The sequence below is a fragment of the Marinobacter sp. MA genome, assembly GCF_048298425.1.
GTDB classification, from domain to species: Bacteria; Pseudomonadota; Gammaproteobacteria; order Pseudomonadales; family Oleiphilaceae; genus Marinobacter; species Marinobacter salsuginis.
The window spans coordinates 2,126,973-2,181,401 of record NZ_CP103058.1; the positions used below are offsets into that span (position 1 = coordinate 2,126,973).

Sequence of the window (54,429 nt, forward strand, 5' to 3'; positions counted from 1 at the left end):
GGGCAGAGCGCCGTAATCCGCCAGAGCACCGCTTCTCATTTCGTCCCGCACGACCACCGGCGGCATGATGGCAAAGTGGCCGGTGTCCCGGGTCAGCAGTCGCATCAACGCCATATCGTCTACTTCCGCGGCGATGCTCGGGCGTAGCCGGTGGTATTCGCACAGCTGATCAAAGGCCTGGCGTATGTTGTTGTCGGGCCCTGGAACGATCAGGCTCCTGCCGCGCAGCACGTCGACAAAATCGCCCTGAACATCCACCCCCCGGGGGCCGATGATGCTGACCGGTTGTTTCGCAATCAAACGCGACCGCCACGGATTCTGTTCGTCGCCGTGCACCGACTGGTTGGCAAGGATCAAATCCAGCCGGTGGGCCGAAAGCCGCCGGAGCAATTCATCGATGTGACTGCTTTGCAAGCTGAGTTCCAGGTCCTCCCGGTTCAGGAGGGGTTGGAGAAACCCCTCCTGGAAGTTCCGGGAAAGGGTAGCGACCGCCCCAATCCTCAGGATCTCCCGATTGGGTTGGGCGCCAGAGGCAAACAATGCTGTCAGTTCCTCACCCTGCCGGAATATCTCTTCTGCGTATGAAAACGCCATGCGGCCCGCTTCAGACAGCTTCAGGCGCCGCCCCTCACGGATAAAAAGGTCATGCCCCAAACTCTCCTCCAGCTTCCGGATCTGTCCGGACAGTGCGGACTGGGAAATATGCAGCGAGTCGGCGGCCCGGGTCAGATGGCCGGTTCGGGCAACCTTCCAGAAATAGTAGAGATGGTGGTAGTTGAGCTTCATGGCTTTTCGTTCTCAAAAAAAGAATGAAGTGATCAGTATAAACCATTTTTTATATGTGATTGGTCAAGGCAAAGTACTGGCAAACAGGAGGTTTGCTGATATGCACCCAATCGCCGAATCGACATCGCTATTGATCCTCGCAATCTGGTTGCTGCTTCCGGTGAGTCTTTTCGTACTGGCAGGGTTGAGTGGCTGGCTGAAAAGTCCGCTGAAGCTGAACCACTGCTGGAGAGTGGCCGGATGGCTGCTGGTGTCCTCTATGGTTGCGTCTCTGATGGTGGGCGTGTTGCTGTTGTTGCAGGCCAGCGTTGGCGGAAACAGTGACACCCTGGCGAACCAGGGTAGTCGATACGGTCTCTACCCGGACGGCATTGCAGTCTGGATGGCGCTCATGGTGGCCTTTATCGGTTGGGTGATACTGCGGTTCGCGGACAATTACCTCAGCCAGGATCCCGGCCGCGACCGGTTTTTTCCCTGGTTTTTGGTCACCGTTGCCTCTGTCCTGATCCTGGTATTCACCAACCACCTGTTGATTCTTGCGGGCGCCTGGATTGGTGTCAGTCTGGCCTTGCATCATTTGCTGACCCTCTACCAGGACCGCCCCCAGGCCCGTATGGCGGCAGTGCAGAAGTTTATTGTCAGTCGGGTAGGCGATGCACTGGTGATCTCCGGTGTGGTGGCTCTGTATCTTCACTACGGCACCTTTTACCTGCCGGAAATGGTTCGGGCTGAGGCCGCCCGTGATGGCGGATCCACTGCCCTGACAGTGGCATCGGTTGTTCTGGCCCTGGCGGCAGTACTCAAGTGCGCCCAGATTCCTTTTCACGGTTGGCTTATCCGCGTGATGGAAGCGCCGACGCCGGTATCGGCGTTGCTTCACGCCGGTGTGATCAACCTTGGGGGGTTCCTCTGGCTGCGCCTGTTCCCCGTGTTTGACGGCTTTACGGCGGGCCACATGGTGTTGCTGGTCTTCGGTGGTATGACAGCGATCGTTGCGGTCCTGACCATGATGACGCAGTACTCCGTCAAGCATGCCCTGGCGTGGTCCACCTGCGCGCAGATGGGGTTCATGCTGTTTGAGATCGGTATGGGCGCTTACACCCTGGCTCTGCTGCATCTGCTGGCTCACTCACTGTACAAGGCACACTCTTTCCTGGCTTCCGGTCGCACCGTGGCAGTATCTGCGGCAAATCCATTTCCGGAATCGTCGCCGGCCAGTCGGCTGTTTTGGGCCGGTTCTACCGGCCTGTTGGCCGCCGCTATCCTCGTTCTGGCTCCGTGGATCGTGGAGAACAACCCGGTATTCGGAGCCTTGCTGGTGTTGGCGGTCTCCGCGGCTGCCATGGGTATTCCGGCCGGAGCGACCTCTGCGGTGAAGCTGAGGCTTGCAGGCCTGGCGGTGCTGCTGGTTCCCCTGTACTCGCTGCTGCACTTCCTGGTTGGCCCGGCAGTGTCTGTGCACGAGGGCTTCGTTATCCCCATTGCAGCCTGGTCGGTTGCGTCCGCAATGATCGCGGTGTTGGCTGTCTTTTCTTTGATGATCGTATTCGGGGCCCGTTTCCGGATAACCCGAACGCTGTGTGTCCATTTCCGTCAGGGGCTTTATCTCGAGTTGCCGTTTGACCGGCTGACGCATTACCTGGCAGCGGAAGCCCTCAAGGTGCCTGAAATGTTTCACCGTGTTCCTCACCATCCGTTCAGACTGGAGGAGAGATCATGAGTGGCGTCAGCGAGTCGGTCCCGGAGCTGCGTGCAATGACGGATGACTGGCACAAGCCTTTCCGGCAGGCCTGCGAGCTTATCGCTCCAGTCTGGCCCCTCGACCAGTGGATTGCGGTGAATCCGTTCTGGGGGCTGCGGCACTTGCCGGCTTCGCGGGCTGACCAGGTGCTCGGCGAGCGCGGCGGATTCAGCATGCTTATGCCAACAGAGTTCTATCGGGAGGCCTGGCAAGGTGGTCGGATCCGCCGGGAGGATTTGCAGGCAAGCATCGCCGAACGGGGCGATGTGCAGAACACAGCCTGGTATCTGGATTGGCTTGGTCGGGCACCTTCCACAAGAGCACCCCTGAAAAGCTCCATACTCGATACCTACAGGTTGGCAAGCGGCGACGATCAGGGTGGTCTGGCAGACACGGCCTGTGATCAGGTGTCGCGTGTGTGTGGCGCCTTCTTCGATCAGCGGCAGGGCCGCTGGTCAGCTGTTGACGATAGCCCCGAAACGGGTCTTTTCCAGTTCTGGCTGGAGTCCGTCCGCAACGACCTTTCTCTGGATTTCAGTACCGGCCTAAAAGGGGCAAGGGCCTTCTTCAAAAGCGTGCCAGACAAGATGGACGAAGGCATTCCTGACGCCCTGAATCGGATCGGTGTCTTCGGGGAAGAGCTTGAGGCCCTGTGCCACAGCCTGTTGCTGAAGGTGAACGGCTGGGCGTCCTGGTGCCGGGGTGAGGATTGGCGGGCCGGCCTTGAGGGCCGCTCATCGGATCGGTGCGCGGAGATACTGGCCATCATGCTGGTATGGGAATCCGCCGGTGTTGCCTTCGCAACAACGGCCCAGAAAGCCGAGTGGCAGAGGCAGAGAGCACGGGCGCGTCGCAACGGAGACCACGACATTCGAACGAGGCTCTGGGTCTGGCAACGTGCCTTTGAAATCGGCTATCAACGCACTCTCTGGAGCGCGCTCGCGGCTGGTCCCGAAAAGCAACCGGCATCTGATCATGAAAGCGAAAGACCGGACGCCCAGGCCGTCTTCTGTATTGACGTTCGCTCTGAAGTCATGCGCCGCCACCTGGAGGAGGTTTATCCCGGGGTCCAGACCCTCGGCTTTGCCGGGTTCTTCGGGATGCCAATTGACCACCAGCAGCACGGGCCGTTCGCGCCGGCTCGCCGTTTGCCGGGTCTTTTGCCCGCCTCGTACCGGTTGATCGATACCAGGGGCAGCTTGCGTGAGGATTTGGCAGAGAACCGCTCCCTGGATCAGAGAGAAATTGCCCGGGAATCGGTGAGGAAGGCGAAATACACCAGCCTGTCGACCTTCACGCTGGTGGAAACGACCGGTCTGGCCTGGGCCTGGAAGCTGCTGAAGGACTCGTTGAAAAAAGGCCATAGAGCGAAAGAGGAAAAAGCCGTCGAGGGCCGGTTGGTGCACAGTCTTGGCGGGGACCCCCTGTCGGATCCCCAAAAGGTTGCGCTGGTCGCAAATATGCTCCGTGGCATGTCTCTGACCAACGGTTTTGCACCTTTGCTGGCGCTGGTTGGCCATGGAAGTCATACCGACAACAACCCGAACCAGGCCGGGCTGGAGTGTGGTGCCTGCGGTGGGCAGAGTGGTGGCGTCAACGCGCGGCTGGCGGCGCGCCTGTTGAACGACCCACAGGTTCGGGCAGGCTTGGCAGACGAGGGCATCAGGATCCCGGACTTTACGTGGGTGGTGGCTGCCGAGCATTGCACGGCGACGGATAAAGTAACGATTGCCGATCGCCACCTGGTTCCGGATTCCCATGTACAGAGGCTGGCGGATCTCGAAGCGGGGTTTGCAGGGGCTGGCGTTCGCGTGCGGAAGGAGCGGGCCACACCATTGAAACTGAATGGTCTGGACGATGCGAACCTCGAGGAGGCCATGGCAACCCGAACCCGGGATTGGTCTGAGGTGCGCCCGGAGTGGGGCCTGGCCAATAACGCGGCCATCATTTTTGCCAAACGAAACAAAACCCGGGGGTGCGACCTGTCGGGGCGGGTATTCCTGCATGACTACGATCCGGCTCAAGACGCTGATGGTGCTCTCCTCGAATCCCTACTGGCGGCACCCATGGTGGTCGCCAACTGGATCAACCTCCAGTATTTCGCGTCCGTTACCGTTCCCGAGGTGTACGGCGCCGGCAACAAGCTGCTGCATTCGGTGGTTGGGGGTAATGTGGGCGTCGTCGAAGGCAACGGCGCGCATTTGAGAATAGGCCTGCCGTTACAGTCTGTGCACGACGGCACCTATTGGCGTCATGAACCGGTCCGTCTGACGGTTCTTATTGATGCACCAGCGGATCGAATCGAATCGGTATTGCATCGCCAGCGGGATGTGGCCGCGCTGGTGGATAACCAGTGGGTCAGTCTGCACCGAATGGCTGACCAGGGAATCGAGCGCTATGACAATGGCAGATGGATAGAAGTTGGGTGAAAAGAGGGCGACAACTGCCTGCCGCCCATACAGTTTTTTACTGATCCGCGTTCAGAAGCTCTGGCTTTTTGAGGGCCTTCTGGAACAGTTCTTTATCCTCGGCGATGGCCATGGCGCAGCGTTCGGCCAGGTCGTCACCCAGCCCCTCGACCTTGCGGCCCAGGAATACCTGAATTTCTTCGGCCAACTCGAGCACTTTGTCTCGTGCGTCGGCTTCGGCTTTTGAAGTGAACAGCATCGTCTCAGGATTTTTCAGTGCCATATCCAGGCCGTCCCTATCAGAAAAGTAGACTGCTTGTACTGCCATGGTTTTTCCTCGCAGTGGGATTGCTTATTACTGTATAAAAATACAGTTTAACCGAATGGCCTTTCGGGTGCCAATCTCATTCCGGAACGCTTCACTGCTTATTTACATTCCCTCACATCCCGGGAATGCCGGCATACGTAAAAGCTATCTGAGCAAGTGTTTTTGCAGGCTTTTGGTACCAATTCCAGCGACTCGAGAGGATGTTCAGATTGTCCGCAGCAGGTTACCCGAAAAGACGAATATTTGTGCCAGCCGCAGTCGCTTTTACCGTAGGCGTGGTCATCAGTCTTGCCCTTGGCAGACTGTTCTATATCGAGGAATCGAAAGCCGTTGAGCTCGAGTTCAAGGCGGACATAGATCAACTTTCCGATAGCATTGAACGCGAGGTTTTGTTGAACCTCGAGATTCTCTATGCGCTGAAGTCAGCCGTGGGAATCATGCCTGAAATGACCCGGGCCCGGTTCGAGACACTTACGCGGAACGTTCTCGATCGATCCCCGGCCATCCAGGCGTTTGCTTGGGCGCCTGTGCTGGAGCAGGACCAACTCAGCGAATTCACTCGCAAGCAAAGCGAGGTTTTTGAGGACTTCACTGTTCGCGAGGCAGGTTCGGACGGGCTGGTTCCCGTGAAGTCGAGAGCGCAGTACGTGCCCGTTCAGTTCATTGAGCCGCTTTTTGATAACCGGGCGGCGCTTGGATTTGACCTTGCCAGTGAAGGCTCCCGCTTCGAAGCGCTCGACCGGGCAAAGTCGACCGGCGAAATGGTGGCGACGGCAGGAATCCGTCTGGTTCAGGAACCGGAGAATCAAAAAGGGTTTCTGGTATTTGCGCCTCTGTATAGGGGCGAGCCGGGCGCCATGGCCGCGCAAGGTGACTTTGAAGCTTATCATTCCGGCTTTATCAACGGTGTTTTCCGGGTTGGAGAGCTGGTTGGGCAAGCGGTCGGAAGTGAGCTTGGAAGCGATCTTCTGTTGGAAGTGATTGATCGAACGGGGGGCGATGAGACGCTGCTTTTCAGATCCGGGGATCCGGCGGCCGAATCATGGCAGTACGATAATAGATACCGGGCGGGAGAATTCGAGATAGCGGGTCGTCAGTGGACCGTTGAAGCGGTTCCGTCTGCCCGCTTGATTCGCGAAAAACGCGGACTGCTGCCAGTGTTTGTAGCCTCGTCCGGCATTGTTCTTGTGTGCGTTGTTGTCGGGTATTTCCTGGCAGGTGCCAGGCGCAACCTGGCGTTGACGGATGCAAAGGCCCAGTTGGAGCAGATTTCACTTACGGATGCCCTGACAGGGCTCGCTAATCGGCGACATTTCGATACCGTGCTTGAGCGAGAGGTCAGGCGGGCGGGGCGAGACGGTACCCGGTTGTCTTTGATCATGATCGATATCGATTTTTTCAAAGAATACAACGATGAATATGGTCACCCGGCAGGCGATGCTTGTCTGAAAGAGGTCGCGAGCATTCTGAGAGATATGGCAAAGAGGCCCGGGGACCTGGTCGCACGGTATGGCGGTGAGGAATTCGCAATCATCTTGCCGGACACTGCCGATCCCGGGGTGATTGCGGAGTCCTGTCGAAAAGGGGTTCTTGAACGGGCAATGCCCCACGAGCTGTCTTCAGTTGCAGAGTACGTCACCATCAGCCTTGGCCTAACCACAACGGACGTGGCAACGGAGGTCACGCCGGAGGGGCTGGTCGATAGAGCCGATTCAGCCCTTTATGAAGCCAAGGAATCGGGGCGCAACCGGGTGTGCGTAAGCTGACTCAGTATCTCAGCAACGCTGAGCCCCAGGTGAAGCCGCCGCCGAACGCTTCCAGCAGGAGTACTTCATTGCGTTTGATGCGGCCGTCTCTTACCGCGACATCAAGGGCCAGGGGAATAGACGCGGCTGAGGTGTTGCCATGCTCGTTGACCGTAACGACCACCTGGTCCATGGACATGTTCAGTTTCCTTGCCGTCGCCGAGATAATGCGGAGGTTGGCCTGGTGGGGGACCAGCCAGTCGATTTCTGATTTCTGCATCTGGTTGGCGGCCAGGGTTTCATCAACGATCTTCCCGAGCGTGTTAACCGCCACCTTGAACACTTCGTTGCCTTTCATCTCAACGAATGCGCGTCCGGCTTTTACCTGATCGTAGTTGTCCGAGATACCACAGGGTACGTGCAGCAGATCTTCATACTGACCATCCGCGTGGATGTGGGTAGACAGGATACCGGTTTCCTCATCGGCCTCCAGGATCACGGCGCCGGCGCCATCACCGAATAAAACACAGGTTCCCCGGTCGTCCCAGTCAATGATGCGGGAAAACACCTCAGCGCCGATAACCAGCGCTTTTTTGCTGCTTCCGGTCTTGATGAATTTGTCGGCGGTTGCGAGGGCGTAGACAAACCCGCTACATACGGCCTGAATGTCGAAGGCAGGGCAGCCATGGATTCCCAGGCGGGCCTGCAGGATGCAGGCGGAGCTCGGAAAGATCTTGTCTGGCGTAGAGGTGGCAAACACGATCAGGTCAATGTCTTCAGCCTTGATGCCTGCCGCGTCGATGGCATTCTTAGCAGCCTGCTCCGCCAGGTCCACCGTAGTCTGGCCTTCGATGGCGATGTGCCGCCTTTCAATGCCCGTGCGCTCGCGAATCCACTGGTCGGTGGTGTCGACCATTTTCTCGAGGTCTTTATTGGTAACAATGTTGTCAGGCAGGTAAGAACCGGTGCCGGTAATTCGTGCAAAGGTCATTCGCAAGTGTCCCGAGGCGTAACTGGATAACGTTCTGCCATGCTATACCCATGGAACGTCGTGCGTAATTAGCGATTTGTCAAAGACGCCCAGAAACTGGCACGCTCGTCTATGCTGAAGGTGATCAGCTTTGATCAACACTCTGCAAACAAAAGGAGCGTATAACGATGGGCATTTCCAGCCACGAGCTTCACGTAGAATTCCCCCAGTACAAAGACCTTATCCAGGAACTCAAGAGCAATGACCTGAAGTTCAATGAAAAGCTTCAGGAGTACACGCATCTTGATCACGAAATTGAAGGGCTGGAAAAGAGGGACTCTCCCATTGGCGACGACAAATTGCACCGCATGAAGCAGAAGCGGGCACAGCTCAAGGACGACCTTTACCAGGTGCTGATTTCAAACGCCAAGGCGTCATGAAACTGCAATTAAAATGACACCATTCTGAAACGCTAAAATGCCGGGAGCCCCTGTTTATAGGGGTTTCCAAGTATTCAGAAAACTCCTTGTCAAGCCTAGAATAGGATCCTAATTAAACAAGGTCCCGGTTTTACCGACCGAATTCTGGGTTGACTAAGGAGTAATGAAATGAAAAGAGCTGCTTCTCTTTACAAAGGCTGGCGGATGAAGCGCAACTTTGTCCATTTGGTAATGACAATGGATCGCCGTTTGCTGAACGATGTGGGATTTTCCCCGGAGCTCGTTGAACAGAAATTGAGCACCCCGTTCTGGAAATTCTGATCGGTAGGCGCGATCGAATGTGGCTAAGGTAACCTTCTGAGCTGGTTGAAAAATAACCGGTCCGGAAGGTTACATGTTGTCACATTAATGAAATATGCCCTTGTTCTTAAAGTATTTTTATCTCGAAAAAGTCTAAGAAAATTGATCTGAATCTGTATTCTCTATTAGCGGATCAGCTTATAGTTACGCTACCTCCAGAACCAGACCGGTTCACCCCGAAAGGAGAGCTTGACGATGATCCAGGAATTCCTTCAAAGCACCTTACCTCTAGACTCTTCCGTAAGCCTCAGACGTTCTGACACAGATCCCGACAAAGAAATGGCCAGGGCCCACAGTGAAGCCTTTGAAATCGTTTCAGATGACGGTGAAACCGTCGGCTTTGTGAAGGCCTGGGAAGATGACCCCAGCTTTCGTGGTTATGTCCATTTCGACTCTGAAGGCAACGTGATCGACTGGAAGGTCTTCAAAGACCGGTTGCAGAGCTGACGCTCATACCAGCCAACCGAAAAAGAAGTCGAACAACTTGCTGAAAAAGCCGCCCCCGGTGCTCTGAGGTTTCTCGGCAGCCGTGGGTGTTGATGCAGTGGTTTCTTCCTCGATTGGCTGGGCTTTCCTGGTATCGGTTGCTTCCTGCTCGGCGTATCCCGCGCTGGTTGGTTCCGTAGGGAGCTGGGCCAGCACCGGGTCTGGTTCTTCGTTGACTTCCGGTGTTGTTACTTCGGCGACCACAGGTTCCGGCGTGGGGTCTGGCGTTGGGGCTTGGGGTTCTGAGGGCGCCTTTTCCTCAATCGTAACTTCAGGTTGTTTTGAAGTATCCCCAGTAGCTACTTGTTTGTCCGGCGTTTTAATGTCAGGTAAGGGTGTCTGGGCAACCTGCTCGGAAGGAGTTTGAGTGGGTGTCGCGACAGGTTGGGGCGCAGGCTCCGGCTCTGGCTTCGGTTCAGCTCTGGCAACGGCAGGAGAATCGGGTGCCGGCTCGGGCAGGGACAAACCAAGCTTTGCCATTGATGCCTTTTGACTGCCGACTGAATTTGCCGCGATGGTTGCGCTCGAGGTTTTGGTCACGCCGAGTGCTTCCAGTGTTGCTGCATCCAGGGTGCCGTTGGTTTGCAGCCCATTCTTATCTTGATAGGCGCGTATGGCAGTTCGGAGCTGTTCATCGATCCAACCATCCGCGCGTCCGATATCATGGCCGGCCCCGTAAAGCGCGTTCTCTGCGGCGAAAATAACTTTCTCGGGTTCGGCGGCTTGGGCCGTGCCAAGGCAGGCAGCCGCTGTCAGTATGGCGATGACAGGGCTGCGAAAGCCTGGCTTCCGGGATGATTGAGGGCGCGTCATGGCGGGATACCTCCGGGCAGTCCATTTCCGGTTACATTGTGTAACTTGAAGCCCCAAGGTATCAGGTAATTATGGACGCGCTCGTGAAGTGGTTAACATCTGCAACCATTGTCCGCTCAGGATTCGCTGGCGCGGAAGCGTCTCACCAGAGTGTTCAACTCATCAGCCATGATGGCCAGCGACTGGCTTGAATGGTTTACCTGGGAGATATCCCCGGCGAGTTCTTCAATGGCACCGCTGCTTATCTCCACATTTTGAGTCATCTCTGATGCCGTGGCTCTCTGCTGTTCGGTGGCGCTGGCTATCTGGGTTGTCATTTCGACGATGCTGTTGACCGCGGCGAGAATATCGGTCAGTGCTTCGCCGGACTTGCTCGCCTCCTCGCTGGCCTCTTCGGCCATCTGCTTGGCCTTGCTCATGTCAACGACTGCACCGGCTGCGCCACTTTGAAGCTGTGACACAATGCGCTCGATATCGACGGTTGATTCCTGCACCCGTTTGGCCAGCCCGCGAACCTCATCGGCAACCACGGCAAAACCCCGTCCTGCCTCGCCGGCGCGGGCCGCTTCGATAGCGGCGTTCAAGGCCAGGAGGTTGGTCTGTTCTGCAATGCTCTGAATCACCGCAAGCACATTGCCAATCTCGGCTGACTCGTTTTCCAACTGCTGGATGCGCGTCGATCCTTTTTCTACCTGATTGGCAAGGTTAGTGACTGCTCTGATGGCAGAGCCAACGGTTTCCTGGCCGGAATCGGCAAGAGAAGCTGCCTTGCGGGCGGATTCGTCAGTTTCGCTGGTGTTCGAAGCGATTTCTTCAGAGGTCGAGACCATCTCCTGCATGGCGGCGGACACCTGAGTGATCTGATCGCGCTGCTGCTCGGAGTTGGCGGTGGTGCGCTTGGTGATGCCGGAGAGGGATTCTGATTCGCCCGTAAGCTGGCGGGAAGCCCTGACGATTTGCGAGATTGTCTTCTCGAGGGTTTCCAGGAAGGTGTTGACGGCACCAATGAAATCACCGATTTCGTCCGGGCGACCCGGGGTCAGCCTGGTGGACAAGTCTCCGTTATTGTTGGCGATGTCGTCGAGATAGCCCAGGATTTCAGTTTTTGCACGCTTCACACTGGAGCCCATCAAACGGCTCATCAACACCGCAACGATCAGCCCGAGCACTGCAGATACTGTAAACGCGGCGAGAGTGAATTTGAGTGCGAGGGATGTTTCTGCCGTTGCTTCATCCGCTTCCTGATCCAGAGACGCGAAGATACTGCTTTCAAGTTGCCGTGCCATACTCGCAATTTCCGGCCCAAGGACATCCAGCTTCTGGGTTTTGACGCTCACCAGAATACTCTGTTGTTCCAGCATCTGCTGAACGCCCGTTCGGTAGGCTTCCAGCTCCTCGACGACGGTATTGAGGTACACCTGAACGAATTCAGGGCCGTTTTCAGCATCAATCAGTTCCAATGCATCAGACAGGTCCTCGATGGCCCATCCCAGTGCCTTTTGCGAGTCCTCGTCGCCAGTCGCCAGATAGCGCTGAGCAGTCATTCGCATGATCAGCGCATCGTTCAGGAGCTGTTCCAGGCCAGCTCTCAATTCGCTGTCTGGTTCACGATTGGCGACGCCGTTTAAAGCGAGCCTGAGGGCCTTTGTTGCGTTCGGCCCATGCACATCCAGTTTCTCATCGATGATGCTGAGCACCTGACGCTTTGCTGGAACCAGTTCGTTTCTGAACGATTCAATGTACTGATTGGTTGTCTCTTCAATGCGATCAACCAGTTTGGCTCGCTCGGGCTCCTGGATGTCTTCCTGGGCTTTTGCCATCACCGCCCTGAAATCCGCCTCCGATTCACCGAAGCGTTCCAGGGTCTTTTCGTTTCCGGTCGAAAAATAATCGAACACGCGAAGTCTCATTCGATAGACGCTGGTGATCGAGTCGGTTCCTATCGCGGTATCCGGTGCCAAATCCCGGGCAACCGTGTTCATTCTCTGATCCAGTTTCTGGAATTCAAAAACGCTGAAAAGCGTGACAGCAGCGAACAGTAAAAGAATAAAAAGGGGAGCAATTAATAACTTGCCGGGAACACCTAATTTTCTTTCTAAGGAGTTTAGGAAAGAGGAAGCCAAAGCATAGCCCTTCTATTAATTTGTTTTGTTTCTTATCGGCTGCGCCGACCAAATCTGAAGTCCTGGGCCAGATTTTCCGGGTCGGCGCAGCTATCGTTGACGGAAACCGTCGAATCTACTCCACAAAGTTCGCCTGACTGGCGATCAGCGGAGAGAGTTGAAGGTTCCAGTGCTCGAGTCCGCTTTCGCTGTAGACATAATGTCCGCTGAGGGATTTCAGCTGCGGTATCTGGTCTGGTCTCATGCCATTGAGGATTAGCGAGGCCAGTCTTGCTGCCGTAAGCCCCTCCTGTTGGGCTGAGATGGTGAAACCGCCGATGCTTTGTTCCTCACCAACAAAGATATCCCAGAAGGAAAAAAGCGGAAGCTGAGCGCTGTAGTAGGCCTCTTTGAGCAGTTCATAAGGAGTAGCGTAGTTGCCGTCCTTGTCCCGGATAGTGTGGTGGGTTCCCAGAACCACGGCGTCATAGCGCTCATGAGCGTTTACCACCGATTTCAGCCAGGTATCCCGGTCGTTGGTCAGGACGATATCCAGGTCCGAGCCGTAAATAGTGGCCTGGCGTTTGTCACCGAAATATTCGTTCACTGCATTGCGCATGGTAGGTGAGTCATCCATCAGCACCAGGAAGCGATCCCTCTGCCGAAGGACTTTTCGCAGATGCCGGATACTGTCGGCGAAGAAGGGGCGTTCCAGTATTCCGGTAACCAGCGGGTGCTCAAGGGTGGGGTGCTGAACCGGGCCACCATTCACTCCCAAAAATACCACTGGAATCTCGCGCTGCACCAGATGCTCCGCCATCAGTGAAAATGCATTGTCATCACCCAGGATGGCCACATCCGGCTTCATCTCGGCGATCTTGCCCTGAATCTCAGCCACCTTGTCTGGCCATTCGGGCTTGGGCAGGCGTTTGGTGTCCAGTTCAAAGACCTTTATGTCGTGGTCATTCCCAAGAACCGAACGGACAGCCTCAATGTAATCGGCATCCCATTTGTATTCGATGTGATAGCTTTGAACGATAACGACGGTTTTGGCAAAACACAGGGGGCTGACCAGCAACAGAGCCAGTAGGAGAAATCGCATAGTTGTTCCTTATTGTTATCCGAGCAAACGTGAAAAACAGTCTTTCTTAACGATTTGTTCTTCAGGCAGTTTTTATCGTTATGTCCGGTTCTGATACAGGAACCATGCCAGTTGCCAAGTCATTGTTTTTACGTGTTTTCAGGAGTCTTGAGCGGTTTCGTTCACTGATTTTGGAAATGAAGTGTCCGGTCGCTGGGACATCTCGGGAGTTTCCTGATTGAAATTGTCGGCTTTACCGGACAAAGCGTCCGAAACAGCGGACAAAACGGATGGGGTTGGCTGGAGCCTAAGCGTGTTCGGACCTGGGGTTGCGCGGGTAATACCGGTCGGGCAGACGCTCGATATGCGGGAAGAAGCGCGTGTCCTTATAGGGCATCTTCATATACCCGGAAACTCCGAGCCCGGTGATCTGTTCGACAGCGGAAAGGATTTCATCCAACAGCCGCGTAAACTCCGCTTCCCGGTCGGGATCCAGCAGCCGGTAGTGGCTATGAATCTTAAGGTGCCGGGGCAGGGCTTCGAAGATAATCATGCCGGTGTGGTGGATGTCGTTCAGGGCCTCCAAAGCGTGGATTATGATGTCCGGCAGAACCAGAAACTCCTCCGGATCGGGGCCGTCCTCGAAGTAGGAATGCACGCGGCTTTCATCCTCAACCTCCGGCGCAGCGCTGACCTCGTAATGCAGTTTCATTCCCGGTGACAGGAGAAAGGGTTGATCCGGCTCGTCACGGTCGATGTGCAGGGTGTTCCGGGCGTTAAACAGGCAGCTTTTGAAAATGCCCTGTCGGTAAATTGCCTGGGCGAGGTAAACCATGTTGTTGACCGCCTGAACAAATGCTGACTTCAGTGCCGGATCGTGCAGGTTCAGCGACGTGTCGATGTAGATTCCATCGGTTTCCCAACGCACGGCCAGACCACCTTCCACCGGATAGCGCCCCAGGCGGCTGACGGCCGCCAGGAAGGCTTTCTCGGTTTCGCCCATGCCCTGCATGAAGTTCTTGTAGTAGCGGTCGAGCTGAACGTCGTTAACGTCGTTGAGGGTTTCCGGCGCTCCTTCTTCCCGGAGGAAGGATTTGCGGGAGCTGTAAACCACGGTGTCGATTTCCTGGTCCGAGGCTCGAACCCAAACCGGTACCTGGGCCGCGACCGGCTTTTCGGGCAGATCGATCATCACCGTACGAGCCATCCGCGGCATTTCCCTGAGGTAGTAATCACCGGCTTTGCGCCGCGTGTCAGGATCCGGCGACAGCATGCCATCGAGCATCCGGGCGAACTCCATGGGCAGTCCCAGGGAAGTGGCGGGAATGGCACGATGACCAAATCGGCAGGATTGCGCCGAAGCGAGGGCATAGAGCGTGCCGGCCGCACCTTGTTCGTCAAACCGCGGCGAAGACAGGCCGCCGTTGAGCTGTTCCTCACCAATAAAATAGACATCGCCCAGCCGCGCGTTGGTTTGCTGCAGGTTGTCGGACATCAGCTCCATCACATTGGCGGTAATGAACTGCTGGTTAGCGTCCAGCTGGGCAAACACCGAGGAGCCCCAGTCAATCAGCGCGATGTTTTCGGTGCTGGCGTCGAACACCAGATTGGATGGTTTGATATCACCGTGAACGATCGGTCTTCCGGCAGGGCCGTTTTCCCGGCGCAGGTTGCGCAGGATGTCAGCAAGCTGGTCGGCAATGCGGATAATGAGTCGTGGCTTTAGGCGGCCATCACGCAGGGATACCTCTTCCAGATTCAAACCGGCAGCCCGTTCCATCACCAGAATCGGTTGGTTATTGGCTCGCTGATAGGAAATCAGCCGCGGCACCCTGGGGTGACGGACCTGTTCAAGAATGTACGCTTCGTCTTCAAGCCGGTCCTGAAGATGTCTGGGCAGGTTGATGCGGGTGAATTTGAACACATGTTCCGGGCCACCGATGGCTGTGCCCGGCAGGCGGCCGGCAAAGACAAAGCCGTAGGCGCCCTTACCAATCAGTTCGATGTCCTGGTAGCCGAGTTGGCGGAGCTGGGCGGCGCAAAGCGCCACCCAGTCCTTGAGCTTCTTGGCATCATCATGGCTGAGCAGATAGATCGACTGCTCTTCGGGGATGTAGAACTGCTGCAGTTGAGTCTTCTGCGCCATGATTGTCCGTCAGCCCATATGCAGCAGCATGGTTTGGGGCGATTCCAGGTAACCTTTCCAGCGGTTGCAGAAGCGGGCGATCGTGCCGCCATCGATTATGCGGTGATCGCCGGCCCAGCTCACCGTCATGATGGCCCGTTCCACCACCTGGCCGTTGGCGTCAAACCGGGGCAGTTTCTGGGTGCGTCCCAGGGCCACGATAGCAACCTCGGGTGCATTGATAATGGGTGCAGCGTAGGTGCCACCCAGTGCGCCAATGTTGGAGATGGTGATGGTGCCGCCCTTGAGGTCTTCCTGGCTGACACGGCCGGATCGGGCCGCTTCGGTAAGGCGCGCCACTTCGTCAGCAATGCCCAGCAAGGACAGGCTCTCAACGCCCTTGATGTTCGGCACCATAAGCCCGGCCTTGCCATCCACCGCCATACCAATGTTGCATTGGGGCAGGTAGTGAATCTCGGTGACGTCGTCGTTGAGCTGACTGTTGAGTACCGGGAATTCCTGGACCGCCAGGGCCATGGCCTTCATGAAGAAGGGCATGAGCGTCAGCCGTGAGCCCCGAGCCTCCGCCTCTGGTTTGAGTTGTTCCCTGAGCTTGAGCAGATCGGTAACGTCGATATCCTCACTGTAGATAAAGTGCGGAATGGTGGTTGCCGATTTCACCATGCTTTTCGCCATGGCGGCTTTCATGCCTCGGATCGGTTCCACACGAACGTCCTGCTCGGGCGCGTTCTGCCGGCGTGTCACGGTACCGCCGGAAGCTTGCGCTTCGTGGCCGGAATCCGGAGCCTGCGCCGATTTTGAACCACTCTCAATATGCGCCAGCACATCGGCCTTCAGCACCCGGCCATCTTTGCCGGAGCCGGCGATGTCGCTGAGGTTGAGCTCGTGTTCCCGCACCAGGCGACGGACGGCCGGGCTGGCGGGAATACGCTGTCCGCTGGCCTTAGCAACCGGTGAGGCCGTTGCGGTTGAGAGTTGCGCAGCGGGCTCCGGTTTGGCTCTGGGCTCTTCTGGCTCTTCCCGGTCCCGGGGAATGAACGCGAACAACGGCGCATGAACCTTGGCCATCGCCTGCTGTTGGTGATAAAGCTTGGTTACCCGCCCGGCTTTGGGAGCAGTAATCTCGACCATGGCCTTGTCGGTCATAACGTCCACGACAGGCTGGTCTTCCTCAATCTCATCACCTTCGGCAACCCGCCATTCCACCACCTCGCACTCGACAATCCCTTCGCCGATATCCGGCAGGATAAAGTCTTCGGTGGTGTTATCTCTGGACTCGGCGTCTGAGGGAGATTGCTTTTCAGCCACGGGGGCAGCCTTTGGCTCCGCAGGCTCCGCAGAGCTAGCCGGCGCCTGGCCACCACTTTCGTTCTCATCCACCAGCTCAAACAGCGGGGCATGAACCTTGGCGATATCGCCTTCCTTGTAGTAGAGGCGGGTCACCCGGCCCTTATAGGGCGCCGGAATTTCCACCAGGGCCTTGTCGGTCATTACCTCAGCCACCGGCTGATCTTCTTCGATCACATCGCCTTCACTGACCAGCCATTTGACCAGTTCACATTCCACGATACCTTCGCCGATATCGGGCAGAATAAAATCACTCATAGTTGCTCTCCTGTCCTGATATCAGCCTAGAATTCAACGCTCGCCCTGATGGCCTCGTAGACCTTCAGGTGATTGGGCAGGTGCTCTTTTTCCAGCACCAGCGGGAACGGAGTGTCCATTCCGGTTACCCGAGCGATCGGAGATTCCAGATACAGGAAGCAGCGCTCCTGAATCGTGGCGGCGATTTCACCGGCGAAGCCGCCGGTCAGGGGAGCTTCGTGGGTGACCACCAGCCTTCCGGTCTTGAACACGGAGTTGGCGACGGTTTCCACATCCCAGGGCAAGATGGTCCTCAGGTCGATGACCTCACAGGAAATGCCATCTTTCTCGGCCCGTTCCACGGCCTGATCGATGACTTCCATCTGGGCGCCCCAGCCCAGAACCGTCACATCCGTGCCTTCCTTGGTGACTTCGGCTTCACCCAGGGGCAGGCGGTAGTCCTCGTCTGGCACTTCACCCACCGAGGCCCGGTAAAGCCGCTTGGGCTCGAAGAACAAGGTTGGGTTGGGATCGTGGATGGCGGCCAGCAATAGCCCTTTGGCCTGATGCGGGTTGCGCGGTACCACGATTTTCAAACCCGGGGTGTGGGCGAAGTAGGCTTCCGGGGACTGGGAGTGATACAGGCCGCCGGCAATACCGCCGCCGTAAGGGGCGCGAATGGTTAGCCCGCCAACGTTGAACAGGTTGCCCGAGCGGTAGCGGAACTTGGCGGATTCGTTCACGATCTGATCGAACGCCGGGAAGATGTAGTCCGCGAACTGGATCTCGGCTACCGGTACCGAGCCCTGTGCCGCCAGGCCGTTGGCAAACCCGATGATGCCTTGCTCTACCAGGGGCGTGTTGAAGCAACGGGCCTTGCCGTACTTCTGTTGCAGGTTGCTGGTAGCACGGAAAACGCCGCCAAAGACACCCACGTCCTCACCGAAACACAGCACTCGCTCGTCTTCCGCCATGGCAGTGTCGAGGGCGTTGTTGATGGCCTGGAGCATATTCATCTTGGTCATATCATGCTCCTCCCTTGGCGTGCTCGGCACTCTTCGGGTACTCGTCCGGATACCGGCGAATATGCGCCTTCAGTTTGTCGAACTGCTCAGCCAGCGCCGGCGGGACTTCGTCATAGACATCACTGACCAATGATTCAAGCGGCGGTGGCGGCCGTTTCTGCGCCCGCTTCATGGTTTCGAGCACTTCCCGGCGCATGTTCTCCTGCAGCTGCTTTTCGTCGTCCTCACTCCACCATTTCTTGCTTTCCAGCCACAGGCGCATGCGCAGGATCGGATCTTTTTCCCGCCACACTGCTTCTTCATCCTTGCTGCGATAACCGGACGGGTCGTCTGATGAAGAGTGGGCCGCCAGGCGATAACTCATGGCCTCGATCAATACCGGACGGTTGTGTTCTACGGCCAGCTTGCGGGCCTCTTGCGTGGCCTGATACATCGCCAGAATGTCGTTTCCGTCCACCCGGATCACATCCATCTTGTAGCCGTAGGCCCGGGGTGCAACGCCGTCGGCTGCAAACTGTTCGGCGGCCGGTGTGGAAATAGCGTAACCGTTGTTCCGGCACAGGAAGATCACGGGCACCCGATGAACCGCCGCCATGTTCAGGGCCGCGTGGAAATCGCCCTCGGAAGCGGCGCCTTCGCCAAAATAGGTAATGGTGCAATGACCTTCGCCGCGAAGTTTCTGACCGTAGGCATAGCCCGTGGCCTGGGGAATCTGGGTGGCCAGCGGTGAAGAGATGGTCATGTAGTTCAGCTTTTTCGAGCCATAATGGACCGGCATCTGGCGACCCTTGCCATAGTCCATTTCATTGCCGAACAGCTGGTTCATGAATTCGTCGATGGTAAAGCCGCGGTAGGCGAGGGCACCTTGCTCCCGATACTGCGCCATAATCATGTCGCCGTCGTCCAGCGCCGCCGCGCTGCCAATCACGGCCGCTTCTTCACCGGTGCACTGCATGTAAAAGCTCAGGCGGCCCTGCCGTTGGGCGGCAAGCATGCGTTCATCAAGAATTCGGGTGGTGACCATGGCCCTGTAGATGCGAAGGGCTTTGTCTTTGTCGAGATCAGGAGCTTTGGCGCTCTTGTAGAGCTTGCCGTCCTGTTTCAGAAGCCTGAACGTGGGAATACGGAATTCCGCACCGTCGGTAAACACTGGGGAATACACAACTTTGGACTTTGTTGTTGTCATAATCCTCTTCCTGGGGTAGTGGCCTGAGGAACAAACACTCCTTGTGGGAGTGTAGTTAATGTCATTGTAGACAGCCTGGCAGAATCTGGTGTGATTCGTGGCAGGTGTTGTTTACCTTAACGTAAACTGCTGGTTAGGGGTAGACCCCAGTTGAGAGATTTTAAGTGATGAGTAACCGCTGTCTCCGCGTTTTCCGCGCCTGGCGAAGCGTGCTACCGTCAAGGTATACACTTTTTAACGGATTCAGACATTTGACTCACGCGGGCAGGTTTTAATGAACGTAATCATTATCGGCGCAGGAATAATGGGCACCACTTTCGCCACCCTGGCGAAAGAGTTGGCACCGGAACTGGATATCACCATTCTGGAAAGACTGGACGGCCCCGGGGCCGGGAATTCCTGGGTGTTCAACAACGCAGGTACCGGGCACGAGGCAAACTGTGAGCTGAACTACACACCGGTGGACGAAGAGGTTATTTCGGTCGAAAAGGCGGTAAAGATTCACGCCCAGTTTAACGTGGCCAAGCAGTTCTGGGCCTATCTGATCCAGAAGGGCGCTATCAAGGATCCCAAATCCTTCATCAACCAGACCAAGCACTGCACCATTGTCTCGGAACCGTCGATTCAGGAACTGAAACTCCGCTTCAACGAGATGTCGGCGCACCATTTCTTTGAGCAGATGCGCTATTCAGAAGACTTCGACGAGATCAAGAGCTGGATTCCCTACACCATGGAGGAGCGGCCGCGCCATGAGAAGATGGCGGCGACGGTTATCGAAACCGGCACGGACGTCAACTTTGGTGCGCTGACAGAGCAAATGGCCCGGCACGCCGTTGACGACCTCGGGGTAAAGATTGAATACGGCACCCACGTGAAGCGCGTACATCGCAGCCCGGCCGGCAGCTGGCTTGTGGAAACCCAGAGCAGGGGTGGTGATCGACAGTACAAGGCAGACGTTCTGTTTGTCGGTGCGGGCGGTGGTGCATTCCCGATCCTGAAAAAGAGCCATCTGCCTTTTGCCCGTCGTTTCACCGGTTTTCCCGTTGGCGGGCGTTTCCTGCAGGCCGAGATCACCGCCGAACAGGCCAAGCAATACAGGGCCAAAACCTACGGTAAGGCAAAGGTGGGTGCACCGCCGATGTCCGTTCCGCACCTCGATCTGCGGGTATCAGACGGAAAGTATTACCTTCTGTTTGGCCCGTTCGCCTCGTTCAAACCGGTACTGGAAAGAGGGCGGGGGTTCCTCGACTACCTTCGCTCAATGCGCCTCCACGATATTCCGAGCCTGCTGAACGTCGCCCTGGAGCACTTCCCTCTGGTCAAATATCTGGTTTCAGAGACCTTCAAGGGCGAAAAGAGCATGTTCGAAGAGCTGGACAGCTTCGCTCCGGGCATGAGTAAGAAGTTCAACTGGAAAGCGGTTGAGGCTGGCCAGCGGGTACAGATCATCCGGGATGGGGACCTGCAGATGGGCACCGAGATCCTGGTATCCAGTGACAAGACCTACGGTACCTTGCTCGGCGCATCCCCGGGTGCTTCGGTGTCGCCGGAGGTCATGCTGCGTTGCCTGGAACAGCTTTTGCCGTCTATTTTTACCAGTGAGCAAGCGGAAAAGAAGAAGAAAGAAATATTCCCCGAAGATAACCTGGAGGCGCTGGCGAAGAATCCCGACCGATACCGGGAGATCCGGGATTTGGTCAATGAGCGGTTGGGTATCAAGCCGTCGGCATCACAGCAGGACTGAACAGGCCAACAAATAACAGGGAGATTTCCATGGATAGCAGAATCAGTGTCACCTCGCCTCTTGTGATCCTCCACGGCGACGAAATGGCCCAGGTAGCGTTTGACCATATTCTGAAGAAGTTCGTGAACTCACGGCTTGATATTCAGCTTGAAGAAATCGACCTGTCTGCGGAAAACCGACTGTTGACCAATGGCCAGGTAGTCATCGATGCCATTGAAGCTCTCCAACGTCATGGTGTGGGAGTCAAAAATGCCGGCATGACCGTAAACCGGCAGCAGCTCGAGGACTTGCTCCGTAAGCATCCGGATGTGGACGGCAACAACCTGCACCCGCTGGCGACCAAATCGCCAAACGGCGCTATCCGGAAGGGCATCAGCGGCAATATAACCCGGGAAGACATCAAGTTCCGTAACCTCAACATTCGTCGTCCGGAATGGGTAGGGCGCGACATTGAGGTGGATACCATGGAATTCGGTGGCATCAAGGACAGCTTTAACCAGCTATCCATGGCAACCGGTGTGGTCAAGCTGATGTTTGTCGGGAGTAGTGGAGACCCTGTAGAGCTGCATCGCCGAGAGATTCGCAAGGGCGATCCCTGGCTGTTGGCAACCAATGACCTGGAGGACGTTAAAGCCTGGGCACATCGCTTCTTCCAGCGAGCTATTGCCGAGAAACGGGATGTCTACCTGGGCCTGAAAGACACCGTGATCCCCGGCTACGACGGCGCCATGAGAGCAGCGATCGAGGACATCTACCACAGTGACTACAAGAAGCAGATCGAGGATCTGGGTCTGAAGTACTTCTACGAGCTGATTGATGCCCAGGCGGCACGAATTGTTTCCAACCCACCTAAGCGAGCGCTGTGGGGCGTGCCGGACAACACCACCGGGCGTAAATTGCTCAAGCTGGTGAACCAACTCAAGGAGTTTGGTATTCCGGGCCGGGGTGCCCATGTGTCAATTTCTCGCATGAGTGCCGGAGGCGGCGACCAGTACGGCAGCTTCAACATGGCGGCCAAGGAAGATGGCATTCTCAAGGTGATCGTCGACGGTGACGAGAAGCATGCCCGCCGGGTCAGAAAAGGCGATCCGATGCTTCTCATGTCTAATGACCGCGAGGCCATCAAGGACTGGGTTCTGCAAGTGTTCCGGGATGCCTCGCGCAAGGACAAGGAGGTGTATTTCGGTCTAAAGCGCGAGTACATGGAGTACGACGAAGTCTACAGCGATGTGATTACCGAAGTGCGCCGCGAGTTGGCCAGTGAGGACACGCCGCCACCATCGTTTATGATCATGCGGCCTTCGAGCCAGCTCAAGAAGATGATCACCGATCCTCCCAGAAATGCGCTGTATCCGTCCCAGAACCTGGATGGGGACATCTTCTCGGACATCTCAGCGGCGCTCGGCGGCAGCCTGGCGACCGCCAGTTCCATCATCGAGAGCAAGGACGGCACCATGCTGTTCGAGGCGCCCCATGGCACGGCACATGATCTTTACCTGAAGTATCTTGAGAGTGACGGAAAGATCGCCCACTTCAATCCATCGGCTTTGATCTTCGCGCTGGCCAACGCCCTGGAAACTGTCGGTGAGCGAGAGGGTAACGAACCTTTGAGCCAGTACGCCGTTCAATTGAAGGCCGCGTTAACGGATACCGTCGACAGCGGAATTGTTACTGCCGATTTGAAGGGTAAAACCGTTGATCCGGATTCTGAACAGGTGGTGGATATGATTGGCTTTCTGGAGGCGGTGGAAAAGGCGCTCGGATGAAACCTCAGAAAAAGCCAAGCCCCCTTTAAAAAAATGGAGACGCGATGTAACACCTGGGCCAGTCGGGTTACTGATAGTAAATGGGATAACATTTTCAGAACCTCGGGAGCCCGCCATGGCGCACAAGTTTGCCGAAATCGCGTTTACCAGAACGGTAAAGCAGGTCCAGGAAAAGATGGGCAGCCGTTCGGGGTATTCATCCATCGAGTCCGGGCCTGACCGTAACAATCTGCTGAGAGACCGCGAGCGTGGGTTCATCGAGGCCCGTGACAGCTTTTACATTGCCAGTGTCAGCGAAACAGGTTGGCCCTACATTCAGCATCGGGGAGGACCGGCCGGTTTTTTGAAGGTGATAGATCAATCGACAATCGGCTTTGCCGATTACTCCGGCAATCGCCAATACATCACCACGGGCAATGTCCTTACCAATGACCGAGTCGCCCTGTTCATGATGGACTACCCAAACAAAAGGCGGCTGAAACTGCTCGGGCGGATGGCACTGGTCGGCTCAGACCAGCCTGAACTCCTCGAGCAATTGCAGGATGGCGATTACAACGCCCAGGTAGAGAAGGGCATGATCATTCGGGTTGAAGCGTTTGACTGGAATTGTCCGCAGCATATCACCCCTCGCTATACTCAATCAGAGGTCGAAGCCCTGCTCGAGGCCATGCGTGATTGAAGCTGAAGAGGTGTCAGAGGGTCGACTGGAGCCTACTGCTGTAGCGCCGGAGCTTTCCCACGGTCTCTGACCAGTCATCTGCACCCACCATGTTGGTGAATTCATCGTGAGCTTCCTCCCACCTTGCCAGTGCCTGCACGTAAATGTCTTCGCCCTCCGGCGTCAATGAAAGCCCCAGAGAACGCTTATGCCCTGTAGGCTGGGATTGCAGAAGCCCCTTGGCGATCAGCTTTTCAACCGTGCGCTGAAGGGATGTGCGCTCCATGCCGAGAAGCTCGGCCAGCTCGTTGATGGAGTTTGGTGGCGACAGTTTGATGGCATTCAGAATAGAAAACTGGGTAATCCTGAGGCCGGTGTCCGAAAGATGATGGTTGTAGTGACGGGTTACCAGCCTGGAAAACACGCGGGAGTAGAGAGCGGCGCAGGTTCTGGCAACATCGAGAGGCGTTGTTTCCTGGTCTGATGAGTGCCCGGACACAATGGGTTTCCCTTTGTTGAAGTGTATATGCATGATGCTAGGTGGAAGTGCCCGTGATGTCCAGCCGATCAAACCAAAGAAGTTCAGGGAATCTTGCGTGGTTTCAGTAACAGTCGGGCCTCCAGGGCGTCTGAGAAACAGGTATCACGTTCTCTCCGATGTCCTCTTCACACGCAAGCGAGGCACCATGAAAAATCAGGAACTCAACTTGTTGCATGTCTTCAGCGCCATCATGACTGAAGGCTCCATTACACGAGCGGCGGACCGCCTGGGCATGACCCAGCCTGCGGTTTCGAATGTAGTTTCCCGAATGCGCATCGCCTGGAAGGATCCTCTGTTTGTGAAACGAGGAAGACAGGTGGAGCCGACGTCCTATGCGCAAAGCCTGTGGGACCAGATTCGTAATCCCCTGCACGAGCTGTCCAACGCGGTAAACTCAACCCGCTTCACGCCCGGCGAATCCCGCAGGACCTTCAGGGTAGCGGTCACCGATCTGATACTCGAAATGGTCTGGCAACCGCTGGTCTCCGAGTTGCAGCAAAGTGCGCCCGGAATTGATCTGCATGCGGTGCTTTTCTCTCCGGCCACAGCAGCGAATCATCTGCGAGAAGCGAGTGTCGACTTTGTGATTGGATTTTTCGAACAGCATGATCACAGCCTGCGAAGCCTTTGGCTTTTTGACACCGGCTATGTGCTGGCCATGAGAAGCGACCATGACCTGAGTGGTCGGCCCGTGGACCTGGATTCATTTCTGGAAGCTCAACATTTGCTGGCAACCATGTCTGGTGAGGCTCACGGTGTTGTCGACGATACACTCAACAGGCGTGGCCTGGAGAGACGCGTCGCAGTGACGGTAAACCATTTTTCCGCCGTTCCAAATCTGCTCAGAAACTCCGACCTGGTTGCTACCATCCCGGAAGTTATTACCGGCGACTGCGAATTCTGCGCGGGAATTTCGATCACCAGTCTGCCAATTGAGGTGGAGCCAACCAGCCTGTACCTCGCATGGCACACCCGCCACGACCGGGACCCTGGCATTATCTGGATTCGAAGCGTAATCGAGCGAGTGGCCAAGGCGTGTTGGGCGCAAGCCATGGCCGCCAGAGAACTTGATTGTGGACCACTGACGGTGATTAACCCCGGTTTGGACAATCGGCCCATAAACTAGAACACCTGTCCATTTGTCGGGGTGTTCCGGTGGTTAGTATTTCTCCCGTAGACATCAACCACTGGAGAAACCCATCATGAAAAACCTTACTGCCAAAGCACTGCTTGTTGTTTCCATCGCCCTGATCTCGGCATCCGCCAGCGCATCTCTGGCGGACCGAAAGTCCGATATCGACGATTTCAGCGAGACCGTGAGTAGCCCATACAGCGGGCAAAAGGTCATCCGCGGGCAGATTGTTCTGAAGTAAAACGTTAAACCAAACGAAAAGCGGGCAAGGATTCAGAATCCTTGCCCGCTTTTCGTTGAGCACCATTCACGCGACGTTGGCGTTCTCCTCAGCTACGGTGTTCTGAGCCTCGGTAGCTGTTGCGTTCAACTTTTTCCATTCCCTGGGCGTCATGCCCGTATTCTTTTTGAAGGCCCTGGAGAACCCCGAGGCGTCTTCGTAGCCTACTTCGAAACAAATAATCGACATGGGCTTGTCTTTCAGAATGAGCTTCTTGGCAGCAGAGATACGGGCATTCTGGACGTATTCGCCAGGTGCCAGACCAAGCACATTCTTGAAGTGTTGGATGAAGGTTGATCGGGACATGGTCGCCACGTCAGCCAACTTATCAACAGAAAGATCTCCATTGAGATTGCTGTCGATGCAATTCAGTACCTTGCTCAGCTGACGGTCCGCGAGCGCGGATAGCATGCCCTTGGGTGTTTCCCCCTCGGAAACGATATGCCGGAGCACATTTACGAAAATGACCTCAACGAGTCGGTTCATAACCGCGTCCCGCCCTTCCTGGGCTGCTTCGGCTTCCGCGAACAACACATCTACGAATGAGCCAAGGCCCTGAACCGAAGACAGGGGAAGTACAACGGAAGGAGGCAGCGCCTGGAGGACCGGGTTTCGGGAACCAGTCTGAAACTTGATTGAGGCGCAAATCATCTCGGCACCTTCCTTGTTTGCGCCGAACAGCTGATGGGGCTGGGAGCGCACCGAGAAGATCATGGTCGGCTCCGTGAGTGTCATTTTTTCCCGGTTCGCTTCCATGATATCGAGCACCCCCGAACGGAGTACATGGATGTATCCGGTTCCTTCCTCTTCAAAGGACGCGAGTCCACAAAGCTGGCCCCGAAAGAACACGCCGGCGTTTACGTTGAGCTGGTCGAGAATGTAAGAAAGCCTGTCCATAAGCCACTCCAGATAATTGGCATAGAAGTTTGAACGATCGTACGCATTCAGTACCGCCCGAGGCCTTAATGTTTCAAACGTAGTCATCATTCATTCAAAGGAGATACCCAATGACTCGTTTCAACAAACTTCGTGCCTTCGTTGCTTTTGCTGCCATGAGCGCGGCTTCTGGTGTTTTTGCTGCCGATATCGACATGAACGCCGACGCCAATGATGTCGCCATCAGCGGTTACGACCCGGTGGCCTACTTCTCTGATTCAGAGGCCACCAAAGGTTCGGCCGAATACACCGCCACCTACAAGAACGCGATTTACCATTTCTCCAGCGCGGAGAACCGTGATCTGTTCCGTGCCGACCCCAGTGCCTATGCGCCCCAATACGGCGGCTACTGCGCATTCGGCGTAACCATGGAGAAGAAGTTCGACGTTGATCCCGAGGCCTGGCGGATTGTCGATAACAAACTCTACCTGAACCTGAACAAAGATGTGCAGAAGCGTTGGCTCACTGATGTACCTCGCTTCATCGCCAATGCCAACGACATCTGGCCGGAGATCAAAACCGTGGAAGCAGCCGAGCTGTAAAGCGCTGCCAGTGATCGGAGCAATTCGCAGGGTCCTTGATCTCAAGAACAAGGACCCTGAATCAAACTTTCAGGGTGATCGATATGAACCAGAAGCTTCTTTTTAGCGCGGCACTGGCCGCTGCACTGGCCGGCGCCATGTCCGCGCCACTGGCTCACGCAGGCGGCAAGGAAAAATGCTATGGCATTTCCCCGGTTGGCGGTAACGACTGTGCGAACCTTGCGGGAACGCACTCCTGTGCTGGCCAGGCAAAGGTCGCCAACGACCCGGGTGAGTACAAGATTGTTGAGAAGGGCACCTGTGAAGATCTGGGTGGTTTTGACAAGGAAACGGCTCTGAAAATCATTGCTGAGAAAAGCAAGGGTTAAGGGTCATGAGTAATCGTCAGGACTCAGGCCAAAGCCAGCAGGAACTCAAGAGCACCGCCGTTGGGGTAGGGCTGCGACCAGAGCACTACCAGGACGTTCTGGAGCAGGCACCCTCAATCGATTTTCTTGAGGTTCACTCGGAGAACTTCTTCGCAGACGCCGGCATCTCTGTCGATCTTCTACAAGAGGTCTCGGCCAGCACGCCGATCAGCCTGCACGGCACCTCGGCAGGTTTGGGGTCGGTTGAGGCTGTTCCTGACGATTATCTCAAAAAACTGAAACGCCTTGTGGATCGGGTGGATCCGGTACTCGTGTCGGACCACCTGTGTTTCACCTGGGCAAGGATCGGTGGAAGGCTTTTTCACGGTGGTGATCTTCTACCCATTCCCTATACCGAAGACAGTTTGCTGCATGCAGTGAACAACATTGATCGCATACAACAGTACCTCGGTCGTCAGATCGCTATCGAGAATGTCTGCGCCTACACCGAGTTTGACCAGAGTGATTTCGACGAAGCGAGTTTTATCGGTGAAATCGTAGCTCGCACGCAGTGTGGACTGATCCTCGATATCAACAATCTGATGGTGAACGCCCGAAATGGGCAAGTCTCAAATCTGGAGAATTTTGTTGATCGCTATGTTGGATCACTCGACCACTCTGCGATTACCGAGATTCATCTTGCGGGCTCGACGCCCGTGGGCGAAGAAGAGCTGCTGATCGACGACCACGCCTGCCCGGTATCCGTGGCTGGCTGGCAAACCTACGAACGCGTGCTCAATGTGATCGGCCCAAAGCCCACGTTGATTGAATGGGATAACAATCTCCCATCCTGGCGCGAGCTTCTTGGGGAGGCTACCAAGGCCAGAAAGGCACAGCGCCGGGTACTGGGGAGTGAGCGCAGCCATGAATCTCTCTGATTACCAGGCTCATTTCCTCGAATTCCTGTTCGGCGGTACGAGCACGCCGGTGCAGCCCAATTCCGAGGTGTATCGATTTGGGGTTGAGGCAAAGGCAGTTCGAGCCCTCGAGCAAGGTTATCCAACCGTGAGGGCACTGCTAGGCCCTGCCGACTTTGAAGGGCTGGCCCTCGACTATTTCAGGATGATCCGGAAACAGAGCGGAGACTGGGGCGAATTCGGTTGGGGCTTTCCGAGCTGGATTATCTCCCATCGGATTTCAGACCGCGTTCCTTATCTCTCCGATGTAGCGCGACTCGACAATTACGTATCACGCGTCGAAAGGAGCCAGTACGAAGAGGTGAATGTCGCGAGCTTTAACGCAATTGGAGAGGACCTGGCGTCTTGCTCTCTGATTCTCAACAAAGGGCTGCAGTTTTTCCGCTCAATGTACCCAGTAGTCAGTATCTGGGAGGCGCACAAAAGCGAGACCCCGAAGGACACACTCAGTTTCGCTCAGGCGAAAAGAATGATCGCCAAGGGCCGAGGGCAGAATGCGCTGGTCTATCGCGCGGGTTGGAAGGGAATGGCGGAAGTCATTACTGAGAGAGATGTGCTGTTGCTGGAGGCAGTCAGAAACCAGCGGAGTATCGCCGAAGTCTTTGGCGAGGATGTTCTGAAGGACAGCAACTTTACCTATTGGCTGCAAGACATGATCGCAAAAGGCGTCATTGTTGGCGCCAAAACCATTCACTAAGAGGAGATCGACATGAAAACCTTGGCTTACAGTTTCTACGGTTTGAACGATTCCGTTCAGCGATTGGTTGGCAGCCTGCTACCCATCGCGTTGCTTCTCGGGCGGCTTTATGTGGCCTGGGTCTTTTTCAAAGCTGGCCTCACGAAGATTGATGACTGGGGAACCACGCTGTTTCTGTTTGAGGAAGAATACAGTGTTCCGCTGTTGAGCCCCGAGTTTGCAGCGTTCCTGGCGACCTTTGGCGAACTGGTTTTTCCGGTGTTGCTGGTTATTGGCCTGTTTTCCCTGGTGTCCTCGCTGGGTCTGTTCGTGATCAACATTGTTGCGGTCATCAGTCTTGAAGCGATTGCACCAGCAGCAGAGTTATATCACGTGGTCTGGGGCCTTATTCTGATGGGCGTGGCCATGTGTGGGCCTGGTCTGTTGTCGCTCGACAAGCTGATCAGAACCCGTTTGAGAGGTGACTATGCCGCTAATTAATCTGAATACCTTTGAAGAACTGGACGAACTTGCCAATAAACACGAATGGCTGCTACTGGATTTCTGGGCACCCTGGTGCGCGCCGTGCAAGGTAATGAATCCCGTGCTTGAAAAGTACAGTGAACTGAATCCTGACAACGCCGTCATCAAGGTGGATGTGGATCAGAAGCAGGAGATCGCCGCCAAATTCGGCGTCAGGGCGATACCGACGCTGGTTCTACTCAGACGAGACCAGTTCATGGGGCAGGAGACCGGGTCCAGATCACTGAACGATCTGAACAGGTGGATCGACGGGCTAAAACAGAAGGTATCCCATTTGGCGTGAGTTGTTGGCGGTTTTCAGAGTAAACTCAGTTCGCCGGGTCCACGCCCGGCTTTTTTATTTGGAAATCGGGTAAGGTGTGCTGTCACTCGATGTTCCGAATAAATCCCTGAGTGTTTTGTGGAGATGGATCAGGCAATGACAGTCGATTTGCCCAAATACCTGGCACTTGAAGATACCCTTCGCAAGAGTATCGAGGGTGGTCGTTGGCGGCCAGGCGAACGGATGCCATCGATAAGAGAACTCTGCAACCGCTACGGGTTTTCCAAGATTACAGTGCAGCATGCGCTGCAGCGGCTTGAGGCTCAGGGATTGATTCAGGCCAGGGAGCGAAGCGGCTTTTTTGTGTCGTTGGGGCAAAGCGAGTTCGAGCCCCCCAGGCAAGCCGCCATGCCTGCCGCGCCCCAGCCTGTCTCAGTTAGCCAGGTGTTTCAGGACATCATGACCCGGAGTGCTGCCTTTGATTTGCTCCCCGACCTACATAGCGACGAGCCGCCACCCGGTATAATCCAGCTGAACCGGTCGATCGGCCGGGCCCTGCGTCGCCAGTCTGCGAGCTTTCAATATTATGACGAGCCGGCTGGTGATCAGGCGTTGAGGGCCCAGCTTGCGCTTCGAGCCGCCAAAAGAGGGTGGACGGCGGAGGCCAATCAGTTCTGCGCCACTTCTGGCTGCCAGCAGTCCTTGTTCCTGGCCTTGATGGCGGTTTGCAAGAGCGGCGACGTGGTTGCGGTTGAAGCCCCGGGGTTTTATGGGGTTCTCCAGTTGCTTGAACAACTGGAGCTCAGGGTGATCGAGATCCCGGCTTCGCCGACGACTGGAATGGATGTCCGGGCGCTTGAAGAGAGCCTCCAAGTCTGGGACATCAAGGCGTGCGTGGTTTCACCGTCCTTTGCCACTCCTACCGGAGCTGTCATGCCTTCCGAAGACCGTCGACGGTTGCTTGAGCTTGCCGAACGACATGATCTCGCCATCATTGAAGATGATATATACGGCGAGTCAGGGTGGTTTAACACCCCCGACTCCCTGAAGGCGATTGATGAGTGTGACCGCGTCATCCATTGCAGTTCTTTCTCGAAAGTTCTCTCGCGAGACCTGCGTCTGGGCTGGGTTTCAGGTGGCCGGTGGCATCGAAACATACTGCAACTGAAATTGACCACTCAGTTGGCCAGTAGCCGGTTCCTGCAGCAGGGCGTGGCACACTTTCTTGCTGAGGGCGGCTACGCATCCTACCTCCGACGGTATCGGCAACGCCTGCGTCTGCAGCGAGACCGTTTACTGGATTTGCTGGGAAACTGGCCTGTGCCCCTGAAAGCAACCGCGCCTCAGGGTGGTTTGGCTTTGTGGGTGGAATTGCCGCCAGAAGTGGACACTCTGAGCCTTTACGCCAAAACCCTCAAGGAAGGTATTGTCATAACGCCCGGTAGCCTCTTCTCGGTTTCCGGAAAGTTTTCGAACTGCCTGAGAATCAGCTTTGCCCATCCGTGGAACGAAGCACGAACAGATGCGTTGCAGAGACTACCCGCACTCATGTTCTGAAGTTCCGTCATCTGTCCCTATCAAATATTAAAAAAGTGGTCCTGCCCCCGTTAAGTGCGATCCATTAACCTCGCGTCACCTTTTATTCCCTGGTGATGGCAAGGTGCGCAACAAATGAGTCGCCTTATCTCTGTAAAGCAAATCGAGTCAACTTCGAAAGTCCTCGAGGCCGACCACAAAATCCAACCCCGAAGTTTCTCCGGTTTCTATCGTCGTGTGCGAATTACCGGAGGTCTTGTTCTCTTTGCGCTGTATTTTGGTGTGGCGTGGCTCGACTGGGGTGGCAGACAGGCAGTCCTCTGGGATCTCTCAGAGAAGAAGTTCCATATCTTTTCCGCCACGTTCTGGCCGGAAGACCTGGTGTTGCTCTCCGGGATTCTCTTGATCTGTGCATTCGGCCTGTTTTTCTTGACGGTACTGGCGGGTCGAGTGTGGTGCGGCTACGCGTGCCCTCAGAGTGTCTGGACCTGGGTCTTCCTGTGGGCGGAGCGAGTGGCGGAGGGCGATCGATCAAAAAGGATCAAGCTTGATGCAGCGCCTCTCAGCGTGAAGAAGCTCGTTCGCCGCGGTTCCAAACATGGGCTCTGGCTCCTCATCAGTCTCTTTACGGCGATAACGTTTGTAGGGTATTTCACGCCGATACGCGATCTTGTCGAAGATCTTTTTGTCTTGGAAGCATCAGGATGGGCCGTGTTCTGGGTTCTGTTCTTCACGGCGGCCACTTATCTGAATGCTGGTTGGCTGCGCGAGAAAGTGTGTTTCCACATGTGCCCTTACGGCAGATTCCAGTCGTCCATGGTGGATGCAGACTCCATGGTAATTTCCTATGACTCTGAACGGGGTGAACCCAGAGGTTCTCGGAGAAAGGGTGTTACGCCAGCTTCAGCGGAGCTGGGAGACTGCATTGATTGTCAGCTGTGCGTGCAGGTGTGCCCGACAGGGATTGATATTCGGGACGGGTTGCAGATGGAGTGTATTGGATGTGCCGCATGCATCGACGCCTGCGACTCGATCATGGACAAGATGGGATACGCCCGTGGCCTGGTGCGTTACGCCAGTGAACGCGACCTGAAGGGCGGGAAAACAAATCTGTTGAGACCACGACTGGTGGGGTATTTCGCCTTCCTGGTTGTGATGATTGGGCTGTTTGCATGGGGCGTGGTGTCCAGGCCTTTGATTACGCTCGATGTTGAAAGAGACCGGGGTATGTACCGCTATACGAGTGAGGGCGAGATCGAAAACAGCTATCTGCTGAAACTCACGAACAAAGACAGCAGCCAGAAGTACCTCATCATAGAGGTTGAAGATCCCTTGCGAGCGTCAACCACAGGCCCCTTGGGCGTGGTAGTTGAGGCCGGAGAAAAGGTTGAGGTTCCTTATTCCGTGGCCCTGCCTGCATCTTCCCTCAATGCTGGCGCCAACGACATTGTTTTTCAGATCAGCACCCTGCATGGGGAGAAGGCGTTGGTTACCGAAACCAGTACGTTCCTTGCTCCGTCAGAGCATTGATGGCGTCGATCAATGCTGCCAGCTAAACTCAAAAAGTTGAGTATGACAACTAAAGGTATCTGAGATGTTACAGACGCAGGATGTAACAGGCCCCATCTCTGGGGGCAGTGCCATTCCCTATGATGAGTGGACTGAAAAACTGGGGACTGTTTATGGGCTTTGGAGGCCCAGGAAAGCCGCGTCTGATGACTTTACGGCGGGAGTCGTCCATCGTTCCGTTGGTAACTTCGGAGTCGTCAACTGCGTTTGCGACCCCTGTGGTGGTGCTCGCCAGGCTAAAGAAATATCCGGCGATGACCTGGAGACAGTCATCCTGCAACTGGTTCTTTCGGGGCAGGAGAGGTTCACGATTGATTCGAAAGGCTTCGAACTGACGGCCGGGGACATTATTTTATGGAATACAACGCGCCCAATGACATTCGATGTTACGGAAAAGCTGCACAAGATCTCGGTGCTGATGCCTCTGGCGCGTTTGAGGAACTGGCTGCCAGGCTCCTGGCATCTGATTGACAACAAATTTGCCAGAGACTCCACAACAGCATCATTGTTGTGCGCGTTGATCCAATCAATGGCGCCGCAATTTTTAGCCGGCAGGCTGGAGAACAGCGACGCTTTAACGGATGCGCTGATGGGCACACTGGTCAGTACTCTCGGACCGCCGACCAGTCGAGGCGAGTTTTATGAACGGCATCAACTGATTCGGATCAAGCGTTTCATCGATAAACATCTGAGTAATCCGGACTTATCCCTCCAGAGCATTGCCTCTGCGCACCAAATTTCCTTGAGGCACCTGCATTCTCTTTTCCAATCGGAAGGGCAAACTGCATTGCAGTATTTGATAAGCCAGCGCCTGCTGCGCTGTCGGCGGGATCTTTCGAATCCTGCGATGACGGGCCGAACGATCACGGAAATCGCGCTTGGCTGGGGTTTCCAGCATCCCACTCACTTCAGTAGACGTTTTAAGTCCGAGTTTGGCTTGACCCCCTACGAATTTCGGCATGCTTCGAATGAAGGTTTAGTTCTTCACGACTAGGTGAACAAGCCTGCACGGACAGTTCAAAGAAGATTCACCCAGAAGCATGCTGCCATCTCTGAATCCCTCTAATGTGGATGCATAACTGATCTATCGCGATGTGTCCCCAAGGCGGAGCTGGAGGAGTGCAGCATGAATATCCAACCAAAAAACATTCAGAAAGTACCCGCCTTTGGGCGGGAGGCTGATTTAATAGAGGGCTTGCAAACTGGGGATCCGATAGCCTTCGATGAAGCGTATCGGAAGTATCACCCGGTAATGCTGCGAGTGGCCGCCAAGTACACCTCTGCGGCCGTTGCCGAAGATATTGCCCAGGAGGCCTGGTTGGCTGCCATTGGAGCCATTGCGTCTTTCGAGGGCCGTTCGTCCCTGAAAACGTGGCTGTGCCGGATCGTGATCAATAAAGCGTTCAATACCTATCGGGAAAAGCGGCCAGAGTTCCCTGCGACGCCCAGCCTTGCAATGCTGTCAGACCAATCAGCCGAGAACCAGGGTGTCAGTGCTTCCTGTCATCTCAGTGAACCGGAACTGGCTGTGCAGACGTCCAGGGCCCGGGAGCGCATTCGGATTGAAATGAAGAATATGAACCGGGATCACGCCCACGCGATTCTGTTGAAAGGCATGACCCAACTGACGGGCTCGCAGGTATCTGAGGTGTTGCAGATTTCTCACGGAAACCTCCGGGTCATACTGCATCGAGCGAGAAACGAGCTAGCGGCCGTGCTCCAGGCATAAGGGCAGCGACCGCGCTCTGAGAGTTAATAGTCCGCCAGCTATATAAAGTATCACAGCCCCAGATCACTCAACCCCGGGTGATCATCCGGTCGGCGCCCCAGGGGCCAACGGAAAAGCCGATCAGACTCTTTGATAGGGCTGTCGTTGATGCATGCGAATCGACGCTGCATGAGACCGTCCGCATCAAATTCCCAGTTTTCATTGCCATAGGAGCGGAACCAGTTTCCGCTGTCGTCATGCCACTCATAGGCATATCTCACGGCAATGCGGTTGTCGGTGTAGGCCCAGAGTTCTTTGATCAGACGGTAATCCAGTTCACGATTCCATTTGCGGGTGAGGAATTCTTCGACCTCCTTGCGGCCGTTGGCGAACTCGGCCCGGTTACGCCAGCGTGTGTCCTCGGTGTAGGCGAGGACAACCTTTGCCGGATCCCGGCTGTTCCAGCCATCTTCGGCAAGGCGAACTTTTTCAATGGCGCTTTCCCGGGTGAAGGGTGGTAGTGGTGGACGTTGGGAAGTCATGTTTGTTCTCCATTTCTTGGCAAACAGATTGGTGCGGCCGCCTGGATCAGAGCAGGGCGGCCAGCTCGTTTCGTGCACGGTGCAGGATGACTCGCAGGTTTCCATGGGAAATCTGCAGCACATCCGAAACCTGCGAACCGGTGAGCGCGCTCATGCCCTTTAGCAGAATCGCGTTGGCGTAATCCCGGTTCATGTTCTTCATTTCAACGCGGATGCGTTCCCGAACCTTTGCAGTCTGGGTAGCCAACTCCGGTTCGCTAAGATGCCCGGCGGTGCCGCCAAATTGGTTGTCTGGTGAGTTATCGGATAACAGAGCGAGGCTTGGCGAAGCAGGAAATTCCCTTCGGTTTTCACGGTAGGTGTTGAAGGCTTTGTTGGTGACGATCCGGCACAGCCAGGTTTTCAGGGACGAACGGCCCTCGAAAGACGCGATGGCTCCAATCGCAGCCATCCAGGCCTCCTGCGCGATATCTTCAGCAACGGCCGCAGAGGTGTACTTGGCGGCCACTCGCAGCATTACCGGATGGTATCTCCGGTAAGCTTCATCAAAGGCCTTCGGATGGCCCGCTTGCAAGCCATCAATCAAGCCTGCCTCATGCTCAAAAGCCGCTTCCTTCCGGGTGACTTTAATTTGAATGTCCATCCTGCTTGTCTCCATGCCGTTTTCATTGGTTGTTCGCAAATGAAACCGACAACAACACCAGTCAAAAAATACCCTGCTTCGCTTCCCAAACTGGCATTTCCTGAATTAGACAAGTCGGTCTATTTTTAATAGTAGACAGGTTTGTCTAATTTGGTCAAGATATATTCAATGAAAAAGTTGGAGGTTTACCGATGGGACGCAGACAGGATCTGATCGATACAGCACTAAGATTGTTTTATGAACATGGAATACACGCCATCGGCATTAACCAGGTGCTGCAGGAAGCGGGTGTTGCAAAGCAAACGCTCTATAACCATTTTGAGAGCAAAGACAGCCTTGTAGAGGCTGCCGTTGAGCACCGGGACAAACTTTTTTTCCAATGGCTTGAGTCGCGAATGAACAGCCAGCCGGCGGGAAGAGAGGCTCTGATGGAGATGTTTGATGCGGTTCACGACTGGTTCAATGACCGAGTTCCGTCACTCCAGCGTTTCTACGGTTGTTTTTTCATCAACACCTGCGGTGAGTACAGCGACCCGGACCACCCGGTCCACAGACGCTGCGCGGCTCATAAAACAAAAGTTTTTGAGCTCCTGAAGCGGCACGCTCTGGAAATCAGTACTTCAGAGACTGAAGCAGATGAACTGGCCAATGCGCTGTTTTTGCTTAAAGAGGGTGCCATCGTTAAAGCGCACGTTGAAGGCGATCTGGATGCGGCGTTGAAGGCAAAGGCAATTGCCTCAAGGATGATTTCGCCGCACTGAAAAAAACTGTGCGGCGAAATTCGGGGTTCAACGGTACCTTGAAATTGGCACATTGAGGCCAGAGGACCTTTTACAATCCCGTTCGCTGGACCATTTGCCAAGCATGAAAACGCAAAATGGAACGCAGTAGGTCAAGATTGCCGGCAGCCATTGAATGTCCTGATATCCAAAAAGCGCATCATGCTGGTTGATCAGCAGTAGAATCGAACCTACGACAAGAGCAACCTTTGCTGCCTGCGTGTGGTAACGCCTGAACAGATCAAGCAGCTGCATGAGGCGCCTCCTTACGTTCGGCCTGTCTGAGCTTTTCTGCAGCATCCCGGAAGGCGGTGCGAACACCTTCTTCAATAACCGGGTGATAGAAAGGCATTCCGAGTATCTCGTTCACCGTCAGAGACTGCTGCACGGCCCAGGCCAGGAGGTGACCAATATGCTCTGCTGCTGGTCCAAACATTTCCGCCCCCAGTAGAATGCCGCTTTGTTTGTCTGCATAGATTTTCAGCATGCCCTGGTTTTTGGCCATTACGCGGCTTCTGCCCTGATTATGGAAACTCACCTTTCCGGTGATGAAGGTATCGGGCAGCAGCTCGTGCGCTCGTTTGCCGACACTGGCAATTTGCGGGTCGGAAAATACAACGCCCAGCGCGGCACGACGATGTCCCGCTTCTACCGTGGGAAACGTGCCGGCGTTACGGCCTGCGATACGCCCCTCATCTGAGGCTTCATGTAATAGGGGCAGCTCGTTGTTAGCATCACCTGCGATGAATATATGCGACTCACTGGTCTGCAAGGTGTAATGATCGAAGCCAGGAACGCCGCGGGCGTCCAGATCAATGCCGGTATGCTCAAGGCCAAGCTTGTCAGTATTCGGAATTCGACCGGTCGCTGCCAGAACATAATCGACCAAGACTGTGTGAACCACGCCTCCGGACTTGCGGTAGGTCACCTGCACACCGTTGAGGGTTTCCTTTGCTGCGAGGACATCCGCGTGAAGGATCAGGTCAAATTCAGACTGGAAAGTATCCGCTGCAATCTGACGAATTTCGTCGTCGGCAATTCCGCCAATCGATTCGTTGCGCGAAAGCATCGTAACGTCAACGTTTAGCCGGCTCAGAGCCTGCCCTAACTCGAGTCCAATAACGCCTGTGCCGACCACGAGCACGGATTGCGGGAGTTGCTCCAGTTCGAATACATCGTCGTTGATAAGCAGGCGTTTGCCCGCACCTTCGAGTACTTCAGGAATGAACGGTCTGGAACCCGTTGCAATAACAATCCGGTCGGCGGTAATTTCGAGCCCGGTATCAATCTGCAAACGATGGGCGTCGAGAAAGCGAGCGTAACCACGGACCTTGTGGCTATCATCAAACTCATCGACGTCTTCAACAACAAACCCCACGAAACGGTCGCGCTCTTTTTTCACGCGATCCATGACCGCCGCACCGTCGGTCTCAACGATCGGGACATTGAGCCCGAAAACCCCCGCATGCTTTGCGCCGTGGGCGGCTTCTGCTGCGGCAATCAAAAGCTTGCTGGGCATGCAGCCGACACGCGCGCAAGTGGTGCCGTAAAGGCCGCCCTCAATCAGCGCGATGCTGTCGGTATATTTGCGAGCTTCGCGGTAGGCACCCATACCGGCCGTGCCCGTGCCAATGATGGCAACATCAACTTTTCGTTTAAGCATTTTCAGATTCCTGTAGGTAATGAGGATCGTTCATGCGGTTTGATTGTGATCAGCCAACTGGGCGGCATGGCGCTGCAGATAGCGGACGATATCCTGGGACTCATACAGCCACCGGACCTTACCCTCCGATTCGATTCTCAGGCAGGGAACCTGTGCCCGCCCTCCGCCTTTGATCAGCTCTGCCCGGTAGGCAGCGTTTCTGGCGATGTCACGTTCCTCCACTTCGATGTCGATGTGCTTCATCGCAGCGCGGGTATAGGCGCAAAAAGGGCACGCGCGATAGTGGTAAAGAGAGAACGATGTAGTTTGCGAACTGACGGACATGGACTGTCTCCTTCGTAGTGAATGTGCCTGCCATTCTCTGTTCTTCAGGCAGACCGGAGGCGGCAGGACGGTTGGAATAGTTGTCCATCTGTTTCAGAGGCGCCTTGTTGGCGAGGGAGGGCGTTGGGCAAGAAATATACAATTCTGCTTGCAGCTCTCATTAAAATGTATATACACTTTAGAGAAAGCGATTCGAGACGGAAAGCGGTTCCGCTCAATCGACGATTCACTGTTCATCAGACTGAGGAAAACGGACATGAACCTTTCGCTTACTGTGTTCCAGGCTGCTTTCGGTTTCTACAGCCGATTGATGCCAGCAAAAGCGGCTTCAAAAGCTGTCGAACTTATGACCAGCCCACGAATCAAGACAGAACGCAGAAATTCATCCCGAACGCTGTTCGAACGAGTCGTGCCGCTCAGTAATGACGGTCTACTCTCGATCTACGGAGTTGGCCCGAAGAAAATCCTGCTCTTGCACGGGTGGTCCGGCTGGATCGGGCAATTCAAGGATCTGATCAGTGAGATTGATCCCCAGGAATACACCATCTACGCGGTGCATCCGGCAGGGCACGGTGAGTCGCCGGCCACCGAATCACATCCGGGGCGGTTTATCGAGGCTGTACTGGAAGCCCATCAATACGCTGGCTCGTCTTTCGACGTTGGGGTTGGCCATTCACTGGGAGCCGCTGCGCTTGTTTATGCCCAGTCCACCAGAAACTGCTTTGAACGCCTAGTACTGGTTTCTGGACCGGCAACGATTGAGGGAGTCCTGAGCCGGTTCGCCCGTTTCGTAAACCTCGGGGAACGCAGTAAACGCCTGTTCGTAAATGACATGGAAAAAACGGTGGGATTGAGTGTTGACCGATTGGATCTTGTTGCGTTGGCCCCCTCGATCGAAACACCCGTGTTGTTGATTCACGATGACCGGGATACCGAGGTTCCGGTTGCGGAATCCAGGGCACTGCACGCGGCGTTTCCGAGGAGCCGTTTGACCCATACAACGGGTTATGGCCATAGCCGGCTTTTGCAAAAACCTGAGGTCATAAAGGAAATTGTTGAATTTTCGAATTCACCGTTCAGGCCTTAGTCCGAAATGGCATCGGATCAGGAAAAACGCACCGTCCCTGGTGCCAAGACGCAGATGAAATGTCTAACGCTTAACCGTGGGTGCCAGAACGCACTTCACCACGAATGACAATTTGACCGCTGTAGGGGGCAGGTTCTGCATTCTCGTGGTTAGCGTCCCGGTTCTGGATCTCGCCACGAATCACGATCTGGCCGCTATAGGGCGCGGGTTGGGCCTGCTCGGAACGGGGCTCGTCGGATTTCCGGTCTGCCAGGGTTGCATGGGCGGGCAGGGCAGCGATGGTAACGAGTGAAGCGAGGCTAATCAGTGCAAATTTACGCATTTTCAATTCTCCATAGTGTCAGTCGGTTCAGCTGACTCCGAGGCCCCAATGGCTCGGATATCAGATGAGCGAATTATGTGGATGGAGAAGGTGGAGGAATAATTCTTAAACAGTATGGAAAGCATCATTTTCAGTGATGAGGCGTGGCCGTAAGACCCTAAAAGGCACTGGTATTACTACTTATTCATAAGCGCAAGTGATGTTTTAAATATCGACGCTTGATTAGTCGTGCGGGCCCGGTATTCGAAAAATAGCAGCCAACGTTTTTACCGACACATTTTCGGAGTTGGCTATGATTTTTCGTTTCTTGACCGTTTCTTTTCTGGCTGTGGCTATGGTTTCAACTGTGCAGGCCGAGTCTGCTGATTCTGTGCTTGCGCTCTCTACTGATAATGACCTGTTTGCGCCCACACAGACAGATCGGGATTACACCGCCGGTGTTGCGATTACCTATTCTTCCAATTCAAAGGATTTCATCCGTAACCCGGTGTCCAGTGTGAGTCAGGAGCTGGACAGTGTTTTGCTGCCTCATCTGGGCGGGGAAGTTGAAGAACCGGGGAGTGCCGCACTTGAACTGGGTGTTTATGGCTTTACGCCCGAGGAAATCAAGGAATCGGCAATTGACCGTAGCGATCGACCCTACAGCAGCCTGGTTTACTTTTCCTCAAGCCAGAGCTATCAGATGCCAGGCGCTGATTCGGGGTGGACAACATCTCTGACGGTCGGCGTACTCGGGCTTGATATCTTCAAATCTGGCCAGAACGCGGTGCACAAAATAGTGGGTAGCGATCGTGCGAACGGTTGGGATCATCAGATCTCGAATGGTGGTGAGCCGACTTTCCGGTACTCTGCGGCGTACCACCAATATCTGGACGCCAGCGAATCAGACCAACAGTTCAAAGTGACGTATTTTGGATCAGTCGGATACCTGACTGAGTTTGGTGCGGCACTCGTCTTCCGGGATGGTCTGATTTCCTCCCCGGATAACCGCTTCAATCCGGAATTGATGGCTTACGGCGAGCGAGCGCCCGGGGTATCAGCTCCAGGCGGACGTGAACACTATTTCTGGGGCGGCATGTCGGTAAAAGCTCGGGCCTATAACGCTTTTCTTCAGGGGCAGTTTCGTGACTCAGACCATGAACTGGATGCCAACGATCTGAACATTCTGCTGGCTGAAGTGTGGGCAGGCTACACCCACAGCTTCCTGGCAGGTACTGAATTGAGTTATGTGCTGCGTGTACAGAGTTCCGAAATCAAATCCGGTACAGGGAACCGCACGCTGGCATGGGGTGGGTTGGTATTTAGCAAGCGACTGTAAGAGCCGCGTAGGGAATCATCATCAGAAAAAATACAACTTATACAGTCCTGCTATTGGTTTTCGCCAACAAAAGGCTTCAGTGTTTTAAACAAGTTTTCATATAGAAGAGGTTTGCCGATGAGCAACATGATAGAAGTAACAGATGTGAATTTTGAGCAAGCGGTTGTTCAGAGTGATCGCCCCGTACTGGTCGACTTCTGGGCGCCCTGGTGTGGCCCCTGCAAGACCGTCGCCCCCATGCTGGAGGCAATCGCTGATGAATTTGGCGAGCAGTTGACCATCGCCAAAGTGAACGTGGATGACAGCCCCGATATAACGGCAAAGATGCGCATCCGGGGCATTCCGACTCTGGCGCTGTTTCAAGAAGGCGGCGTTGTTGCCCAAAAGACCGGAGCTGGGAGCCTGAGTGAGCTGAGAACTTTCGTAAAAGGGAATCTGTAAACCTTACCCAAAGCCTCCCGATCGGGAGGCTTCTTCGCTTCTTACTCAAGAAAACCACGCCTAAAGACATACCGCAATTGCGGTCCAGGCACTTCCAAGCCAGACTTGACCGGACCCATTCCCCAGGAACATTGAATGAAAACGCAAGAACTCCAGCTGCTGTACATCTTTGATGCGATCATGACCGAGCGCTCCGTAACCCGCGCAGCAGATCGGCTTGCCATGACCCAGCCTGCGGTATCGAATGCGATTTCCCGGATGCGCCAGATCTGGAACGACCCATTGTTTGTGCGAAAGGGCCGCAATATAGAGCCAACATCCTATGCGCTCAGCCTGTGGGATCAGGTAGGCGACCATATGTACGCATTGACCAACGCAGTCAGCGCCACGCAATTCGACCCGGCCACATCAAAGCGAAAATTCCGGATTGCCGTGACGGATGTGATTGTTGAAATGATCTGGCGGCAGTTAATTGAGTTGCTGGAGGAGCAGGCGCCTGGTGTTGATATCCACGCGGTGCCCTATACGCCCGAAGGCACCTACGACGACTTGCGCGAGGCCCACGTGGATCTGGCGGTCGGTATGCTGACCCAACATGATCACAGTCTGCGCAGTACGTGGCTTTTTGAGGGCGGTTATGTTCTGGCGATGCGCGCCGACCACCCCCTGGCTGGCCGACAGATTACCATGGAGGAATTTCTCGAGGCCCGGCACCTGCTGGTGACGATGTCCGGAGATGCCCATGGCTTCGTGGATAGCTACCTCGACCAGAAGGGCCAGAACCGGCGCATTGCCGCGACGGTCAACCATTTTTCGATTGTTCCCCAGGTTCTACGGGATTCGAATCTCATCGCCGCAGTTCCCGAATTGATCAGTCAGGACTGTGGGTTCGTGGATGGCCTATGGATGGGGCAGCTTCCTTTCGAAGTCGACCCGACCAGTCTGTACCTCATCTGGCACACGCGCCATGATCGTGACCCCGGCATTGTTTGGTTGCGGGACCACGTGGAGCGGCTGCTGCGCGAACGATGGCATGACATCATGACCAACTCGCCTTGCGGTCATTCGCCTACAAAAGCCATCGCCTGAGCGGTTGGCCAGAGGCAGTCATCATTTTTCGTGATGACAAAGATACAGTAACGGAATTATTCAGGATCCAGGAAACTCCCAATAATGCTCTCCAGATGACGCTAGCAGCGGCATCGGCATGAGTGCCGGTTGGGAGACGCCCAGTTCGGTCCTCTTGCCCCAATTATCAGCGTTCTTCACGAATTGGGAGGAGGGTATGAACGGTCAAGTGAACTGCCCGTCAATGGGGTCCGGCCTGGAGCCCATCGAAGTCAACGATGCCGCAAACCAGAAATGGTATAAGCCAATCATCTCCGTTGATGCGGACGCCAGCGGCAACAAACACGTCTACAAGGCGTTCAGGTTTTCCCACGGCCTGTTGGGAAACCACTTCAGGTTTCTGGCGTTTCACGAATTCAGGATGCTAAGAAAAGTTGAGCATCTCGACTTCACTCCAGACCAGGTAAGTCGCCGGTCCGACGCCTCTCCGACAATCCATTACCGGTTGATTGAAGGGAAGTCGGTAAAAGATGTCGCGGCAAGCAATGGCGTGCCTGCAAACTTCTTTTCAAAGCTGTTCAGCGATGTAAAAACGTTGCATCAGCATGGCGTTGTGCACATGGATCTGGGCAATTCCGGAAACATCCTGGTTTCTGGTCATGGAGCGCCGGCCATCATCGATTTCGGCTCGGCGATACCTTTGAGCTGGCTGCCATCGTCTGTTCAGAGCTGGGCCTGTCGCAAGGATATACTCGGAGTTCTGAAGCTGTGGCACCGTTTCGACAAGGAATCCATGCCGTTGTTTCTTCTGCACTACTATCAGAGCAATTACCGCAAGAACATCTACACGCCCAAACGTTTCCTGAAAGCTGCGCGTCGTTGGGTAACAGGCGACACCGGCAGCGCGGACCTTTCTGGTGTCACGACTGTTATCAGCGTGTTTTTCGGACTGTTGGTGCTGGTGTCTTTCATCTGAAGAGCGGCGTTCTGCCGCTCCATTTTCCCTCAAGCGCGGCGCAGGAAACAGGATCAAGAGGCAGGCAAAAAAAGGGGCGGTCGTAATGACCGCCCCTTTTCGGTGTGCTCAGCTTAGTTGCTGATACCAAGCTCGACTGTTTCGATGGCCGGGTTGTTGCCACGATCGATATCTTCCTGGCTTACACCTTCGGCCTGCGCGAAAGCAGAGAAAGCGACGACAGAGAAAACGAGAAAGAACTTGTTGATTGCGTTCATGTGATATTCCACCTTTCAAGAGAGTTAAGTTAAACAGCATCGCCGTATTGGCTTGATGGTTATTCTCTTGGTTTCCCGTCTTCAGAAAAAATTGCTTTGCGGTATACAACACATCAAGTCAGGTGATGGGTTTAGACGAGCGCGTTCGTGCTGATAGCGCTCGTCTTAAAATCATCATAGGTCCAAGTGAACGACTTCTTTGATTGATCCCCGACCACCCGCGAACAGGTTCTCGATCCCGTTGTCGTTTCCAATGGTCAGCCTCACATTGATAACGCTTGGTGAGGGTGTGGCCATCCAGCGACCCTGTTCAATCGTGAACTCGTGCTTTTGCATGCCCAATTGCTCACGCAGATAACAGGCGAGCGGGCCCGCCGCCATTCCCGTTGCAGACTCTTCCAGGATGCCATAGCGGGGTGCAAACATGCGGGCTCCTGCGTCCCTCCCATCGCCAACGCCATCGAGGGAAAACACGTAGAATCCGATCAGATCCAGGGATTCGCTGAGTTTCTCAATGAGGTCGAAATCTGGCTTTAGACCTTTAATCGTTTTGCTGTCTCGAATGCCGATGACGACGAAGCTATTGCCGGTGTTGACCAACATCGGCTCTGCCCCTTTGATCAGATCGTCGGCCGCCAGGCCAAGGGACTGGAGGGTTGCTTGCAGATCATCTTCGCTAAGCTTTTCGAACCTGGGTGTTCTTTGCTCCATATAGGCCGAGTCGCTCTCCATATTGACTGATCTCAGGCCATCGATTGTTTCTTTAGATGACCGATCGCGAACCAACAAGCCGTTTTGTTTCAGAAAGCTGAAGGTGGCAATTGTTGCGTGGCCGCAATGAGCGATCTGCTGGGTTGGCGTGAAGAATTCCAGCTTGATGTCTGCAGATTTGGAAGGTGAGACGAAAGCGGTTTCTGACAATCCGACTGCCGCAGCGATTTTCTGCTTTTGCTCAGAGCTGAATTGTTCGGCGTTCAACACGACACCTGCCGGATTTCCGCCTGCATCGCCGTCGACAAAGGCGCTGACTATGGGGACTTCGATTTTCATGTGATGTTCCTCGGGTGATTGGTATCACCTGATTCTTTCAATGGCCGGTTCCTGGAACAAACGGATAAAACTGGTCTATGCTTAATTAAAAGTTAACTATGGGTGAGCAGACGAATGCAGAAACTCCCTCCTCTGCGGGCCCTGCAGGCGTTTCGATACGCGGCCAGGGAGCTGAGCTTCAAGTCTGCGGCCGAGGCGCTGAGTATTTCCCAGGCAGCCGTCAGTACTCATATTCGCGGCCTGGAAGATTTTCTGGGCCTGAAGCTTTTCGTTCGCATGACGCGCGAAGTGGAATTGACCCACGAGGGCAGGGTGCTCTCAGGCTATGTGGAAACGGGCTTTCAGGAGTTGGAAAGAGGGGTTGCCCTGTTCCGTCCCGATTCAGATCCAGGACGATTGACCGTCGCAACCGTTCCATCCTTCGCCAGTCGCTGGCTTGTTCCAAGGATCGAGTCATTCCAACGGGCTCATCCGGAAATCAGGCTTAGCCTCCAACCCAATCTGCAATTGGCGAGTTTTCAGGGAGATGGAGTCGATCTGGCGATTCGTTTTGGGAAAGGCGACTATCCCGGGCTCGAATCCAGGCTATTGCTGGAAGAAAAACTGATGCCTGTCTGTCATGGCATGCTCGTTGACAATAAGCCTGTAACCCGGGAATCACTGGCGCGCCTGCCCTGGCTTATCGATGAATCAGCCGATCTGGAGAGCTCCTGGACTGACTTCCAGGAAAAACTCGGCACCCAAATACCCGATTCTTCCATCATACTGAGGGTTAACGAGGGAGCGACGCTCGTGGAAGCGGTGCTTGCGGGCAGGGGAATTGCATTGATGCGGTACAGCCTTGTGGCCGATCTCCTGAAAACCGGGCTGCTCAGGTGCCCGATGGATATCTCGGTTCCTGCGGAGTACCAATACTATCTGGTGGCACCGGAGGCAAAATTTCGAACGGATAAGGTTCGGGCATTTGTTTCATGGATTATCGGGGAAGTCTCATCACTGAGGCAATGAAAGGCTTTGCAGTTCGATGGCTGCACCAGGAAAGCACCAGTTTGCAATGAGCGGCTCAAAACGGTGCTAGATTGTCATATGTGCGCGACATTCGGCTAGAGGAAAGGAAAAGATGATGCGAACTCAGTTTCTGCAGGATTTAATCAAACAGCTTTCGCCAACCGTTGATCCAACTCACTATGTCTACTGCACCGTAGAGAAAGCGAAGTATGGTGAGCTGGAGCACCTGAAACCTATTGTCAGTATTGCCGAACTTGAGGGGCTGACCCTGGTAATCCCCCTGGAAGAGGCCAAAGCAGAGGGCCTGGATTATTACAGGGTGTTCCGGCGAATCACTCTGGAGGGACATTCCAGCCTTGAGGCTCTCGGGCTTACGTCTGTCGTGACCAGTGTCCTGGCAGAGCGGGGCATCACCACCAATGTCATCGCCGGCTTTTACCACGACCACATGTTCGTGCCAAGCGATCGCATCGACGAGGCGCTGAAAGCAGTCAAAGAACTTGCCAGCCAACCGGGTGGATAGGCATCGGTTCGACCGTTAAGGCACTACAACCCGACAGGCGCCAATCAGGACCTAGCCAGTTTGCCCTGGTTGTCTTGCTTTTTACCCTGGGTACTTGCAGCTGCGACGCTCAGAGCCAAAGAGATGGAGAAGAATACCGCCAGGCCGCCAAACAGAGAAATTACGGGAAGAATGTTCATAGGGTAAAACCTCCAAACGATCCGTTGTCGGCTACACCTCATTTACTCAGAAGTATTGCCGAAACTAGTGTGTAAGCTCAGTATTAGTATACGAGGAAGATGTGCGCTGGTTTGTAGGCAGAAACCATTACCGGAGGTATGGAGATACCCGTATATTCACTGAAAAGGGCGAAAGGCTAGCTCCGACAAAGCATTCGAATCCCGCCCGCCTCGAGAAGTTGCACAATCACTCGAATTTGGATTACTTATGTCCTCATGGCCCAAATAACGTCACTGTATGTTTATAAAGTCTTGAGTCAGGCAACCCCGGGTGTCGAAACGGGGGACTTGATGGGCAAACTTGGCCTTTCGAAGGAGAGCCCCATCGATCCGACCCGGATGGTGTCTTCATCGGAGTATTATGATTTTTTTGCTGCTTTGGTTGATCGTGACCCCAGCGGCCTTTTATTACCGCTTAAGATCGGTGCCTCGATGCGAAGCGACGAGTACGGCGCTTTCGGTCTGGCCTGGAAATCCGCGCCGACCCTGCGCGGCTCTTTCAAACGAGCGGAGCGGTACGGGCATGTTCTGGGCAGTGCAGAGACGTATTCGCTTGAGGAAACCGCAGAGGGGTTCCTCTTCAACCTTGAGAAGGCTGGCGATGGTTGCCCAGGAATGCTGCTTTCCAATGAGGCCAGCATGGCTGCGGTGAACACCATCAGCAGAGAAGTCAGTTCGTCGAACTTTGTTCCTTTGGCGATCTGTTTCAAGCATGCGCCGAGAGGCGATACCAGAGTTTACGAAACCCATTTCGGTTGCCCGGTTCATTTCGAGACTGGACGAGATGCTGTACTGGTGAGTAAAGAAAGTATTGAAAGTCCGAACAAACTGGGCGACGAGACGATTGCCCGGTTCTTTGACCAACATCTTGAACAGCAACTGAATTCGCTCAAAAGCGACATAGACCTGCAGCAACAAGTCAGGCGCGCTGTCGTGAAAGTGCTCAGCGAGGGCGTGCCCAGACTGTCACGGATTGCATCAGAACTGAAAATGGGCGCCCGCACGTTGCAGAGGAGGTTGTCGGAGCAGGGCTATTCCTTTCAGAACGTTGTCGACATGGCGCAAAGGGATCTCGCTCAGAGGCTGCTCCGGGAGACCGATTACAGTCTTGCCGAGGTGGCCTTTTTGACCGGTTTTGCGGAGCAGAGTGGATTTACTCGTGCTTTCAAGCGTTGGGCAGGGCAGACTCCTCGATCCTATCGACTTGCCTACCGTCAGTGCTGAGTTTCAAGTTGTCGCTCTCTGCACAAACTCTGACATGCTGAGGCAATAACAAGCGACGCTGTTTCCCGAAAATAGACTTGCACTTACATCAAAGGGAGCAAGTCAATGAAATCATCCAACCAGGCACATCAAACCATTCTTGTCGTAGGCGGTACCGGGAAAACCGGGAAACGCGTCGTTGATCAACTGAAAGATAACGGTTATGAGGTTCGAGTGGGATCCCGCTCGGCTATCCCATCTTTTGATTGGGGCAACGAGAAAGGCTGGGATGCCTGCCTTTCCGGTGTCACGTCGGCTTATATTACCTACTCGCCAGACCTCGCGATGCCGGGCGCCACGGACGCCATCCAGGCCTTCGTTGGCCTGGCAAAGCGACGCGGAGTGAAGCGACTCGTTCTGTTGTCCGGGCGCGGCGAAGCCGAGGCTCAAGCCTGCGAAGCCATCGTTCAGGAATCTGGTCTCGAGTGGACCATTGTCCGCGCAAGCTGGTTCAACCAGAACTTTTCCGAAGGCGCATTCATCGACATGGTGTTAAATGGTGCCATTACTCTGCCCGCGGGCGACCAGGTCGAGCCTTTCGTTGATGTCGATGACATTGCAGACGTCGCTGTTGCTGCGCTGACTGAAGACAACCATAACGGCCGTATCTATGAAGTGACGGGGCCACGCCTCATGACCTTCGCCGACGTAGCCAAGGACCTTTCCCGCGCGACCGGCCGTGAAATTTCATTCATAGACGTGCCGCACAAGGCGTTTATCACCGAGATGGAGAGCGCTGGAGCGCCCGAGGATGTGGTCTGGATGCTGGATTATCTCTTCGCAACAGTCCTTGATGGCCGCAACGCCCATTTGACCGACGGCGTTCAACAAGCTCTCGGTAGACCACCGAAAGACTTCGCTGCGTTCGCAGAGGAAGTGGCCAGGACCGGTATCTGGGAAGAGCGCTGAAGGCGGCGGCGCCCGCAAAATCATGGAGGTTTGACAGTCGTTAACAGCGGCTGTCAAACCTCGTGCCCTTCCAAGTCTATAGCACAGAGAATATTTAAAATGCTCGATAAGATACTGTTAACAATATCAATTGTGCTTTACGCAATTGCTGTCCCGTATTTGGAAATTAACGACACCCACGTGTTCAATCCGGATTGGGTAGCCCACGCAAAATTGCACGAAGTCTGGCAGTTGATCACCAACTCTTCCCTTGGGGCAGTCGCCCTGTGGCTTACCTGGGTGTCTCCTGATGGCAGGGGCAAGGCGAGTGTGATCGCACTTTTAATCACCGGTGGGTTCCTGGCAGCCTATGCCATGCAGGGGTTGTACGGCGGCTCGATGGTCCATCCGGATGGAACTGAAAAGACTGCCTTTGGCATCAATGTTGGCGTGATTGGATTCGGCTGGGTATTTGTGAGTTCCGTTTTCACACTCGTGAGAGCAGGGCGCCAAGATGTCATTAAGAAGGAAAATTAAATGGAAACAACAGAACAGGAATTGTTCCAGGAGGCTTCTTTGTAACAATAAGACTGCCCTGATAGTCAAAGGAGTGACTATCGTTGAATAGGTTCAGGAGGGCGCCATGACCGGTTTAACTCAGGTATCGCAGGGAAATTATCTACCGACACAGGGAATGAAGGAGCTTTTGCGGCGGTGGTTTTATCTGAAATTCGTTCAGAAAAAGAGCACCGTTGAATTGATGGCTACAGCCTGCGATCTCCGCAATAAAAGCGCGTTGAGCATTGTGGCGCTGTTGGACGTTGACGAGCAAATGATATCGCAAGTGGTCGGCAATAAAAGGCTGATCTTTGTTCAGAACTGCCACGCTTACCTGAAGGGCTCAGTCAATCCTGCGGGGACGGATTCTGGCTTTAAAAGAGATCACGGTGGTTTCTTGTCGCCACCGTGATCTCTATTTAGTTACTCCGATAGCGGCTTAACCGACGGAAAATCAATATCAGTCGCCAAAACACGGTTAATGTAATTGGTCAGAACGTTCAGGGCTACGTTGCCAATGATTTCGACCAGCTCAGCGTCGCTGTATCCGGCTGAGCGAACCTTCTGAACGTCGTCACCTGAAACGTTTCCTCGCTCATTCGTGATCTTTGCCGCGAACTCGACGGCAACGGCCGCTTTCTCGTCGTCTGAGTGTCCTCGTCTGGCAGACTCGATTTCCTCAGAACTGAGTTTAGCAACGTTTCTGCCAAGGTAATCGTGAGCCGCCAGGCAGTAGTCGCAGTCGTTTATCTCCGCGACCGCCAACGCAATGCGCTCGCGTGTTTGGGCTGACAAAGAACCAGCGCTGAGAGCGCCGTTCAGCCCGAGATATCCCTCAAGGGTTTTGGGGCTATTCGAAGTAATGCGGAATAAATTGGGAACGGTACCCAAAAGGCTATTTACAGCTTCGAGCAATGCCCGCGAGGCTTCGGGAGCTTCAGAAATTGAGGCTGGTGTTGGAATGCGTGACATATCTTTTCTCCTGTTGATTTCGTTAAGGAGCATCGATAATAAAATTTCTCAATCAGGGAATAATTGGTTCAGAAAGCAATTCTTTATTGCGTTTTTTAAAAGGATCAATTCGGTAGGGTGTCTGGCGTATGGATAAGATTGTATTGATGCGCATCTTCGTGACGGCAGCCGAAAGCGAAAGCTTTGTAGGGGCTGGCCAAAGGCTGGACATGTCGGCACCGACTGTTACTCGTGCAATTGCCCAGTTGGAGAGCTCTTTAGGCGTTCGCTTATTTAACCGCACCACCCGGCGTGTCCGTTTGACCGAGTCTGGTAACCGATACTATCAGGATGCCAAGAGAATTCTGGAGGAAATCGAGGATGTTGAATCGGCGCTAGTGGGGGTTTACAGAGAGCCAAAGGGCGTTTTGTCTGTGACAGCGCCTGTGCTGTTTGGGAGAAAGTACATTGTTCCGATCCTTATTGAGTTCCTAGACAGACACCCTGAAATCAAGGTGAAGGCAGTTTTCTACGATCGCGTGAGTAATATCCTCGATGAGGGCCTGGATGTGGCGATCCGTATTGGCAACCTGAAAGACTCCAGCCAGTTCGCCGTCAGGGTTGGGAATGTCCAAAAGGTAGTGTGTGGCTCTCCGGACTATTTGAGCAAACATGGCGTGCCAAGCCATCCTGCTGACCTTGCTGATCACCAGATTATCCAGTCTTCTGCGGTGGAGCCATCGACGAACTGGTGGTTTGAGGCATCAGGGGGCAAGACTTCTGTACGAGTATCTCCGCGCCTCCAATTCAATCAGAATGACTCTGCCATCTCTGCAGTAAAGAGTGGCTACGGAATTACGCGGCTAATGTCATATCAAGTGGGCGAGGAATTCCAAGCCGGCTCGTTAGTACGAATTCTCCAGGAACACGAAGCCGAACCCATTCCGATAAATATTGTTTACCTTGAAGGGTCGAAAGCCAGCGCCAAAATTCGCTCGTTCGTGGACCTGGCTAAAGAGAAACTTCAGAATAACCTGCTGATCAACCATCAAATGAAACCGTGAATTCAGTGTCCAAGCTCAGGCTGGTTAGGTGGTTTGGGGTTCAAAGGCACTCAATACCTGTTCAAGCTTTTCAACCAGATCAGTATTCCTCAGCTCGCCGCGATCAACATCGAAGTTATCGAAAAAGCTTGGAATGCTGAGGCTGCCAACGACCTTGCCATTGAAAAATGGTGCTGCGGTTTCAGCAAGCTTCAACACGGTATTTCCGCCGCCTGGCCCCGGAGACGTGGCGAGCATCACAATTGGTTTATCACGGTAGACGTTTCGGCCAATTCGGCTCATCCAATCGAAAAGGTTTTTAAACGCTACCGTGAAATTACCATTGTGCTCGGCAAAGGAAACAAGGATCACGTCCGCTTCTTCGATTCTCGCCTGGAAGGCGTGCGCGCATTTGGGAATGCCGTACTGTTCCTCCAGGTCGATGTTGTAGATCGGCAAGTCAAAATCATTAATCTCGACATAATCGATCTCAGCATTCGCCAGCTTGGTCGCGGCGTACTTCACGAGTTGTTTATTAATGGATTTGCGACTGTTGGTCGCGGCAAACGTTAAAACTTTCATACAAGGCTCCCCAATTTTCCCGCGTTATAACGAGCAACCACCTCATCGATTTCTTGTTGAGTGCTCATTGCAAACGGTCCGTGTTGAACGAACTTTTCATTGATAGTCTCACCGGAAAGCACCGCAAAATGGCTGCTTGATTGAGACTTTCCACGTATTGCGACCGCCTCTCCCTCGGTACCCAAAATCGCGCTGGACTCTCCCTGGTGAAGAGTGAGCCATTCGCCGCGCACGTGAACTTCGATGTCGCCTTCAACTGAATAGATCCAGGCACTGAAGCCCGCTTGAATGCGGTGCTCGAATGCGGAGGTCTGGTCTACAAAACCATCAAGGATTGTGACGGGCCACACCGACGCTGCGTCCGTCTCGAGCCCATTGCTTTGGCCAAGAACCAGCCGTACCCGGTAGCCTTGTCCCGAAAGGGTCGGCATGTCTTCTCGCTTCACATGGAGGGAGCTTGGCGCCTGGTGTTTCATGCGGGCGGGCAAGTTGACGAATATCTGCAGGCCATGAATGCTGGCGCCTTGTCGCGGTGCTTCGTCGTGAATGGCACCGCTGCCTGCATTCAGCCAGTAAAGATCGCCAGGGCTAATGTCGAAGTCATTCCCCAGGGAGTCGCGGTTGTTGAATTTACCCTCCGTATCTTCAAACAAAACCGTGACTGCCGAGAGCCCGGCGTGGGGGTGGGCGCCAAATGTCGGTTCCGTCATGGTGTAGTGATCCACCATGATGAAGGGATCCATGGCCCCGTAGAACTGCCCGTGGCGGAACCCCACACCTGTGAATCCAGAGCCAATACTAAGTGGGCTTCCCTTTACCGCTTCAAAAGCTGTTATCGAGTCATGTTGTTGAGCAACTTGATGGGTCATCTTTTCTTCTCCGTTCCATATCTGGTCTGATTAAAAGTTAGCACCTTGGTATTTCGATAAAAATGGCTAGAATTTGAACTATTCGTTCCATATTTAGGACGCAACTATGAGCGTTGACCTGAATGACTACTTCTATTTCGTGCATGTCGTTGAAAAAAAGGGATACACCGCGGCGGCAAAGGCCTTGGACATGCCGAAGTCGCGATTGAGCCGTCATGTTGCTCAGCTCGAGGAACGCCTTGGCGTGAGGCTGCTTCAGAGAAGTTCCCGCAATGTTGCGGTTACCGAAGAAGGGAAGAGCTTCTACCAGCACGCTCGCAAGCTCGTTGACCACTTCGAACTGGCTGAAGCAGCAATGGACAATAGAAGTGGAAACCTTTCAGGAAAGGTTGTGATCAGCTGTTCGCTGGGTGTGGCGCAGTTTCTTTTGTTCGATATCTTGACTGATTTCGCCAGGCAACACCCGAAAGTGCTTATCGAACAACGCGTCACCAACTCCATGGTCGACTTGATTAAGGAAGGGATAGATATCGCTATTCGCGGGCACAGTGGCGAATTGCCTGATTCGAACTTGATACAGCGCTTTATCGCGAATGTGGAATGGCAGCTTTATTGCTCGCCTGGTTATCTGGAGCAACTAGAACAATTGGAAACACCCTATGATTTAGCCAGTTGTCGTTTTTTAAAAGTGGGGAGAGCCGGCGCGAAAGAGGCGATCCCGTTACAGCACAAAGAGGGTCTTCGAACCCATCAGAACACTCACATCGCACTATGCTCAGAAGATATGTCGACAATCAGGCAAGCCGCAATCGATGGCCTGGGCGTTACCGCATTGCCTGGCTATGTCTGCAAAGCACCCGTTGAAGCTGGCCAGCTCGTTCGGGTATTGCCAGACTGGGTATCCCAGCATGCGAGCCTCAGTCTGCTAATGCCATCTCGGGTGGGTGTGCCACCGCATACAAAGGCTTTTGCGGAGTTTATTCGTGAGAGACTAGCGGATGCTGTAACGCCAGAAACCTAGAACTTTTGGTTGATGCTCAAACACCCTTGAAAGAGCATGAGAAAACCATACTATACTGCGCATAATGTATATTATGTTAAATCGGCTATAGACATACTCAAGCTCATCCCCATGCAGTCGTTATACTCTACCAACCCAACTCACCCTTCCGGCTTTCAGGTGTTCGTTAATGAAGTGGTACCGGCGGCTGTTTCTGTTTTCCCTTTTATTATCCTTGATACCGCTTGGTCCCGCTGCGGCAAATCAGGAAACCATTCGGATCACTACCGGCCAGTGGCCTCCCTACCTGGATGAGAATCGGCCGGATGGCGGCTTTCTGGTGCAGATTATCCGTGAGGCGTTTGCCTCTCACGATATTGATGTTGAGTTTTATTTTTTCCCCTGGTCGCGTGCGTTAGCGCTGGTGAAATCCCGCGAGTACCAGGCGTCGGCTGTCTGGTCATGCACTACAGAAAGAAAGCGCGAATTCCTCTATTCAGCACCGATTTTGCCGTACCAGTACGTTTTCTATCATCGTCAAAAAATGCCATTCGATTGGGATGCCCTCTCAGACCTCAGGGGCATGAATGTCGGGCTAACCCAGGATTACAGCTATGGCGATACACTCAGCGGGGCCA

Annotated in this window: 60 protein-coding genes (2 of these 60 running past the window's edge); 36 read left to right on the plus strand and 24 right to left on the minus strand. The window is 54.6% G+C overall.

The genetic code is table 11. The annotated features are described in order from the left end of the window. Positions 1-786, minus strand: the 5' portion of a protein-coding gene (locus NUW46_RS09880; RefSeq protein ID WP_069185268.1) for a LysR family transcriptional regulator. Its footprint begins 126 nt before the window's first position; the window shows 786 of its 912 coding nt (coding positions 1-786); its start codon is at positions 784-786; the stop codon falls past the left edge of the window. 100 nt (positions 787-886) lie between these two features. On the opposite strand from NUW46_RS09880, the gene NUW46_RS09885 reads away from it, so the two are divergent. Continuing rightward, the gene (locus tag NUW46_RS09885; protein WP_418141994.1) at positions 887-2,506 is read left to right on the plus strand and encodes an NADH-quinone oxidoreductase subunit L; all 1,620 of its coding nucleotides are present in this window, start codon (positions 887-889) and stop codon (positions 2,504-2,506) included. Beyond that, complete coding sequence (locus NUW46_RS09890) at positions 2,503-4,956, plus strand: YbcC family protein (RefSeq protein WP_418141995.1); 2,454 nt, start codon at positions 2,503-2,505, stop codon at positions 4,954-4,956. The genes NUW46_RS09885 and NUW46_RS09890 overlap by 4 nt, the downstream gene beginning before the upstream one ends. Positions 4,957-4,993: 37 nt before the next feature. Here NUW46_RS09890 and NUW46_RS09895 read toward each other — a convergent pair whose 3' ends face one another. Continuing rightward, the gene (locus NUW46_RS09895) at positions 4,994-5,263 is read right to left on the minus strand and encodes a YebG family protein (RefSeq protein ID WP_069185266.1); all 270 of its coding nucleotides are present in this window, start codon (positions 5,261-5,263) and stop codon (positions 4,994-4,996) included. A 245-nt stretch (positions 5,264-5,508) separates the two neighbouring features. On the opposite strand from NUW46_RS09895, the gene NUW46_RS09900 reads away from it, so the two are divergent. Further along, positions 5,509-7,029: a CHASE domain-containing protein gene (locus NUW46_RS09900; protein WP_418141996.1), complete on the plus strand. Its 1,521-nt coding sequence runs from the start codon at positions 5,509-5,511 to the stop codon at positions 7,027-7,029. 1 nt (position 7,030) lies between these two features. Here the strand turns inward: NUW46_RS09900 and NUW46_RS09905 are convergent, their stop codons facing one another. Beyond that, positions 7,031-7,999, minus strand: a complete 969-nt coding sequence (locus NUW46_RS09905) for a beta-ketoacyl-ACP synthase III (protein WP_069185264.1) — start codon at positions 7,997-7,999, stop codon at positions 7,031-7,033. 167 nt (positions 8,000-8,166) lie between these two features. Between NUW46_RS09905 and NUW46_RS09910 the strand changes: the two genes are divergently transcribed. From NUW46_RS09910 to NUW46_RS09920, 3 genes are all read left to right on the plus strand, one after another. After that, entirely contained in the window at positions 8,167-8,418 is a 252-nt protein-coding gene (locus NUW46_RS09910; RefSeq protein WP_136632255.1) for a YdcH family protein, read from the plus strand. A 168-nt stretch (positions 8,419-8,586) separates the two neighbouring features. Beyond that, positions 8,587-8,739: a hypothetical protein gene (locus tag NUW46_RS09915; protein ID WP_167352733.1), complete on the plus strand. Its 153-nt coding sequence runs from the start codon at positions 8,587-8,589 to the stop codon at positions 8,737-8,739. Positions 8,740-8,973: 234 nt separating this feature from the next. Next, positions 8,974-9,225: a hypothetical protein gene (locus tag NUW46_RS09920; protein WP_069185262.1), complete on the plus strand. Its 252-nt coding sequence runs from the start codon at positions 8,974-8,976 to the stop codon at positions 9,223-9,225. Between the two features lie 3 nt (positions 9,226-9,228). Here NUW46_RS09920 and NUW46_RS09925 read toward each other — a convergent pair whose 3' ends face one another. The 7 genes from NUW46_RS09925 to NUW46_RS09955 form a co-directional block, all read right to left on the minus strand. Then, a complete protein-coding gene (locus NUW46_RS09925; protein WP_418141997.1) occupies positions 9,229-10,077 on the minus strand; it encodes a peptidoglycan-binding protein in 849 nt (282 codons plus the stop codon). Positions 10,078-10,193: 116 nt separating this feature from the next. Continuing rightward, positions 10,194-12,059, minus strand: a complete 1,866-nt coding sequence (locus tag NUW46_RS09930) for a methyl-accepting chemotaxis protein (RefSeq protein WP_418141998.1) — start codon at positions 12,057-12,059, stop codon at positions 10,194-10,196. Between the two features lie 256 nt (positions 12,060-12,315). After that, positions 12,316-13,281: an ABC transporter substrate-binding protein gene (locus tag NUW46_RS09935; protein ID WP_418141999.1), complete on the minus strand. Its 966-nt coding sequence runs from the start codon at positions 13,279-13,281 to the stop codon at positions 12,316-12,318. Between the two features lie 286 nt (positions 13,282-13,567). Continuing rightward, positions 13,568-15,406: a protein kinase domain-containing protein gene (locus NUW46_RS09940; protein WP_069185259.1), complete on the minus strand. Its 1,839-nt coding sequence runs from the start codon at positions 15,404-15,406 to the stop codon at positions 13,568-13,570. Positions 15,407-15,415: 9 nt separating this feature from the next. Then, on the minus strand, positions 15,416-17,011 hold the full coding sequence (locus NUW46_RS09945) for a dihydrolipoyllysine-residue acetyltransferase (RefSeq protein ID WP_305966065.1): 1,596 nt from the start codon (positions 17,009-17,011) through the stop codon (positions 15,416-15,418). A 26-nt stretch (positions 17,012-17,037) separates the two neighbouring features. Next, a complete protein-coding gene (locus tag NUW46_RS09950; protein ID WP_069185257.1) occupies positions 17,038-18,015 on the minus strand; it encodes an alpha-ketoacid dehydrogenase subunit beta in 978 nt (325 codons plus the stop codon). Position 18,016: 1 nt separating this feature from the next. Continuing rightward, positions 18,017-19,201, minus strand: a complete 1,185-nt coding sequence (locus tag NUW46_RS09955; RefSeq protein WP_291908667.1) for a thiamine pyrophosphate-dependent dehydrogenase E1 component subunit alpha — start codon at positions 19,199-19,201, stop codon at positions 18,017-18,019. Between the two features lie 274 nt (positions 19,202-19,475). On the opposite strand from NUW46_RS09955, the gene NUW46_RS09960 reads away from it, so the two are divergent. From NUW46_RS09960 to NUW46_RS09970, 3 genes are all read left to right on the plus strand, one after another. Continuing rightward, positions 19,476-20,945 carry a malate:quinone oxidoreductase gene (locus NUW46_RS09960; protein WP_291908666.1) on the plus strand — a complete coding sequence of 490 codons (1,470 nt, stop codon included), beginning with the start codon at positions 19,476-19,478 and terminating at the stop codon, positions 20,943-20,945. Positions 20,946-20,974: 29 nt separating this feature from the next. After that, positions 20,975-22,711 (plus strand): isocitrate/isopropylmalate family dehydrogenase, encoded by a 1,737-nt coding sequence (locus NUW46_RS09965; RefSeq protein ID WP_418139983.1) that lies wholly within the window; start codon positions 20,975-20,977, stop codon positions 22,709-22,711. Between the two features lie 115 nt (positions 22,712-22,826). Further along, positions 22,827-23,390, plus strand: coding sequence for a pyridoxamine 5'-phosphate oxidase family protein (locus tag NUW46_RS09970; RefSeq protein WP_418139984.1), 564 nt, complete (start codon positions 22,827-22,829; stop codon positions 23,388-23,390). Positions 23,391-23,403: 13 nt separating this feature from the next. On the opposite strand, the gene NUW46_RS09975 is transcribed toward NUW46_RS09970, so the two are convergent. Beyond that, positions 23,404-23,868 carry a MarR family winged helix-turn-helix transcriptional regulator gene (locus tag NUW46_RS09975; RefSeq protein WP_418139985.1) on the minus strand — a complete coding sequence of 155 codons (465 nt, stop codon included), beginning with the start codon at positions 23,866-23,868 and terminating at the stop codon, positions 23,404-23,406. A gap of 187 nt (positions 23,869-24,055) precedes the next feature. Here NUW46_RS09975 and NUW46_RS09980 point away from each other — a divergent pair, with 187 nt between their 5' ends. Together NUW46_RS09980 and NUW46_RS09985 are read left to right on the plus strand one after the other, a co-directional pair. Further along, positions 24,056-25,036, plus strand: coding sequence for a LysR family transcriptional regulator (locus NUW46_RS09980; protein ID WP_418139986.1), 981 nt, complete (start codon positions 24,056-24,058; stop codon positions 25,034-25,036). Between the two features lie 76 nt (positions 25,037-25,112). Continuing rightward, positions 25,113-25,283, plus strand: a complete 171-nt coding sequence (locus NUW46_RS09985) for a hypothetical protein (protein WP_291908656.1) — start codon at positions 25,113-25,115, stop codon at positions 25,281-25,283. Between the two features lie 66 nt (positions 25,284-25,349). Here NUW46_RS09985 and NUW46_RS09990 read toward each other — a convergent pair whose 3' ends face one another. Then, positions 25,350-26,219: an AraC family transcriptional regulator gene (locus NUW46_RS09990; RefSeq protein WP_349343197.1), complete on the minus strand. Its 870-nt coding sequence runs from the start codon at positions 26,217-26,219 to the stop codon at positions 25,350-25,352. A gap of 110 nt (positions 26,220-26,329) precedes the next feature. Here NUW46_RS09990 and NUW46_RS09995 point away from each other — a divergent pair, with 110 nt between their 5' ends. The 10 genes from NUW46_RS09995 to NUW46_RS10040 all read left to right on the plus strand — a co-directional run bounded on the left by NUW46_RS09995 (position 26,330) and on the right by NUW46_RS10040 (position 34,439). Continuing rightward, complete coding sequence (locus NUW46_RS09995) at positions 26,330-26,800, plus strand: YHS domain-containing (seleno)protein (RefSeq protein ID WP_418139987.1); 471 nt, start codon at positions 26,330-26,332, stop codon at positions 26,798-26,800. 83 nt (positions 26,801-26,883) lie between these two features. Next, complete coding sequence (locus NUW46_RS10000) at positions 26,884-27,168, plus strand: DUF2282 domain-containing protein (RefSeq protein WP_222464453.1); 285 nt, start codon at positions 26,884-26,886, stop codon at positions 27,166-27,168. Positions 27,169-27,173: 5 nt separating this feature from the next. After that, entirely contained in the window at positions 27,174-28,085 is a 912-nt protein-coding gene (locus NUW46_RS10005; RefSeq protein WP_418139988.1) for a DUF692 domain-containing protein, read from the plus strand. After that, positions 28,072-28,821, plus strand: a complete 750-nt coding sequence (locus NUW46_RS10010) for a putative DNA-binding domain-containing protein (RefSeq protein ID WP_418139989.1) — start codon at positions 28,072-28,074, stop codon at positions 28,819-28,821. Before NUW46_RS10005 ends, NUW46_RS10010 begins: the two co-directional genes overlap by 14 nt. A gap of 12 nt (positions 28,822-28,833) precedes the next feature. Next, positions 28,834-29,301, plus strand: coding sequence for a DoxX family protein (locus NUW46_RS10015; RefSeq protein WP_418139990.1), 468 nt, complete (start codon positions 28,834-28,836; stop codon positions 29,299-29,301). Next, positions 29,288-29,626 carry a thioredoxin family protein gene (locus tag NUW46_RS10020; RefSeq protein WP_418139991.1) on the plus strand — a complete coding sequence of 113 codons (339 nt, stop codon included), beginning with the start codon at positions 29,288-29,290 and terminating at the stop codon, positions 29,624-29,626. Before NUW46_RS10015 ends, NUW46_RS10020 begins: the two co-directional genes overlap by 14 nt. Positions 29,627-29,761: 135 nt before the next feature. Beyond that, the gene (locus NUW46_RS10025) at positions 29,762-31,162 is read left to right on the plus strand and encodes a PLP-dependent aminotransferase family protein (RefSeq protein WP_418139992.1); all 1,401 of its coding nucleotides are present in this window, start codon (positions 29,762-29,764) and stop codon (positions 31,160-31,162) included. Positions 31,163-31,276: 114 nt separating this feature from the next. Then, positions 31,277-32,671: a cytochrome c oxidase accessory protein CcoG gene (gene ccoG / locus NUW46_RS10030; protein WP_418139993.1), complete on the plus strand. Its 1,395-nt coding sequence runs from the start codon at positions 31,277-31,279 to the stop codon at positions 32,669-32,671. A 64-nt stretch (positions 32,672-32,735) separates the two neighbouring features. Continuing rightward, positions 32,736-33,704 carry a helix-turn-helix domain-containing protein gene (locus NUW46_RS10035; protein WP_349343189.1) on the plus strand — a complete coding sequence of 323 codons (969 nt, stop codon included), beginning with the start codon at positions 32,736-32,738 and terminating at the stop codon, positions 33,702-33,704. 132 nt (positions 33,705-33,836) lie between these two features. Continuing rightward, positions 33,837-34,439 (plus strand): RNA polymerase sigma factor, encoded by a 603-nt coding sequence (locus NUW46_RS10040; RefSeq protein ID WP_069185241.1) that lies wholly within the window; start codon positions 33,837-33,839, stop codon positions 34,437-34,439. 50 nt (positions 34,440-34,489) lie between these two features. On the opposite strand, the gene NUW46_RS10045 is transcribed toward NUW46_RS10040, so the two are convergent. Together NUW46_RS10045 and NUW46_RS10050 are read right to left on the minus strand one after the other, a co-directional pair. Further along, the gene (locus tag NUW46_RS10045) at positions 34,490-34,960 is read right to left on the minus strand and encodes a DUF1348 family protein (protein ID WP_069185240.1); all 471 of its coding nucleotides are present in this window, start codon (positions 34,958-34,960) and stop codon (positions 34,490-34,492) included. A gap of 46 nt (positions 34,961-35,006) precedes the next feature. Then, positions 35,007-35,603: an RNA polymerase sigma factor gene (locus NUW46_RS10050; RefSeq protein WP_222464462.1), complete on the minus strand. Its 597-nt coding sequence runs from the start codon at positions 35,601-35,603 to the stop codon at positions 35,007-35,009. Between the two features lie 191 nt (positions 35,604-35,794). Here NUW46_RS10050 and NUW46_RS10055 point away from each other — a divergent pair, with 191 nt between their 5' ends. Next, positions 35,795-36,364, plus strand: coding sequence for a TetR/AcrR family transcriptional regulator (locus NUW46_RS10055; RefSeq protein ID WP_222464463.1), 570 nt, complete (start codon positions 35,795-35,797; stop codon positions 36,362-36,364). Positions 36,365-36,391: 27 nt separating this feature from the next. Here the strand turns inward: NUW46_RS10055 and nrtS are convergent, their stop codons facing one another. From nrtS to NUW46_RS10070, 3 genes are read right to left on the minus strand one after another with little or no spacing between them, the layout of a single operon-like run. Next, positions 36,392-36,637: a nitrate/nitrite transporter NrtS gene (gene nrtS, locus NUW46_RS10060; RefSeq protein ID WP_222464464.1), complete on the minus strand. Its 246-nt coding sequence runs from the start codon at positions 36,635-36,637 to the stop codon at positions 36,392-36,394. Continuing rightward, entirely contained in the window at positions 36,624-38,045 is a 1,422-nt protein-coding gene (locus NUW46_RS10065; protein ID WP_418139994.1) for a dihydrolipoyl dehydrogenase, read from the minus strand. Before NUW46_RS10065 ends, nrtS begins: the two co-directional genes overlap by 14 nt. Before the next feature lie 30 nt (positions 38,046-38,075). After that, the gene (locus tag NUW46_RS10070) at positions 38,076-38,369 is read right to left on the minus strand and encodes a glutaredoxin family protein (protein ID WP_418139995.1); all 294 of its coding nucleotides are present in this window, start codon (positions 38,367-38,369) and stop codon (positions 38,076-38,078) included. 256 nt (positions 38,370-38,625) lie between these two features. On the opposite strand from NUW46_RS10070, the gene NUW46_RS10075 reads away from it, so the two are divergent. Then, a complete protein-coding gene (locus tag NUW46_RS10075; protein WP_418139996.1) occupies positions 38,626-39,456 on the plus strand; it encodes an alpha/beta fold hydrolase in 831 nt (276 codons plus the stop codon). A 70-nt stretch (positions 39,457-39,526) separates the two neighbouring features. On the opposite strand, the gene NUW46_RS10080 is transcribed toward NUW46_RS10075, so the two are convergent. Further along, positions 39,527-39,778 (minus strand): hypothetical protein, encoded by a 252-nt coding sequence (locus NUW46_RS10080; protein WP_418139997.1) that lies wholly within the window; start codon positions 39,776-39,778, stop codon positions 39,527-39,529. Between the two features lie 292 nt (positions 39,779-40,070). On the opposite strand from NUW46_RS10080, the gene NUW46_RS10085 reads away from it, so the two are divergent. The 4 genes from NUW46_RS10085 (at position 40,071) to NUW46_RS10100 (ending at position 43,581) form a co-directional block, all read left to right on the plus strand. Continuing rightward, entirely contained in the window at positions 40,071-41,096 is a 1,026-nt protein-coding gene (locus NUW46_RS10085; RefSeq protein WP_418139998.1) for a lipid A deacylase LpxR family protein, read from the plus strand. Between the two features lie 117 nt (positions 41,097-41,213). After that, the gene (gene trxA / locus NUW46_RS10090) at positions 41,214-41,537 is read left to right on the plus strand and encodes a thioredoxin (RefSeq protein WP_069185233.1); all 324 of its coding nucleotides are present in this window, start codon (positions 41,214-41,216) and stop codon (positions 41,535-41,537) included. A 135-nt stretch (positions 41,538-41,672) separates the two neighbouring features. Beyond that, positions 41,673-42,626: a LysR family transcriptional regulator gene (locus NUW46_RS10095; protein WP_418139999.1), complete on the plus strand. Its 954-nt coding sequence runs from the start codon at positions 41,673-41,675 to the stop codon at positions 42,624-42,626. A 196-nt stretch (positions 42,627-42,822) separates the two neighbouring features. After that, on the plus strand, positions 42,823-43,581 hold the full coding sequence (locus NUW46_RS10100) for a hypothetical protein (protein WP_418140000.1): 759 nt from the start codon (positions 42,823-42,825) through the stop codon (positions 43,579-43,581). Between the two features lie 113 nt (positions 43,582-43,694). Here NUW46_RS10100 and NUW46_RS10105 read toward each other — a convergent pair whose 3' ends face one another. Together NUW46_RS10105 and NUW46_RS10110 are read right to left on the minus strand one after the other, a co-directional pair. Then, entirely contained in the window at positions 43,695-43,838 is a 144-nt protein-coding gene (locus NUW46_RS10105) for a hypothetical protein (protein ID WP_167352731.1), read from the minus strand. A gap of 174 nt (positions 43,839-44,012) precedes the next feature. After that, positions 44,013-44,888 (minus strand): PhzF family phenazine biosynthesis protein, encoded by an 876-nt coding sequence (locus NUW46_RS10110; RefSeq protein WP_418140001.1) that lies wholly within the window; start codon positions 44,886-44,888, stop codon positions 44,013-44,015. 114 nt (positions 44,889-45,002) lie between these two features. On the opposite strand from NUW46_RS10110, the gene NUW46_RS10115 reads away from it, so the two are divergent. Both NUW46_RS10115 and NUW46_RS10120 read left to right on the plus strand, forming a co-directional pair. After that, entirely contained in the window at positions 45,003-45,896 is an 894-nt protein-coding gene (locus NUW46_RS10115) for a LysR substrate-binding domain-containing protein (protein ID WP_418140002.1), read from the plus strand. Between the two features lie 112 nt (positions 45,897-46,008). Then, positions 46,009-46,419: an ACT domain-containing protein gene (locus NUW46_RS10120; protein WP_222464475.1), complete on the plus strand. Its 411-nt coding sequence runs from the start codon at positions 46,009-46,011 to the stop codon at positions 46,417-46,419. A 44-nt stretch (positions 46,420-46,463) separates the two neighbouring features. Here NUW46_RS10120 and NUW46_RS10125 read toward each other — a convergent pair whose 3' ends face one another. Next, a complete protein-coding gene (locus NUW46_RS10125; RefSeq protein WP_418140003.1) occupies positions 46,464-46,598 on the minus strand; it encodes a hypothetical protein in 135 nt (44 codons plus the stop codon). A 330-nt stretch (positions 46,599-46,928) separates the two neighbouring features. Here NUW46_RS10125 and NUW46_RS10130 point away from each other — a divergent pair, with 330 nt between their 5' ends. The 4 genes from NUW46_RS10130 to NUW46_RS10145 all read left to right on the plus strand — a co-directional run bounded on the left by NUW46_RS10130 (position 46,929) and on the right by NUW46_RS10145 (position 49,758). Next, positions 46,929-47,861 carry an AraC family transcriptional regulator ligand-binding domain-containing protein gene (locus NUW46_RS10130; protein WP_418140004.1) on the plus strand — a complete coding sequence of 311 codons (933 nt, stop codon included), beginning with the start codon at positions 46,929-46,931 and terminating at the stop codon, positions 47,859-47,861. Between the two features lie 105 nt (positions 47,862-47,966). Then, positions 47,967-48,809 (plus strand): NAD(P)H-binding protein, encoded by an 843-nt coding sequence (locus NUW46_RS10135; protein ID WP_418140005.1) that lies wholly within the window; start codon positions 47,967-47,969, stop codon positions 48,807-48,809. Positions 48,810-48,908: 99 nt separating this feature from the next. Next, positions 48,909-49,325, plus strand: coding sequence for a hypothetical protein (locus NUW46_RS10140; RefSeq protein WP_418140006.1), 417 nt, complete (start codon positions 48,909-48,911; stop codon positions 49,323-49,325). Positions 49,326-49,431: 106 nt separating this feature from the next. Further along, entirely contained in the window at positions 49,432-49,758 is a 327-nt protein-coding gene (locus NUW46_RS10145) for a hypothetical protein (RefSeq protein WP_418140007.1), read from the plus strand. Between the two features lie 11 nt (positions 49,759-49,769). Here NUW46_RS10145 and NUW46_RS10150 read toward each other — a convergent pair whose 3' ends face one another. Next, positions 49,770-50,318 (minus strand): carboxymuconolactone decarboxylase family protein, encoded by a 549-nt coding sequence (locus NUW46_RS10150; protein ID WP_418140008.1) that lies wholly within the window; start codon positions 50,316-50,318, stop codon positions 49,770-49,772. Between the two features lie 128 nt (positions 50,319-50,446). Here NUW46_RS10150 and NUW46_RS10155 point away from each other — a divergent pair, with 128 nt between their 5' ends. Next, positions 50,447-51,361: a LysR family transcriptional regulator gene (locus NUW46_RS10155; protein WP_418140009.1), complete on the plus strand. Its 915-nt coding sequence runs from the start codon at positions 50,447-50,449 to the stop codon at positions 51,359-51,361. Positions 51,362-51,385: 24 nt separating this feature from the next. On the opposite strand, the gene NUW46_RS10160 is transcribed toward NUW46_RS10155, so the two are convergent. After that, entirely contained in the window at positions 51,386-51,922 is a 537-nt protein-coding gene (locus tag NUW46_RS10160; protein ID WP_418140010.1) for an NADPH-dependent FMN reductase, read from the minus strand. Then, entirely contained in the window at positions 51,919-52,791 is an 873-nt protein-coding gene (locus NUW46_RS10165) for a pirin family protein (RefSeq protein ID WP_305966038.1), read from the minus strand. Before NUW46_RS10165 ends, NUW46_RS10160 begins: the two co-directional genes overlap by 4 nt. A gap of 106 nt (positions 52,792-52,897) precedes the next feature. On the opposite strand from NUW46_RS10165, the gene NUW46_RS10170 reads away from it, so the two are divergent. Beyond that, on the plus strand, positions 52,898-53,812 hold the full coding sequence (locus tag NUW46_RS10170; protein WP_305966037.1) for a LysR substrate-binding domain-containing protein: 915 nt from the start codon (positions 52,898-52,900) through the stop codon (positions 53,810-53,812). A 169-nt stretch (positions 53,813-53,981) separates the two neighbouring features. Further along, positions 53,982-54,429, plus strand: partial view of a substrate-binding periplasmic protein gene (locus NUW46_RS10175; protein WP_418140011.1) — the 5' portion only. 392 nt of this gene lie beyond the right edge of the window; only the first 448 of its 840 coding nucleotides appear in the window; the start codon lies at positions 53,982-53,984; its stop codon lies off the right edge, out of view.

Excerpts from the sequence above, each read along its gene's own strand:
- NUW46_RS10145 (WP_418140007.1), top strand. The coding sequence starts at position 49,432 with ATGACCGGTTTAACTCAGGTATCGCAGGGAAATTATCTACCGACACAG.
- NUW46_RS10070 (WP_418139995.1), bottom strand. The coding sequence starts at position 38,369 with ATGTCCGTCAGTTCGCAAACTACATCGTTCTCTCTTTACCACTATCGC.
- NUW46_RS10140 (WP_418140006.1), top strand. The coding sequence starts at position 48,909 with ATGCTCGATAAGATACTGTTAACAATATCAATTGTGCTTTACGCAATT.
- NUW46_RS09935 (WP_418141999.1), bottom strand. The coding sequence starts at position 13,281 with ATGCGATTTCTCCTACTGGCTCTGTTGCTGGTCAGCCCCCTGTGTTTT.
- NUW46_RS10040 (WP_069185241.1), top strand. The coding sequence starts at position 33,837 with ATGAATATCCAACCAAAAAACATTCAGAAAGTACCCGCCTTTGGGCGG.
- NUW46_RS10095 (WP_418139999.1), top strand. The coding sequence starts at position 41,673 with ATGAAAACGCAAGAACTCCAGCTGCTGTACATCTTTGATGCGATCATG.
- nrtS (WP_222464464.1), bottom strand. The coding sequence starts at position 36,637 with ATGCAGCTGCTTGATCTGTTCAGGCGTTACCACACGCAGGCAGCAAAG.
- NUW46_RS09985 (WP_291908656.1), top strand. The coding sequence starts at position 25,113 with ATGAAAAACCTTACTGCCAAAGCACTGCTTGTTGTTTCCATCGCCCTG.
- NUW46_RS10160 (WP_418140010.1), bottom strand. The coding sequence starts at position 51,922 with ATGAAAGTTTTAACGTTTGCCGCGACCAACAGTCGCAAATCCATTAAT.
- NUW46_RS10055 (WP_222464463.1), top strand. The coding sequence starts at position 35,795 with ATGGGACGCAGACAGGATCTGATCGATACAGCACTAAGATTGTTTTAT.
- NUW46_RS09885 (WP_418141994.1), top strand. The coding sequence starts at position 887 with ATGCACCCAATCGCCGAATCGACATCGCTATTGATCCTCGCAATCTGG.
- NUW46_RS10080 (WP_418139997.1), bottom strand. The coding sequence starts at position 39,778 with ATGCGTAAATTTGCACTGATTAGCCTCGCTTCACTCGTTACCATCGCT.
- NUW46_RS10050 (WP_222464462.1), bottom strand. The coding sequence starts at position 35,603 with ATGGACATTCAAATTAAAGTCACCCGGAAGGAAGCGGCTTTTGAGCAT.
- NUW46_RS10045 (WP_069185240.1), bottom strand. The coding sequence starts at position 34,960 with ATGACTTCCCAACGTCCACCACTACCACCCTTCACCCGGGAAAGCGCC.
- NUW46_RS09890 (WP_418141995.1), top strand. The coding sequence starts at position 2,503 with ATGAGTGGCGTCAGCGAGTCGGTCCCGGAGCTGCGTGCAATGACGGAT.
- NUW46_RS09930 (WP_418141998.1), bottom strand. The coding sequence starts at position 12,059 with ATGAACACGGTTGCCCGGGATTTGGCACCGGATACCGCGATAGGAACC.
- NUW46_RS09980 (WP_418139986.1), top strand. The coding sequence starts at position 24,056 with ATGAAAAATCAGGAACTCAACTTGTTGCATGTCTTCAGCGCCATCATG.
- NUW46_RS10120 (WP_222464475.1), top strand. The coding sequence starts at position 46,009 with ATGATGCGAACTCAGTTTCTGCAGGATTTAATCAAACAGCTTTCGCCA.
- NUW46_RS09940 (WP_069185259.1), bottom strand. The coding sequence starts at position 15,406 with ATGGCGCAGAAGACTCAACTGCAGCAGTTCTACATCCCCGAAGAGCAG.
- NUW46_RS09915 (WP_167352733.1), top strand. The coding sequence starts at position 8,587 with ATGAAAAGAGCTGCTTCTCTTTACAAAGGCTGGCGGATGAAGCGCAAC.
- NUW46_RS10085 (WP_418139998.1), top strand. The coding sequence starts at position 40,071 with ATGATTTTTCGTTTCTTGACCGTTTCTTTTCTGGCTGTGGCTATGGTT.
- NUW46_RS09945 (WP_305966065.1), bottom strand. The coding sequence starts at position 17,011 with ATGAGTGATTTTATTCTGCCCGATATCGGCGAAGGTATCGTGGAATGT.
- ccoG (WP_418139993.1), top strand. The coding sequence starts at position 31,277 with ATGAGTCGCCTTATCTCTGTAAAGCAAATCGAGTCAACTTCGAAAGTC.
- NUW46_RS10105 (WP_167352731.1), bottom strand. The coding sequence starts at position 43,838 with ATGAACGCAATCAACAAGTTCTTTCTCGTTTTCTCTGTCGTCGCTTTC.
- trxA (WP_069185233.1), top strand. The coding sequence starts at position 41,214 with ATGAGCAACATGATAGAAGTAACAGATGTGAATTTTGAGCAAGCGGTT.
- NUW46_RS09910 (WP_136632255.1), top strand. The coding sequence starts at position 8,167 with ATGGGCATTTCCAGCCACGAGCTTCACGTAGAATTCCCCCAGTACAAA.
- NUW46_RS10170 (WP_305966037.1), top strand. The coding sequence starts at position 52,898 with ATGAGCGTTGACCTGAATGACTACTTCTATTTCGTGCATGTCGTTGAA.
- NUW46_RS09955 (WP_291908667.1), bottom strand. The coding sequence starts at position 19,201 with ATGACAACAACAAAGTCCAAAGTTGTGTATTCCCCAGTGTTTACCGAC.
- NUW46_RS10000 (WP_222464453.1), top strand. The coding sequence starts at position 26,884 with ATGAACCAGAAGCTTCTTTTTAGCGCGGCACTGGCCGCTGCACTGGCC.
- NUW46_RS10020 (WP_418139991.1), top strand. The coding sequence starts at position 29,288 with ATGCCGCTAATTAATCTGAATACCTTTGAAGAACTGGACGAACTTGCC.
- NUW46_RS10075 (WP_418139996.1), top strand. The coding sequence starts at position 38,626 with ATGAACCTTTCGCTTACTGTGTTCCAGGCTGCTTTCGGTTTCTACAGC.
- NUW46_RS10155 (WP_418140009.1), top strand. The coding sequence starts at position 50,447 with ATGGATAAGATTGTATTGATGCGCATCTTCGTGACGGCAGCCGAAAGC.
- NUW46_RS09965 (WP_418139983.1), top strand. The coding sequence starts at position 20,975 with ATGGATAGCAGAATCAGTGTCACCTCGCCTCTTGTGATCCTCCACGGC.
- NUW46_RS09925 (WP_418141997.1), bottom strand. The coding sequence starts at position 10,077 with ATGACGCGCCCTCAATCATCCCGGAAGCCAGGCTTTCGCAGCCCTGTC.
- NUW46_RS10025 (WP_418139992.1), top strand. The coding sequence starts at position 29,762 with ATGACAGTCGATTTGCCCAAATACCTGGCACTTGAAGATACCCTTCGC.
- NUW46_RS09905 (WP_069185264.1), bottom strand. The coding sequence starts at position 7,999 with ATGACCTTTGCACGAATTACCGGCACCGGTTCTTACCTGCCTGACAAC.
- NUW46_RS09895 (WP_069185266.1), bottom strand. The coding sequence starts at position 5,263 with ATGGCAGTACAAGCAGTCTACTTTTCTGATAGGGACGGCCTGGATATG.
- NUW46_RS09995 (WP_418139987.1), top strand. The coding sequence starts at position 26,330 with ATGACTCGTTTCAACAAACTTCGTGCCTTCGTTGCTTTTGCTGCCATG.
- NUW46_RS09970 (WP_418139984.1), top strand. The coding sequence starts at position 22,827 with ATGGCGCACAAGTTTGCCGAAATCGCGTTTACCAGAACGGTAAAGCAG.
- NUW46_RS10115 (WP_418140002.1), top strand. The coding sequence starts at position 45,003 with ATGCAGAAACTCCCTCCTCTGCGGGCCCTGCAGGCGTTTCGATACGCG.
- NUW46_RS10015 (WP_418139990.1), top strand. The coding sequence starts at position 28,834 with ATGAAAACCTTGGCTTACAGTTTCTACGGTTTGAACGATTCCGTTCAG.
- NUW46_RS10135 (WP_418140005.1), top strand. The coding sequence starts at position 47,967 with ATGAAATCATCCAACCAGGCACATCAAACCATTCTTGTCGTAGGCGGT.
- NUW46_RS10110 (WP_418140001.1), bottom strand. The coding sequence starts at position 44,888 with ATGAAAATCGAAGTCCCCATAGTCAGCGCCTTTGTCGACGGCGATGCA.
- NUW46_RS10065 (WP_418139994.1), bottom strand. The coding sequence starts at position 38,045 with ATGCTTAAACGAAAAGTTGATGTTGCCATCATTGGCACGGGCACGGCC.
- NUW46_RS10010 (WP_418139989.1), top strand. The coding sequence starts at position 28,072 with ATGAATCTCTCTGATTACCAGGCTCATTTCCTCGAATTCCTGTTCGGC.
- NUW46_RS09990 (WP_349343197.1), bottom strand. The coding sequence starts at position 26,219 with ATGGACAGGCTTTCTTACATTCTCGACCAGCTCAACGTAAACGCCGGC.
- NUW46_RS10035 (WP_349343189.1), top strand. The coding sequence starts at position 32,736 with ATGTTACAGACGCAGGATGTAACAGGCCCCATCTCTGGGGGCAGTGCC.
- NUW46_RS10125 (WP_418140003.1), bottom strand. The coding sequence starts at position 46,598 with ATGAACATTCTTCCCGTAATTTCTCTGTTTGGCGGCCTGGCGGTATTC.
- NUW46_RS09960 (WP_291908666.1), top strand. The coding sequence starts at position 19,476 with ATGAACGTAATCATTATCGGCGCAGGAATAATGGGCACCACTTTCGCC.
- NUW46_RS10150 (WP_418140008.1), bottom strand. The coding sequence starts at position 50,318 with ATGTCACGCATTCCAACACCAGCCTCAATTTCTGAAGCTCCCGAAGCC.
- NUW46_RS10130 (WP_418140004.1), top strand. The coding sequence starts at position 46,929 with ATGGGCAAACTTGGCCTTTCGAAGGAGAGCCCCATCGATCCGACCCGG.
- NUW46_RS09950 (WP_069185257.1), bottom strand. The coding sequence starts at position 18,015 with ATGACCAAGATGAATATGCTCCAGGCCATCAACAACGCCCTCGACACT.
- NUW46_RS10005 (WP_418139988.1), top strand. The coding sequence starts at position 27,174 with ATGAGTAATCGTCAGGACTCAGGCCAAAGCCAGCAGGAACTCAAGAGC.
- NUW46_RS10165 (WP_305966038.1), bottom strand. The coding sequence starts at position 52,791 with ATGACCCATCAAGTTGCTCAACAACATGACTCGATAACAGCTTTTGAA.
- NUW46_RS09920 (WP_069185262.1), top strand. The coding sequence starts at position 8,974 with ATGATCCAGGAATTCCTTCAAAGCACCTTACCTCTAGACTCTTCCGTA.
- NUW46_RS10100 (WP_418140000.1), top strand. The coding sequence starts at position 42,823 with ATGAACGGTCAAGTGAACTGCCCGTCAATGGGGTCCGGCCTGGAGCCC.